The organism is Pseudomonas sp. NA-150 (assembly GCF_044336365.1).
Lineage (GTDB): Bacteria > Pseudomonadota > Gammaproteobacteria > Pseudomonadales > Pseudomonadaceae > Aquipseudomonas.
In genome coordinates this window covers 5597796-5654753 of record NZ_CP172305.1, presented here as the reverse complement: position 1 = coordinate 5654753, position 56958 = coordinate 5597796, and the positions used below count along the sequence as shown (strand labels likewise).

Annotated in this window: 54 protein-coding genes and 1 pseudogene (2 of these 55 running past the window's edge); 34 read left to right on the top strand and 21 right to left on the bottom strand. The window is 58.6% G+C overall.

Going from position 1 to position 56958, the window contains the following annotated elements:
* The 9 genes from ACF0H7_RS26585 to ACF0H7_RS26545 all read right to left on the bottom strand — a co-directional run.
* Positions 1-635, bottom strand: partial view of a DUF1365 domain-containing protein gene (locus ACF0H7_RS26585; protein ID WP_397449808.1) — the 5' portion only. It extends 166 nt beyond the left edge of the window; only the first 635 of its 801 coding nucleotides appear in the window; it begins with the start codon at positions 633-635; its stop codon lies beyond the left edge, outside the window.
* Positions 632-1879, bottom strand: coding sequence for an NAD(P)/FAD-dependent oxidoreductase (locus ACF0H7_RS26580; RefSeq protein WP_397449807.1), 1248 nt, complete (start codon positions 1877-1879; stop codon positions 632-634). The genes ACF0H7_RS26585 and ACF0H7_RS26580 overlap by 4 nt, the downstream gene beginning before the upstream one ends.
* Positions 1876-2664 carry an SDR family NAD(P)-dependent oxidoreductase gene (locus ACF0H7_RS26575; RefSeq protein ID WP_397449806.1) on the bottom strand — a complete coding sequence of 263 codons (789 nt, stop codon included), beginning with the start codon at positions 2662-2664 and terminating at the stop codon, positions 1876-1878. Before ACF0H7_RS26575 ends, ACF0H7_RS26580 begins: the two co-directional genes overlap by 4 nt.
* Complete coding sequence (locus ACF0H7_RS26570; RefSeq protein WP_397449805.1) at positions 2661-3083, bottom strand: nuclear transport factor 2 family protein; 423 nt, start codon at positions 3081-3083, stop codon at positions 2661-2663. The genes ACF0H7_RS26575 and ACF0H7_RS26570 overlap by 4 nt, the downstream gene beginning before the upstream one ends.
* The gene (gene phrB, locus ACF0H7_RS26565; protein ID WP_397449804.1) at positions 3076-4521 is read right to left on the bottom strand and encodes a deoxyribodipyrimidine photo-lyase; all 1446 of its coding nucleotides are present in this window, start codon (positions 4519-4521) and stop codon (positions 3076-3078) included. The genes ACF0H7_RS26570 and phrB overlap by 8 nt, the downstream gene beginning before the upstream one ends.
* Before the next feature lie 10 nt (positions 4522-4531).
* Complete coding sequence (locus ACF0H7_RS26560; RefSeq protein ID WP_397449803.1) at positions 4532-5476, bottom strand: MerR family transcriptional regulator; 945 nt, start codon at positions 5474-5476, stop codon at positions 4532-4534.
* Between the two features lie 3 nt (positions 5477-5479).
* Positions 5480-6442 (bottom strand): YbgA family protein, encoded by a 963-nt coding sequence (locus tag ACF0H7_RS26555; RefSeq protein ID WP_397449802.1) that lies wholly within the window; start codon positions 6440-6442, stop codon positions 5480-5482.
* 263 nt (positions 6443-6705) lie between these two features.
* Complete coding sequence (locus ACF0H7_RS26550) at positions 6706-6921, bottom strand: TIGR02450 family Trp-rich protein (RefSeq protein ID WP_397454029.1); 216 nt, start codon at positions 6919-6921, stop codon at positions 6706-6708.
* Complete coding sequence (locus ACF0H7_RS26545) at positions 6917-7903, bottom strand: NAD(P)/FAD-dependent oxidoreductase (RefSeq protein WP_397449801.1); 987 nt, start codon at positions 7901-7903, stop codon at positions 6917-6919. Before ACF0H7_RS26545 ends, ACF0H7_RS26550 begins: the two co-directional genes overlap by 5 nt.
* Positions 7904-8206: 303 nt before the next feature.
* Here ACF0H7_RS26545 and ACF0H7_RS26540 point away from each other — a divergent pair, with 303 nt between their 5' ends.
* On the top strand, positions 8207-9109 hold the full coding sequence (locus tag ACF0H7_RS26540; RefSeq protein ID WP_397449800.1) for a TIGR01777 family oxidoreductase: 903 nt from the start codon (positions 8207-8209) through the stop codon (positions 9107-9109).
* 13 nt (positions 9110-9122) lie between these two features.
* On the top strand, positions 9123-10148 hold the full coding sequence (gene hemH, locus ACF0H7_RS26535) for a ferrochelatase (protein WP_397449799.1): 1026 nt from the start codon (positions 9123-9125) through the stop codon (positions 10146-10148).
* A 132-nt stretch (positions 10149-10280) separates the two neighbouring features.
* On the opposite strand, the gene ACF0H7_RS26530 is transcribed toward hemH, so the two are convergent.
* Both ACF0H7_RS26530 and upp read right to left on the bottom strand, forming a co-directional pair.
* Positions 10281-11558 (bottom strand): uracil-xanthine permease family protein, encoded by a 1278-nt coding sequence (locus ACF0H7_RS26530; RefSeq protein WP_397449798.1) that lies wholly within the window; start codon positions 11556-11558, stop codon positions 10281-10283.
* Complete coding sequence (gene upp, locus ACF0H7_RS26525; RefSeq protein ID WP_397449797.1) at positions 11558-12196, bottom strand: uracil phosphoribosyltransferase; 639 nt, start codon at positions 12194-12196, stop codon at positions 11558-11560. The genes ACF0H7_RS26530 and upp overlap by 1 nt, the downstream gene beginning before the upstream one ends.
* A 205-nt stretch (positions 12197-12401) precedes the next feature.
* Here upp and ACF0H7_RS26520 point away from each other — a divergent pair, with 205 nt between their 5' ends.
* From ACF0H7_RS26520 to ACF0H7_RS26490, 7 genes are all read left to right on the top strand, one after another.
* On the top strand, positions 12402-12959 hold the full coding sequence (locus ACF0H7_RS26520; RefSeq protein WP_397449796.1) for a hypoxanthine-guanine phosphoribosyltransferase: 558 nt from the start codon (positions 12402-12404) through the stop codon (positions 12957-12959).
* Positions 12960-12961: 2 nt separating this feature from the next.
* Complete coding sequence (locus tag ACF0H7_RS26515) at positions 12962-13435, top strand: WbuC family cupin fold metalloprotein (protein WP_397449795.1); 474 nt, start codon at positions 12962-12964, stop codon at positions 13433-13435.
* 175 nt (positions 13436-13610) lie between these two features.
* Positions 13611-14099 (top strand): hypothetical protein, encoded by a 489-nt coding sequence (locus tag ACF0H7_RS26510; RefSeq protein WP_397449794.1) that lies wholly within the window; start codon positions 13611-13613, stop codon positions 14097-14099.
* 69 nt (positions 14100-14168) lie between these two features.
* The gene (locus tag ACF0H7_RS26505) at positions 14169-14456 is read left to right on the top strand and encodes a PA4642 family protein (protein WP_397449793.1); all 288 of its coding nucleotides are present in this window, start codon (positions 14169-14171) and stop codon (positions 14454-14456) included.
* 243 nt (positions 14457-14699) lie between these two features.
* Positions 14700-15149 (top strand): hypothetical protein, encoded by a 450-nt coding sequence (locus ACF0H7_RS26500; protein ID WP_397449792.1) that lies wholly within the window; start codon positions 14700-14702, stop codon positions 15147-15149.
* A gap of 88 nt (positions 15150-15237) precedes the next feature.
* A complete protein-coding gene (locus tag ACF0H7_RS26495) occupies positions 15238-15684 on the top strand; it encodes a hypothetical protein (protein WP_397449791.1) in 447 nt (148 codons plus the stop codon).
* Positions 15685-15743: 59 nt separating this feature from the next.
* Entirely contained in the window at positions 15744-16190 is a 447-nt protein-coding gene (locus ACF0H7_RS26490) for a hypothetical protein (RefSeq protein ID WP_397449790.1), read from the top strand.
* Between the two features lie 94 nt (positions 16191-16284).
* Here the strand turns inward: ACF0H7_RS26490 and mqo are convergent.
* Positions 16285-17794 (bottom strand): annotated as a pseudogene (gene mqo, locus ACF0H7_RS26485) (malate dehydrogenase (quinone)).
* A 1173-nt stretch (positions 17795-18967) separates the two neighbouring features.
* On the opposite strand from mqo, the gene ACF0H7_RS26480 reads away from it, so the two are divergent.
* On the top strand, positions 18968-19552 hold the full coding sequence (locus ACF0H7_RS26480; protein WP_397449789.1) for a YajG family lipoprotein: 585 nt from the start codon (positions 18968-18970) through the stop codon (positions 19550-19552).
* A gap of 109 nt (positions 19553-19661) precedes the next feature.
* On the opposite strand, the gene ACF0H7_RS26475 is transcribed toward ACF0H7_RS26480, so the two are convergent.
* A complete protein-coding gene (locus tag ACF0H7_RS26475) occupies positions 19662-19868 on the bottom strand; it encodes a hypothetical protein (RefSeq protein WP_397449788.1) in 207 nt (68 codons plus the stop codon).
* 196 nt (positions 19869-20064) lie between these two features.
* On the opposite strand from ACF0H7_RS26475, the gene ACF0H7_RS26470 reads away from it, so the two are divergent.
* A protein-coding gene (locus ACF0H7_RS26470) for an IS3 family transposase (RefSeq protein ID WP_397449392.1) occupies positions 20065-21293 on the top strand; the annotation gives its coding sequence in 2 pieces (ribosomal slippage) (positions 20065-20416 and positions 20416-21293; 1230 coding nt in all).
* 40 nt (positions 21294-21333) lie between these two features.
* On the opposite strand, the gene ACF0H7_RS26465 is transcribed toward ACF0H7_RS26470, so the two are convergent.
* Positions 21334-22497, bottom strand: a complete 1164-nt coding sequence (locus tag ACF0H7_RS26465; RefSeq protein ID WP_397449787.1) for a 1-acyl-sn-glycerol-3-phosphate acyltransferase — start codon at positions 22495-22497, stop codon at positions 21334-21336.
* A gap of 123 nt (positions 22498-22620) precedes the next feature.
* On the opposite strand from ACF0H7_RS26465, the gene ACF0H7_RS26460 reads away from it, so the two are divergent.
* From ACF0H7_RS26460 to ACF0H7_RS26450, 3 genes are read left to right on the top strand one after another with little or no spacing between them, the layout of a single operon-like run.
* Complete coding sequence (locus ACF0H7_RS26460) at positions 22621-22803, top strand: CPXCG motif-containing cysteine-rich protein (protein WP_397449786.1); 183 nt, start codon at positions 22621-22623, stop codon at positions 22801-22803.
* Positions 22803-23063: a putative signal transducing protein gene (locus tag ACF0H7_RS26455; protein ID WP_397449785.1), complete on the top strand. Its 261-nt coding sequence runs from the start codon at positions 22803-22805 to the stop codon at positions 23061-23063. Before ACF0H7_RS26460 ends, ACF0H7_RS26455 begins: the two co-directional genes overlap by 1 nt.
* A gap of 18 nt (positions 23064-23081) precedes the next feature.
* Entirely contained in the window at positions 23082-23702 is a 621-nt protein-coding gene (locus ACF0H7_RS26450) for an SOS response-associated peptidase (protein ID WP_397449784.1), read from the top strand.
* 196 nt (positions 23703-23898) lie between these two features.
* On the opposite strand, the gene ACF0H7_RS26445 is transcribed toward ACF0H7_RS26450, so the two are convergent.
* The 4 genes from ACF0H7_RS26445 to ACF0H7_RS26430 all read right to left on the bottom strand — a co-directional run bounded on the left by ACF0H7_RS26445 (position 23899) and on the right by ACF0H7_RS26430 (position 27697).
* Positions 23899-24483 (bottom strand): TMEM165/GDT1 family protein, encoded by a 585-nt coding sequence (locus ACF0H7_RS26445; RefSeq protein WP_397449783.1) that lies wholly within the window; start codon positions 24481-24483, stop codon positions 23899-23901.
* A 248-nt stretch (positions 24484-24731) separates the two neighbouring features.
* A complete protein-coding gene (locus ACF0H7_RS26440; protein ID WP_397449782.1) occupies positions 24732-25730 on the bottom strand; it encodes a methyltransferase in 999 nt (332 codons plus the stop codon).
* A 38-nt stretch (positions 25731-25768) separates the two neighbouring features.
* Positions 25769-26734, bottom strand: coding sequence for a 2-hydroxyacid dehydrogenase (locus tag ACF0H7_RS26435; protein ID WP_397449781.1), 966 nt, complete (start codon positions 26732-26734; stop codon positions 25769-25771).
* Between the two features lie 21 nt (positions 26735-26755).
* Complete coding sequence (locus ACF0H7_RS26430) at positions 26756-27697, bottom strand: LysR substrate-binding domain-containing protein (protein WP_397449780.1); 942 nt, start codon at positions 27695-27697, stop codon at positions 26756-26758.
* A gap of 451 nt (positions 27698-28148) precedes the next feature.
* Between ACF0H7_RS26430 and ACF0H7_RS26425 the strand changes: the two genes are divergently transcribed.
* The 20 genes from ACF0H7_RS26425 to ACF0H7_RS26330 all read left to right on the top strand — a co-directional run bounded on the left by ACF0H7_RS26425 (position 28149) and on the right by ACF0H7_RS26330 (position 53616).
* Positions 28149-29006 (top strand): transporter substrate-binding domain-containing protein, encoded by an 858-nt coding sequence (locus ACF0H7_RS26425; RefSeq protein ID WP_397449779.1) that lies wholly within the window; start codon positions 28149-28151, stop codon positions 29004-29006.
* A gap of 64 nt (positions 29007-29070) precedes the next feature.
* Positions 29071-29793, top strand: coding sequence for an ABC transporter permease (locus tag ACF0H7_RS26420; RefSeq protein WP_397449778.1), 723 nt, complete (start codon positions 29071-29073; stop codon positions 29791-29793).
* Positions 29794-29809: 16 nt separating this feature from the next.
* Positions 29810-30553, top strand: coding sequence for an ABC transporter permease (locus ACF0H7_RS26415; RefSeq protein WP_397449777.1), 744 nt, complete (start codon positions 29810-29812; stop codon positions 30551-30553).
* A gap of 19 nt (positions 30554-30572) precedes the next feature.
* Positions 30573-31364 carry an ABC transporter ATP-binding protein gene (locus tag ACF0H7_RS26410; protein ID WP_397449776.1) on the top strand — a complete coding sequence of 264 codons (792 nt, stop codon included), beginning with the start codon at positions 30573-30575 and terminating at the stop codon, positions 31362-31364.
* A gap of 201 nt (positions 31365-31565) precedes the next feature.
* The gene (locus ACF0H7_RS26405; RefSeq protein ID WP_397449775.1) at positions 31566-32195 is read left to right on the top strand and encodes a LysE family translocator; all 630 of its coding nucleotides are present in this window, start codon (positions 31566-31568) and stop codon (positions 32193-32195) included.
* Positions 32196-32436: 241 nt separating this feature from the next.
* Positions 32437-34119, top strand: coding sequence for a fatty acid--CoA ligase (locus ACF0H7_RS26400; RefSeq protein WP_397449774.1), 1683 nt, complete (start codon positions 32437-32439; stop codon positions 34117-34119).
* A 332-nt stretch (positions 34120-34451) separates the two neighbouring features.
* Positions 34452-36404 carry a DUF1302 domain-containing protein gene (locus ACF0H7_RS26395; protein WP_397449773.1) on the top strand — a complete coding sequence of 651 codons (1953 nt, stop codon included), beginning with the start codon at positions 34452-34454 and terminating at the stop codon, positions 36402-36404.
* A gap of 30 nt (positions 36405-36434) precedes the next feature.
* A complete protein-coding gene (locus ACF0H7_RS26390) occupies positions 36435-37841 on the top strand; it encodes a DUF1329 domain-containing protein (RefSeq protein ID WP_397449772.1) in 1407 nt (468 codons plus the stop codon).
* Positions 37842-38223: 382 nt separating this feature from the next.
* Positions 38224-40965 (top strand): LuxR C-terminal-related transcriptional regulator, encoded by a 2742-nt coding sequence (locus ACF0H7_RS26385; protein ID WP_397449771.1) that lies wholly within the window; start codon positions 38224-38226, stop codon positions 40963-40965.
* A gap of 550 nt (positions 40966-41515) precedes the next feature.
* On the top strand, positions 41516-42655 hold the full coding sequence (locus tag ACF0H7_RS26380) for a transporter substrate-binding protein (RefSeq protein WP_397449770.1): 1140 nt from the start codon (positions 41516-41518) through the stop codon (positions 42653-42655).
* A complete protein-coding gene (locus ACF0H7_RS26375; protein ID WP_397449769.1) occupies positions 42652-43245 on the top strand; it encodes an ANTAR domain-containing response regulator in 594 nt (197 codons plus the stop codon). Before ACF0H7_RS26380 ends, ACF0H7_RS26375 begins: the two co-directional genes overlap by 4 nt.
* Positions 43242-44090, top strand: coding sequence for an ABC transporter permease (locus tag ACF0H7_RS26370; RefSeq protein WP_397449768.1), 849 nt, complete (start codon positions 43242-43244; stop codon positions 44088-44090). Before ACF0H7_RS26375 ends, ACF0H7_RS26370 begins: the two co-directional genes overlap by 4 nt.
* Entirely contained in the window at positions 44091-45017 is a 927-nt protein-coding gene (locus ACF0H7_RS26365) for an ABC transporter permease (protein ID WP_397449767.1), read from the top strand.
* Between the two features lie 20 nt (positions 45018-45037).
* On the top strand, positions 45038-46657 hold the full coding sequence (locus tag ACF0H7_RS26360; protein WP_397449766.1) for an ABC transporter substrate-binding protein: 1620 nt from the start codon (positions 45038-45040) through the stop codon (positions 46655-46657).
* 95 nt (positions 46658-46752) lie between these two features.
* The gene (locus ACF0H7_RS26355) at positions 46753-47700 is read left to right on the top strand and encodes an acetamidase/formamidase family protein (protein ID WP_397449765.1); all 948 of its coding nucleotides are present in this window, start codon (positions 46753-46755) and stop codon (positions 47698-47700) included.
* A gap of 25 nt (positions 47701-47725) precedes the next feature.
* The gene (locus ACF0H7_RS26350; RefSeq protein WP_397449764.1) at positions 47726-49471 is read left to right on the top strand and encodes an ABC transporter ATP-binding protein; all 1746 of its coding nucleotides are present in this window, start codon (positions 47726-47728) and stop codon (positions 49469-49471) included.
* 577 nt (positions 49472-50048) lie between these two features.
* Positions 50049-51293 carry a molybdopterin-dependent oxidoreductase gene (locus tag ACF0H7_RS26345; RefSeq protein WP_397449763.1) on the top strand — a complete coding sequence of 415 codons (1245 nt, stop codon included), beginning with the start codon at positions 50049-50051 and terminating at the stop codon, positions 51291-51293.
* Between the two features lie 10 nt (positions 51294-51303).
* Positions 51304-51939, top strand: coding sequence for a c-type cytochrome (locus ACF0H7_RS26340; protein ID WP_397449762.1), 636 nt, complete (start codon positions 51304-51306; stop codon positions 51937-51939).
* Positions 51940-52136: 197 nt separating this feature from the next.
* Positions 52137-52781 (top strand): MBL fold metallo-hydrolase, encoded by a 645-nt coding sequence (locus ACF0H7_RS26335; RefSeq protein WP_397449761.1) that lies wholly within the window; start codon positions 52137-52139, stop codon positions 52779-52781.
* Positions 52782-52914: 133 nt separating this feature from the next.
* Positions 52915-53616 (top strand): OmpA family protein, encoded by a 702-nt coding sequence (locus ACF0H7_RS26330; RefSeq protein WP_397449760.1) that lies wholly within the window; start codon positions 52915-52917, stop codon positions 53614-53616.
* Between the two features lie 101 nt (positions 53617-53717).
* Here the strand turns inward: ACF0H7_RS26330 and ACF0H7_RS26325 are convergent, their stop codons facing one another.
* The 3 genes from ACF0H7_RS26325 to ACF0H7_RS26315 form a co-directional block, all read right to left on the bottom strand.
* Positions 53718-54620 (bottom strand): acyltransferase, encoded by a 903-nt coding sequence (locus ACF0H7_RS26325; protein ID WP_397449759.1) that lies wholly within the window; start codon positions 54618-54620, stop codon positions 53718-53720.
* An 83-nt stretch (positions 54621-54703) separates the two neighbouring features.
* On the bottom strand, positions 54704-56794 hold the full coding sequence (gene pta / locus ACF0H7_RS26320; RefSeq protein ID WP_397449758.1) for a phosphate acetyltransferase: 2091 nt from the start codon (positions 56792-56794) through the stop codon (positions 54704-54706).
* Positions 56795-56892: 98 nt separating this feature from the next.
* Positions 56893-56958 carry the final stretch of a DUF3565 domain-containing protein gene (locus tag ACF0H7_RS26315; RefSeq protein WP_397454028.1) on the bottom strand. It continues 219 nt past the right edge of the window, so 66 of the gene's 285 nt are visible here — the last part of the coding sequence; its start codon lies beyond the right edge, outside the window; the stop codon is at positions 56893-56895.

Here is a 56958-nt window from a genome sequence, read left to right as displayed (position 1 = left end):
TAACGATGCAGGCTGGCGCGGTTCAGCGTCTGCCGATGCAGGTTGAGCGTGGCGTCGAACACTTTGTGTTCACCTTGCCAATCGGCCATGTGCACGCCGAGCTTGTCGCTGGGCGGGCTGAAACTCATGCGGTATTCCAGGTCGCGGGGCAGGAACGGTGAGACATGAAACGCCTTGGCCACGGCAAAGTGCTGATGACCTTCACCCTCGGCCGGCAGGACGTAGTGATAGCGCTCGCGCCACGGCGTATTGCTGACCTCACAGAGGATCGCCGCCAGTCGCCCGTCGCTCTCATGGCAATAAAAAAAACTCACCGGATTGAACGCCAATCCCCAACTGCGCGCCTGGGTCAGCAGGCAGATCCTGCCTTGTGGTGCATGGCCGATGGCTGCGCCGACCAACTGGCGCACCGCGTCGATCAGTTTCACGCCCGCGCGGGTGTACTCGCGCAGGTAGTCGCTCTGGCGGAATGAGAACGGCGAAAATCGACTGCCGCCAGCCAGAGGCGATAGACCCAGCACGCTGTCCTGTTCAGCCAGGTCGAGGTACAGCAGGCCGATCCGATAACGGAAATCATGGGCCTTGGGCAGGAACCGCCGATGGGCGATCCAGCCGCTGTAGAGGGCGCTGTTCACAGCAGTTCTCCGAAGGCTTGCGCCACTCGCAGGCCACTGACCACGCCGTCCTCGTGGAAACCGTTGGCCCAGTACGCGCCACAGTAATAGGTGTTGTGGGCGCCGTGCAGTTCCTCCCAACGAGCTTGCGCCGCCACCGCCCTCAGGCTGTATTGCGGGTGTGCGTAGCGATAACGCGCGAGGATTTTGCTCGGGTCGATGGCCGCCGTCTGGTTCAGACTGACGCAGAAACGGGTGTCGGACGTCAGGCCTTGAAGGATGTTCATGTCGTAGGTCACTGCCGCTGGATGCTGACCATCGCCGCCGAGACGGTAGTTCCAGCTGGCCCAGGCCAATGGGCGTTTGGGCAGCAATTGCACATCGGTGTGCAGGACCACGTCATTTTCGGCGTAGGGCAGGGCGCCGAGGATGTGTTGTTCGGCCTCGGTTGGCTGAGCCAGCAGTTGCAGTGCCTGATCACTGTGGCAAGCAAACACCACCTTGTCGAAACGCTCGCTGCCCGCGCGGCTATGGACCACGACACCCTGGTCATCGCGCTCGACCCGACTCACCGGGCAACTCAGGCGGATTTTGTTGTGAAAGCCCGCCGTCAACGGCTCGATGTAGCTGCGCGACCCGCCTTCGATCACGCACCATTGCGGCCGATGGTTGACCGATAGCAGTCCATGATTCTTGAAGAAGCGCACAAAGAATTGCAGGGGGAAGCTCAGCATGTCGGCCAGCGACATCGACCAGATCGCCGCGCCCATCGGCACGATGTAGTGCTCGGTGAAGCGCTGGCCGTAACCGCCGTTTTTCAGGTACGCGCCGAGGGTGGTGTCGGCGGCGATACGGTGACTGTGCAGGTCTGTCAGGGCTTCGCGGTTGAAGCGCAAAATGTCGCGCAACATGCCCCAGAAGGGCGGTGAGCAGAGGTTGCTGCGTTGCGCGAACAAGCTGTTCAGGGAGTTGCCGTTGTACTCGATGCCGGAATCGGGATCGCACACCGAAAAGCTCATTTCGGTGGCTTTGAACGTGACGCCAAGGGTGCCAAGCAAGCGAATGAAATTCGGATAGGTCCAGTCATTGAACACAATGAAACCGGTGTCGATCGCGTGCTGCTGACCATCGACCGTGACATCCACCGTATGGGTGTGGCCACCTACCCATTCCTCTGCTTCGAAGACACTGATGGAGTGCCGACGATTAAGCAGATGGGCCGTCGTCAGCCCGGCGATACCACTGCCGATGATCGCGATATTCATGGGATGTCCTTCTCCATGTCGGGTGAGCGAACCATGCGTCTGGTCAGCGCCAGTTGCAGGCGTGTGGGCAATAACGCCAGCAGGCGCAGAGCGAAAATGAACGGGGTTGGAAAGGCGATTTCCAATGGCCGTTTAAGCCGCAGCAGGCGTTCGGCGATGTGCCGCGCGGCTTTGTCCGCGGGCCAGCGCATGGGCATCGGGAAGTCGTTGTTGGCGGTCAGCGGCGTGTCGACGAAACCGGGGCTGACGATGGTGACGTCGATCCCTTCGTGGGCCAGGTCGATGCGCAGCGCCTGAAACAGGTAGCGCAGACCCGCCTTGGAGGCGCCATAAGCCTCGGCCCGGGTCAACGGCAGGAAGGTCACCGAGCTGCAAACAGCCACCAGGTGTGGGTCTCTGCCCAGTCGTAACAGCGGCAACGCTTCCTGTACGCAGTAACTGCTGGCCAACAGGTTGGTGCGCACCACACGCTCAACCAGCGCCGCATCGAAGTGTTTGCAGTTGACGTATTCGCAAGTTCCCGCGTTGAGAATCACCGTGTCCAGCGAACCCCAGACCTGGGCGATGCGCTCGCCGATCTCCATCACCTGTTCGTTGTCGGTGATGTCGCCCGGCGCCAGCAACACCTGATGCGGATAACGTTCGTCCAGCGCTTCCAGTGGCCCGACCGTGCGTGCGGTCAGGGCCAGACGGTGGCCGGCCTTGAGCAGTTCTTCGGCCAGGGCCAGACCAATGCCGCTGCTGGCGCCGGTCAGCCAGATGCTGCGTTCCTTGTCGAGGTTCATGCGAGCCTCCTTTTCAGCCAGGCAATCGCCCTGCCGAGAACGGGGACGTGCTCATAAAGCATGGCGCCGGCATCGAAGAAGTCGCGGTGCTGGTAAACCTTGTCGTTCCACAACAAGTGCGAGCAGCCCTCGACCCGAATCAACTGGCCAGCGTTCAGGCGCGGGTGGCGGTAGCTCATTGTCCAGCGCAAGTAACCCTTGCCTTCACGAACCTGGTCGAAGGCATAGAAGTCGAAACGCAGTTGGCTGACGTTGGCGTACATTTCACCGAAGTAACGCTGTACATCGCGCAGCCCGTGGACTTCGTGCAGCGGGTCGGTAAACACCACGTCATCGCTGTACAGTTCCCGCAACTGGTGCAGATTATCTTTGTCCAGTGCGGCAAAGCGTTGGGCAAAACTGCGCAGGAAATCACTCATGGCGACCTCCCATTGCCTGGCGCGGCGGCAGGTTTTTGAAGGCCGCCAGGGCACGTTCGCGACTCTTGCCCAGGTCGACGATGGGCCTTGGATAATCGGCCACACCGAACAACCCGCCAGCCGCTGCCGGGTTATGAATTTCTTTTTTGTTCAGCTCTGCCAATTCAGGTAACCACTGCTTGAGAAAACGCCCGTCGCCATCGAATCTTTCTGACTGACTGAGTGGATTGAAAATGCGGAAATAGGGCGCCGAGTCGGTGCCGGTGGATGAGCTCCACTGCCAGCCGCCGTTGTTCGCGGCGAGGTCACCGTCGATCAGGTGCTGCATGAAAAATCGCTCGCCGAGACGCCAATCGATCAACAGATTTTTAGTGAGGAACATCGCCACGACCATGCGCAGCCGGTTGTGCATCCAGCCGGTTTCCAGCAACTGGCGCATGGCGGCGTCGATGATCGGCAACCCGGTGCGTGCTTCCTGCCAGGCCGCCAACTCTTCCGGGGCATCGCGCCATTGCACGGCATCGGTTTCCGGGCGGAAAGCACAGTGCCGGGAAACCCGCGGGTAACCGACCAGGATGTGCTTGTAGAACTCGCGCCACAGCAGTTCGTTGATCCAGGTGACGGCGCCGATGTTGCCGGTCTCGAACTCGCCGTGATTGCTCATCAGCGCGGCATGCAGGCACTGACGCGGCGACAGCACGCCCGCCGCAAGGTACGCCGACAGCTGACTGGTGCCGGGCTTTGCCGGGAAATCCCGTTCGCTCTGGTAGTAGTTGATCTGTTCGTCGGTGAACATTTCCAGACGCCGACGCGCCTCGGCTTCGCCGGCGGGCCACAGCGCGCGTAGCGATTCACTCGGCGTGCTTAAGCCGGCGACGGTGTACGGCACGCTGTCGCTGTGGATGTGCACCGGAGGCTGCGCTTTCGGCGCGTGCACCATTGAAGGCATGGCCTCGTGCAAGCGCGCGTAACAGACCTTGCGGAACTGGCTGTAGACCTGAAAGTAACTGCCGGTCTTGGTCAGAACACTGCCGGGCTTGAACAGCAATTGATCAAGGTAACTGTGGAAATGAACGCCGGCGTTTTGCAGGGTCTCGGCTACCTCGCGGTCGCGACGGGTCTCGTTGATGCCATATTCTTCATTGAGGTGCAGGCCTTCGACGCCCAGTTCCCGGCACAGCTTCAGCAGTACGGCCGGCGCCTGGTCCCAGGTGTCGGCGTGACGAATCAACAACGGCACATTCAGTTCGCCCAGGGCTTGGCTCAGCTCGACCAGATTGCGCAACCAGAAGTCCACCTTGCAGGCGGCATCGTCATGGGCTTGCCATTGTCCGGGGCTGATCAGGTACACGGCGACACTTGGCCCGCGTTGCAGGGCGGCACTCAGGGCGGTGTTGTCGTGTAGGCGCAGATCGCAGCGCAGCCATATTAGTTGCATGTGTCTTTCCTTAGATGAGCCCCAGGCGTTGCAGCTCGGCCTGGGCAGTCAGCGGATCTTCGGCGAGGGTCAATCCGTCAATCTCAGTGGTACATACGGATAGCTCGTCGAAATGGATGCGTACCGTTGGTCCGGAAATCAATTTCGGGCAGGCGATGTTTGCCAATAGGCGGGGCAGTAACGGCAGGTTCAGCGATTTACTCGAATACAACAGCACCCCGCGGGGTTGCAGGTATTCCACCGCCAGCGCCAGTTCGCCCACCGGCACCGGCCAATCGAAGATTTCTACCGGGCAGTCGGCGCTGCTGATCAGCCAGGCGGTGAGCCACAGATGCGGCTCCATGGGCACGTCCGACTGGTTGACCAGCAACAGCGGGGCGCCGTGCAATTGGCGATTGTTGTAATAGATGCGCGCGCCGAACTTGCTGCGCAGCCAAGAGTAGAAAAACACCTGCTCCAACTGCGCGCCGAAGTGGCCCTGCCAACGCCTCTCAAGCTCCGCCAACAGCGGCAATAGCAACTGTTCACACAGTGTTCGCGGCGGATACAGGGCCATCGCCTGGTTGAAGGTTTCGTCGACTTTGCGTTCGGCCAGTTGGCTGATGGCCTGGAGCAAGGCCTGGCGCAAGGTGTCCCAGTCGCTTTCCGGTTGGCTGGCGATAGGTTGTTGTGCATCCAGCAACTGCTTGACCTGGCTGACTGATACGCCACGGTTGAGCCAGGTCAGAATCGCGAGGATTCGTTGCACATGCTCGGCCGAATACAGCCGATGGCCCTTGGGCGTGCGCTGTGGCACTACCAGCCCGTAACGTCGCTCCCAGGCGCGCAGGGTCACGGCATTGACCCCGGTTTGCCGGGCGACTTCGCGGATCGGCAGCCAACCTTGTTCCAGTGCCTGCGCATAGTTGTCGGGCAGGGACGTTTCGTCGGGCCCGTTATCGGTCGACTGTTTCATGGTCTAAATCGCATTTCGCAAGCTGAGATTTTCCGGGTGTGGTTGCAGGTAAACCTGCTGCGCCACATACGAATCCGGGTGCTGGCGCAAGTGATGCTTGAGCAGTGTCAGCGGCACCACCAGCGGCACCACGCCTCGGCGGTATTGGGCGATCAGGCGCTGCATTTCCTCGCGGTCTGGCTCGCTCATGGTTTTTTTGAAATAGCCATTGAGGTGTTGCAGGACGTTGGTGTGCGTACCGCGCGTGGCACAGCGTTTGAGCGCGGTCATCAGTGCGCTGAAGTAACGCGGGCCGACCTCGTTGGCATCGGCCTTGGCCATTGAGCCGAGCATTTTCCCCAGCACCCGGTATTGCGCCGGGTTGTTGGCCATCAGTTGGTATTTGTAGCGTGAGTGGAACTCGGTCAGGGTGCGACGGCTTAGCCCTTGCCGCCGCAGGGCTTGCCAGTCGGCGTAGGCGAATACGCGGGTGATGAAATTTTCCCGTAGTACCGGGTCGTTAAGGCGCCCGTCTTCTTCCACGGGCAAATCGGGCACTGCGGCGCAGAAAGCCTGTGCATAAATGCCTCGGCCGACAGGCGTGGGCAGGCCGTTTTCCTGAAATACCTTGACCCGCTCAAGACCACAAGAGGGAGATTTTTGCATGAAAATGTAACCGCAGATGTCGCTCATCTGCTGTGCCATGTGCTGACCATAATCGGCCAGTGGCTGGGTCACGTTCAACTCGGTATGCACCGTGCCGACGGCTTGCGGATGGTCCGGATCGCCAATCAGACGAATAGGCTCGCGAGGGATGCCCAGGCCGATCGCGACTTCCGGGCACGCCGGCACGAAGTCGAAATACTCTTTCAGCCGCTGAGTACACAGCTGCGACTCCTTGTGCCCGCCGTTGTAACGCACCTCTACGCCCATCAGACAGGCGCTGACGCCGAGCTTGGGTTTGTGAGGGGCGGGTGAGTCGGTCATGACAAGCCTCTACGCAGACTTGTACAGATATTATTTTCTGTACAATTTTTATCTATCATAGGTTCGAGGCTGTACAAGTCAAATTTTTTGTATAGGAATTGTCACGGATTTCTAGCGCAAGGCGCGCGGTCGGTAGGAGCTGGCTTGCCTGCGATAAGGTCGGAACGACTTTCCAGCAATCTGATATTCACCATTTTGCCAGCGCTTCGCACTGGATCGCAGCGGTGCGGCTATCCGATAAGCCTGCTCCTACATAGGACGGCTTACTGCCAGCCCATACGCCAGACGTCGGCGTCCTGCAGGGTTTGCCACGGCAGGCGTTCACTGCGCCGGGTGAGGATCGCCTGCAATTCGATATCCAGCACAGTGCCTTCGTCGTCGCAGAACAACTCGGTCACCAGAAAGTGTTTTTCGCGGTGTCGGGGGAGGGCTGCTGTCCATTTCGACAGCAGCAACTTGCGCGGATTGATGCGGTTAATCTAAATGCTCCAACAGGCGGCGGGCGGCTTCCTGGCCGCTGAGCCATGCCCCTTCGACGCGGCCGGAGAGGCACCAGTCGCCACAGACATACACGCCCAGATCGGAGTCGGACAGGGTTCCCCATTCATGGGCGGTGGCCGGTCGGGCATACAGCCAGCGGTGGGCCAGGGTGAATGCCGGAGCGGGCATGGCGCAGCCGAGCAACTCGGCGAAGGCACCGTGCAATGCTTCGATCACCGCTTCTTTGGGCAGGTCCAGATGCTTTTTACTCCAGGCGCTGGAGGCATGCAGGACCCAGGTGTCCGGGGTGCTGGCGCGCCCAGGCTTGCTGCGGTTACGGGCCAGCCAATCCAGCGGGTTGTCCTGGACGAAGCAACCTTCCATGGGTGTTTCCAGCGGCGTGTCGAACGCCAGCGCGACGGCCCAGGTCGGCTCCATCAGCACCCCGGCGGCAACTCCGGCGAGCTTCGGCGCAGCCGCCAACAAGGTCGTCGCCTGCGGTGCCGGGGTCGCGATAATCACGTGACTGAACGGGCCGTGGGTCACGCCTTCGGCGTCTTGCAGGCTCCAGTGCTGGACACCGCGAAACACTTCAGTAATCCGGCACGAGAAGGTCACCGGCAGGTCGCCGCGCATGGCTCGGGTAATCGCACTCATGCGCGGGTTGCCAACCCAGCGCACCTGTTCATCGGGCGACAGGCTGAGCTGACCGTAGCGGTAGTTATAGAGTTGAGGTGTCCATTCCGCGACATAGCCTTGGGCTTGCCATTGCTGAACGACTTCGACGAAGCGCCGGTCGCGCGCGGTGAAATACTGCGCGCCCATGTCGAGGGCGCCGGCATCACTGCGTTTGGTCGACATTCGGCCGCCGCTGCCGTGGCTTTTATCGAAAAGATGGACAGAGTGCCCGGCCGCGTGGAGCGCCTGAGCCGCTGAGAGTCCGGCGATGCCGGTACCGATGATTGCGATGGGTACAGTCATGGTGGCCTCGTTACCTTGTCCGTACAGACTACGCCGTAGTTAAAACCTGTACAATAATGTTGTTCGGTATAACTTACTGCTGCGTGCTGATCGTACGGCTCGAAATCTTCAGTCTGGTGCCTGATTGAGTTTATTCAACTATCCGAACGAGTCGTAAAGCGTCACCGTCTTCAGGCGTGACCTATGGTTTAGACAACGGGTTGGTCAATTTCCTAAGGGCCAACTCAAGGTCGCGACTGAAAAGCTGCCACCTGTAATCAGTAGACTAAGGATTTACGGCGAACGCCACGCGAGGAGCACGTCATGCACATATTGCTGACCGGCGGTACTGGTTTGATCGGGCGCCATCTTTGCAAACACTGGAGCGCGCAAGGCCATCAACTTACGGTCTGGAGCCGCAGGCCGGCGACGGTGGCCAAGCTATGTGGTGCAGGGGTTCATGGCATCGCAACGCTGGACGATCTCGGCGTGCAGCCGGTCGACGCTGTGATCAATCTGGCCGGGGCGCCGATTGCCGATCGCCCGTGGACCCGAGCACGCAAGGCGTTGCTGTGGGAGAGCCGTATCGGCCTGACGGAACAGTTGCTGGCCTGGCTTGAGCGCCTTGAGCAGAAACCCTCGGTGCTGATTTCCGGTTCGGCGGTGGGCTGGTATGGCGACGGTGGCGAGCGTGAGTTGAACGAAGAGGCCCAGCCAGTCAACGAAGACTTTGCCAGCCATTTGTGTGACGCCTGGGAAGAGACCGCGCAGCGTGCCGAAGCCTTGGGTATACGCGTGGTGCTGGTACGCACCGGGCTGGTTCTGTCGAGCCACGGCGGCTTTTTGCAGCGCCTTTTGCCGCCGTTCAAATTGGGGCTGGGCGGCCCGATTGGCAACGGTCGGCAATGGATGCCATGGATTCACTTGCAGGACCAAATTGCCCTGATTGATTTTCTGTTGAATCGTGTCGACGCCAAGGGTCCGTATAATGCCTGCGCGCCTCATCCGGTGCGCAACCGCGAATTCGCCAAGATGCTGGCGGCCGTTTTGCACCGGCCAGCGTTCATGCCGATGCCGGCATTGGCCTTGCGCACGCTGTTGGGCGAATTGTCAGTACTGTTGCTGGGGGGCCAACGGGCGCAACCGGCTCGATTACAGGCGGCAGGTTTCTCTTTCCGCTTCACCGATCTGCATGCGGCCTTGGAAGACGTAGTGGGCCGCCACTGAAATAGGATGTTGCATGACTGATCACGCGCTGTTGCTGGTGAACCTGGGGTCACCGGCTTCGACCCAGGTGGCGGATGTCCGCAGTTACCTCAATCAATTTTTGATGGACCCATACGTCATCGACTTGCCGTGGCCGGTCCGGCGTTTGCTGGTGTCGTTGATCCTGATCAAGCGCCCGGAGCAATCGGCCCATGCCTACGCCTCGATCTGGTGGGACGAAGGTTCGCCGCTGGTGGTGCTGAGCAAGCGCCTGCAACAGGCCATGGTCAAGGAGTGGAAACATGGCCCGGTGGAACTGGCGATGCGCTACGGCGAGCCGTCGATTGAAACGGTGTTGACCCGTCTGGCTGCGCAAGGTATTCGCAACGTCACGCTGGCGCCGTTGTACCCTCAATTCGCCGACAGCACCGTGACCACGGTGATCGAAGAGGCCAAGCGGGTAGTAAAAGCCAAGCGCCTGGAGATGCAGTTTTCGGTGCTGCAACCTTTCTATGATCAGCCCGAATACCTCGATGCGCTGGTGGAAAATGCTCGCCCGCACTTGCAGCAGGATCACGATCATTTGTTGCTGAGCTTCCACGGGCTGCCTGAGCGTCATCTGCACAAGCTCGACCCCACCGGCAATCACTGCTTCAAGGGCGCTGACTGCTGCCAGAATGCTTCTGCCGAAGTGATTGCCACCTGCTATCGCGCGCAATGCCTGCGTTCTGCGGCGTTGTTCGCCAAGCGCCTGGGGCTGGCCGATGGCAAGTGGTCGGTGTCATTTCAGTCGCGTCTGGGACGAGCGAAGTGGATCGAACCCTACACCGAAGCGCGCCTTGAGGCGTTGGCGCAGCAAGGGGTGAAAAAGATTCTGGTGATGTGCCCGGCGTTCGTTGCGGACTGCATCGAAACGCTTGAGGAGATTGGCGATCGCGGCAAAGAGCAATTCCGCGAGGCCGGGGGTGAGGAGTTGGTACTGGTGCCGTGTTTGAACGACGACCCGAACTGGGCGGCGGCGTTGAATACGCTGTGTAAGCGGGCGCCGGTGATGTTGTAGGAGCGGGCTTGCCCGCGATGGCGGCTTGTCTGACCCCTCTACTGTAGGAGCCAACTTGTTGGCGAGCAGCTTGACGCGGTGTGTCAGATACACCGCCTCGCGAACAAGTTCGCTCCTACAGTGGAAGCGGTATTAGAGCATCTCTTCCAGCTTCTTCTTTTCCTTCCAGCTGTCATTGCCCGGCAGCAGCAAATTCAGGGCAATCGCGACAACGGCACACAGGGCGATGCCCTTGAGGCCGAAGTCGTCTGGTCCAGTGCCGGTGCCGATCAGTACGCCACCAATGCCGAACACCAGCGTCACCGAAACAATCACCAGGTTGCGCGCTTCGGCGAGGTCGACCTTGTGCCGGATCAGCGTGTTCATCCCCACCGCCGCGATCGAGCCGAACAACAGGCAGAGAATCCCGCCCATTACCGGTACCGGAATGCTTTGCAGCAGCGCACCGAACTTGCCGATGAACGCCAGACTGATGGCGAAAATCGCCGCCCAGGTCATGATCTTCGGGTTGTAGTTCTTGGTCAGCATCACCGCGCCGGTGACTTCGGCGTAGGTGGTGTTGGGTGGCCCGCCGAACAATCCGGCAGCAGTGGTGGCGATACCGTCGCCAAGCAGGGTGCGATGCAGGCCTGGGGTCTTCAGGTAGTCACGCCCGGTCACGCTGCCGACTGCGATCACCCCGCCGATATGCTCGATGGCCGGCGCCAGCGCCACAGGCACGATGAACAGAATCGCCTGCCAGTTGAACTCCGGCGCAGTGAAGTGCGGCAGTGCCAGCCAAGGCGCGGCGGCAATTTTTACCATGTCGACTACGCCGAAGTAGAACGACAAGGCAAAGCCCACCAGCACGCCGGAGATGATCGGCACCAGACGGAATATGCCTTTACCGAACACCGCAACGATCACGGTGGTCAGCAATGCCGGCATCGAGATCATCATCGCTGTGTGATAAGGAATCAGCTGTGTGCCATCACCAGCCTTGCCCATCGCCATGTTGGCGGCAATCGGCGCCATCGCCAGACCAATGGAAATAATCACCGGGCCGATCACCACCGGCGGCAGTAGACGGTCGATAAAGCCAGTGCCTTTTATCTTCACGGCCAGGCCGAGGAAGGTGTAGACGAAACCGGCCGCCATCACCCCTCCCATGGTCGCGGCCAGGCCGAACTGGCCCTTGGCGAGGATGATCGGGGTAATAAAGGCAAAGCTCGAGGCGAGAAATACAGGCACCTGACGCCCGGTCACCACTTGAAACAGCAGTGTGCCAAGCCCGGCGGTAAACAGTGCGACGTTGGGGTCAAGGCCGGTAATCAGCGGCATCAGCACCAGTGCGCCAAAGGCCACGAACAGCATCTGCGCGCCCGACAGCACCGTGCGCCAGAGTGGATCATTGAATTCATCCGGCTTCATCAGGCGTCCTTCTGCTTGGTGCCGAATATCTTGTCACCGGCATCGCCCAGACCCGGAATGATGTAACCGTGCTCGTTCAGACGCTCATCAATGGACGCGGTGTAGATCATCACATCAGGGTGCGCTTTCTCGACCGCGGCGATACCTTCAGGCGCCGCCACCAGCACCATCGCGCGAATTTCCTTGCAGCCGGCTTTCTTCAGCAGGTCGATGGCCGCGACCATCGAGTTACCGGTGGCCAGCATCGGGTCGATGATCATCGCCAGACGTTCGTTGATTTCCGGAACCAGTTTTTCCAGGTAGGTATGCGCTTGCAGGGTCGCTTCGTTGCGCGCCAGGCCGACGGCGCTGACTTTCGCACCGGGGATCAAACTGAGCACGCCATCGAGCATGCCGATGCCGGCGCGCAGGATCGGCACCACGGTGATTTTTTTGCCGGCGATTTTCTCGACTTGCACCGTGCCAGCCCAGCCTTGGATCTCGTAGCTTTCCAGCGGCAGGTCCGCGGTCGCTTCGTAAGTCAGCAGGGCACCGACTTCCTGAGCGAGCTCACGGAAATTCTTGGTGCTGATGTCGGCACGGCGCATCAGGCCGAGTTTGTGGCGGATCAGCGGATGGCGGATCTCACGGATAGGCATAGGGAAAGGCTCCGGCGGGGGGCAAAAAAACGGCCCAGATTAATCTATTCGGCGGTTGCTGTCTTACGGCTGTTGCTGATTTATCCTACGGTGTTAGTGGTACTTAATGGCTGCATTCGGAACGTTAGTCCAGAAACACTTGCTCTGGCCGAGACGGATGCGTACCTTTGCCGGCTTTTCGTCTACCGCCCCCTTGGAGAGCGCCATGTCCGCTGATCTCGAGCATATCCGTCAAATCATGCGCGAAGCTGACTGCCTGTACACAGAAGCTGAAGTTGATGCGGCCATCGCCCGTGTCGGCGCTCAGATCAACGCCGAACTGGCTGATAGCAACCCAGTGGTGTTCTGCGTGATGAACGGCGGCCTGATTTTCTCCGGCAAGCTGCTGACGCATCTTAACTTCCCGCTGGAAGCGTCCTACCTGCACGCTACCCGCTACCGCAACGAAACCACCGGCGGCGACCTGTTCTGGAAGGCCAAGCCGGAAGTGTCGTTCATCGACCGCGACGTCCTGATCATCGATGACATTCTTGACGAAGGTCACACCCTCGGCGCGATCATCGACTTCTGCAAACATGCCGGCGCTCGCGCGGTGCACACCGCCGTGCTGATCGACAAAGACCACAACCGCAAAGCCCGTCCAGACCTGAAAGCCAATTACGTCGGCCTGCCGTGCATCGACCGCTACATCTTCGGTTTCGGTATGGACTACAAAGGCTACTGGCGTAACGCGGCCGGAATCTACGCGGTCAAAGGGATGTAATGATGAGTACTCTTCGCTTTCTTGATCAGGCGCTGTTTATCGATTTGGCCGAGAAAGCTGCGGCCAATCCGCGAGGCCGTCAGCACCATAACTTTCACCAGATGGAAGAACCCTGTCATCGGATGGCCGTGGGCATGCAACCTGATACCTATGTGCCGCCGCATCGTCATTTGAGCGCCGATAAGGCCGAGTGCCTGTTGGTGCTCAAGGGCGCGCTGGGCCTGCTGACGTTCGACGAGAATGGGCAATTGCTGGAAAAACGCTTGATGCAGGCCGGTGGTGACTGTGTCGGTGTCGACCTGCCGCCTGGCGTGTTTCACGGTCTGGTGGTGCTGGCCCCGGACACGCTGATGTTCGAGTGCAAGGCCGGGCCGTATCGGCCGGTCAGCGAGGCTGAAATCGCCCACTGGGCCCCTCGCGAAGGTGAAGCCGGTGTGGCTGAGTATCAGGCCTGGATGCGCGCGCAGTTCGATTGACGAGCAAGCTGGCTCCTACGCCTTTGGCAGAAGCAGATTGCGGAGCCTTCAAAATGCCCAAATCCTGGCGACCGGTTCCTCCGAATGCGGCCCAGATCGATCGCAGCCTTCGGCAGCTCCTACAGGTCCTTGCCGAAGCTGCTAAAGTGCTCGCCAGCTTTTCCGGGGAGCCGACATGACGTTTTTGATTCGTAGCACTGCGGCCTTGTTAGTGCTGTTCAGCCTGCCACTGGCCGCCGCCACGACACCGCCCATGCACGCGCAATACCTGCCGCCTGACGACCAGGCGTTGCGCGAGGATGTGCCGGAGCAGCAGCAACTGCTACAGATCACCGATTACTCGGTGGTCATCGGCAGTCAGCGCGAGTCGACACAGCAACCGATCCCGGTCACTTCCCCTTTATTGCTGCGCCTGAAAGGCAAGCCGATGAACAAGGGCGCGACCGTGTCTGAGGTGCTGGTGCACTTCGACGGCGAAAGCAAAAGCCTGAAAAAGCCAGGCTTCGATGAGAAAACCCATACCCTGACCCTGTATTACCCCATGACCCAGTACCGGGCCGTGATCGATCTGCTGCGCAATGAAAAGGTTTATTGCCAGTTCCTCACCTACGCCAATGGGCATGTCTGGGCGGATTTGCACACGACCGAGCTACACGCGCGTTGAGCGTCGGGGTGGGCGAGGGGTAAACTGCCAGCCCGTGAAATGTCCGCGAGTCAGTTGGAGTCAGCAGCAATGCGTAAAGATAAGAAGCAGGTGATTGGTGATGAGATCGGCGATGCGCAGATCAAATTGTTCCTCGACTTTGAACCAGTCGATGCCACTTCGCCGTCGCTGCACAAACTGATCAAAGGCTACCGAGGCCTGCGCATCAATGATTTCGAGCGCTTTCTGGTGTTCTTCCTCGAGGCCGGTTACGACCTCGATGGCAAGGACGAGCACGGCAAGACGTTCGTTGAGTTGATTGCCGATCAGCGCAATGCCGACGAATACATCGAACTGATTGAAAAGGCTCGTGGTTAACCTTTTTCATCAATAGCTACAGGCGTCTACGGACGTCGAACGATAAATCGTGAATTAAACGCCCGAGGTGCAATGCCTCGGAGCGGTCGTTGTCTTTTATTTGAACTACAGATTCTTTCTATATTTCCTACTTTTTTATAATCCAATTCTCAGTGCGGGATCTGCTGGGTTGGGTTATCGTTTAATCGTACCTTGAGTACAAAAGTTCACTGAGAAAATATTATTTAATTGAAATGGAATTCAATGATGAATAAACAAATATGGCGTGTGTGCGGGTGGCTTTTCTTAATGGGGAGTGCAAGTTCTGCCTATGCAACTTCGTCTACGACAATGACCTCCACAATCATCAATAAAACCGGAGAGGATTTGACGCTATCGTCCGCGGATTGGCCTTTCGGCAGTTACTCGTATCAGGACTATGCCATTCCCCGCTATCACAAGGGCGCGTTCACGGTGAAACACTCCAGTCGTATGGAAGGGGATGCGGTATTTACCTATCGGGCCGGCGGCAAAGCCTGCCAGTTCAGTGTCGGTCATAAACCAGAGCGAAAGACGGGGTGGCTGATGTATTCCATCGAACCGGTAGAGTGGGCAAAGGCAAAGACGGTCGGGGACGTGGGGGCGATCTGCAGGGCATTGATACCCACTCGTAAGTCGGAAGATAACTATGTCATCACGTTTATTATGGGGTAAGCCTTTCGAGCGGCTGTTTTAAAGGTTCTATTGCTCAGCGTGCCCGAAGGGGTGTCTACTTTTTACGATTGAAAAAGGAATTTCAATAATGCGTCATACGTGTTTTTTACAGGCCGTCCTGTGGGTGTGTTGTGTCTTTTCGATAAACGTCGCTCAGGCGAATGGGAAAATGGCGTTTACGGGGTATGTCACAAACAACACTAAAAATGAAGTTCATCTCTGGGATCCCAATTGGGATGTTGGCGATAGAGACTGGGAAGCGTTCACTATTCCCGCCGGAGAAGTCGGTGCTTTTAATGTACCGCTGGATGCGAAGGGGGGCGTTGTTGATTTTATCATTCGCTCCCCAACACAAGCGTGCTATTTCACGACCGGCCATGCCATCAAAAAAACGGTAAAAGGGCCGATGACGCTCATCGGTCCTCACCATTGGACAAAGACACAATCTCTGGGTCGTACTGAAGCTGTCTGCAAAGCAGAAGTCACTAATTATGTACGTCTTAAAGAATTTGAAGCGCATTATTATATGGAGTAACAGGAGGTGTTCTTGCTCTCCTTGAGGATGGCTAAAATTTCTTGAAAGGAAGCTCAGTAATGAAAGTGGCAATTGGAGCTGTGGGTATTCTTGCGGGTTGTCTGTTTGCGCTTAATACCGCTTGCGCAGGTAATGGGCAAGCGTTGACTGCCCAGCTGCACAATCAAACAATAGATGAAATTAAATTGATTTCAGCTAATTGGTCTTTGGGCGATGCATTGCCTGAGAGGTTTGATATTCCGGCGGGTGCGCGAGCGAACCTCAACATTATCCATCCGAATCAGCCTGTTTCTGAAGTGTCGTTTCGCTACAGTTCTGGAAACAAGTCCTGCACCTTCAGGGCAGGGCATGGGGTTAAAAAATCGTTTGGTTGGTTCACGCCTACAGAAACGCCCTTTCACTGGGCAAATGCAAAGTCGGAAGGAAGTTTTGTCGCGTCGTGCACCGCCACGGTCAGTCGTTCTACGCCGGGCCAAGAATATTCAGTGCAGTTCAGCATGAAGTAGTGTGTCGGCGGCGTTCGTAAGTCGACACAACGGATATAAAAAACCCCGCCTGCGAAGGCGGGGTTTTTATTGACGCTCTGATATCAGAGAAGCATCAAGCGATGCGTTCGGCTTCGCTGCTCTTCTCGACCAATTCCAGGCTTTCGTTGGACGCTGCGTTGACGCGCTGGTACAGCTGCGCATCGGTTTCCAACGCCTTTTCACGGGCCGGGAAGATCTCGTTGAGCTTGGCCGCCCACTCACCCTGCGTCTTGTCGGCGAAGCAGCGCTGGATCAGGTCAAGCATGATCGACACGGTTACCGAGGCGCCCGGAGAGGCACCCAGCAAGGCCGCCAGCGAACCGTCCTTGGCCGATACCAGTTCAGTACCGAATTGCAGGATGCCGCCTTTTTTCGCGTCTTTCTTGATGATCTGCACGCGTTGGCCAGCCGTTTCAAGGCGCCAGTCCTCGGCTTTGACTTCAGGGTAGAAGCGGCGCAGCGAGTCAAGACGTTGTTCCATCGACTGCATCACTTCGCTGACCAGGTACTTGGTCAGGTCCATGTTGTCGCGCGCCACGGCCAGCATCGGACCGATGTTGGCGACGCGAACCGACAATGGCAGGTCCATGAGCGAGCCATGCTTGAGGAACTTGGTGGTAAAGCCAGCATAAGGCCCGAACAGCAGCGAAGTTTTGCCGTCGACCACACGAGTGTCCAGGTGCGGTACCGACATCGGCGGCGAACCCACGGCGGCCTGACTGTAAACCTTGGCCTGGTGGTGTTTGACCACTTCCGGGTTGTCGCAACGCAGCCACTGGCCGCTGACCGGGAAACCACCGAAACCTTTGCTTTCTTCGACACCGGACATTTGCAGCAACGGCAGTGCCGCGCCACCTGCGCCAAGGAATACGAATTTGGCGTCGACTTCTCGGGTATTACCGGTGTTGACGTCCTTGATGCTGACGCTCCAGCCATCACCCTTGCGGGTCAGGCCGGTCACGCGCTTGCAGTACTTGACCTGCGCATCCGGTGTACTGGAGAGGTGCTTGAGCAACTGATTGGTCAGGGCGCCGAAGTTGACGTCCGTCCCTCGCATGACGCGGGTGGCCGCGATACGCTCGTCGGCCGCGCGCCCCGGCATCATCAGCGGCATCCACTCGGCCAGCTTGGCCTTGTCTTCGGTGTATTCCATCGCCGAGAACGCATGATGCGTGTGCATCGCTTCGAAGCGGGCTTTCAGAAAGGAAACCCCTTCTTCACCCTGGACGAAGCTCAGGTGAGGGACCGGAGTGATGAACGATTTCGCGGAGCCGAACGTGCCTTTCCTGGCCAGATAGGACCAGAATTGCTTCGACACTTCGAACTGAGTGTTGATGTGCACCGCTTTCTTGATGTCGACGGAGCCGTCGGCCGCTTGCGGCGTGTAGTTCAGCTCACATAGCCCGGCGTGACCGGTACCGGCGTTGTTCCACGGGTTGGAACTCTCCGCCAGCGCCAGAATCCATCAACTCAACGACTTCCAGTTTGAGGCTGGGGTCGAGCTCCTTGAGTAGCACTGCGAGGGTGGCACTCATGATGCCTGCCCCAACCAATACCACATCGACTGCTTCGTTATGCGCCATTAACGCGTCTCCAAAATCTGCAGCACCAAATTGACGGCATACGATCCCGAGGTCAGCTGCCATGCGTAGTAGGGGCGTGCATTCGATAGTGCCCCAGGTCACTCATGGCCAGGATCGCCATGTCCGATTCTTCGCAATTTTTTGCATCTTCAGCGGACGCCACCAACCGGGCTTCGAGTTCCTATGAACTCACTTTGAGGCTCGACTGGCAATTCGACTATCGTCAAGGCGTCCGTTTGTGCAACCAAATCCGTAGTGGACAGGCTTCAGGCTCCGGTAAAGGAGACTGCGCAGCAGCGGTCAGCCCTGTCCAACAGGGCGGGGACAGACGTTAATGGTGTCAGTACAAACGCAAAACTATTCATTTGCTCGCCACACTCTTGTGAAGTAGTGAAAACCCGTTTTTTTCACGCTCTTTTGGAGTCGTGAACCTCAAAAAAGAACTGACGAAAAGGCAGCTCTGGCAGACCGGATGCAGGTAAGGGCAGGGCGGACTGGCGAGGAACGTTCGAAAGGATCGAGCATTTCGACACCGGATCCGCGAGCACTGACACGTGCGCACGATCTGTGTGGGCGGCTCTCTGTGGGCGGTGCGGGGTGCTAATACAAGGCATTAGCGATGCTGCGAGGCCCGATCAGGAGACGTCCTTATAATCGGGGGGAGATTATAGCGATGAAACGGGCGGAATTGATCGTATTAACTGACTTTTATTAGCCGTTCGGTCAGTTTGTCAGCGATACAGTGGTTCTTGGGGAGTGAGGGCCAGTGCTGACGCGGGCTTTATCGGGCAGCGGCTTGTTCAGCCAACTGGGGCAAAAGCCGTTGATTACCACCCACCCAGCGCCGTTTGGCGGTGTGGCGCAGTGGTGAAAAGACAGGCAAACCCCGCTGTTGTCCAACAGGGCGTAATAGCGATGTTTGCGGCGCGGGGTGAACAATGACCAAAGAAAATTCATGGCACGGCTCCTGTTTGGCTGCCTGAGGTGAAGCTTGCCTAAGGCAAGTGACATGTAGGTGACATTGCGCCAGTGAGATGTGTGAGAAAAACATGTGCTGCGCAATGTTGCCAGGGAACCTAAACCACAGGGTTCAGCTCTGATTCAGCTAGTGAGCCGCCCGTCGGCACCGCTATACTGCCCGCCAATATTGATTCTGGCCCTGGAGAGATGAGTATGTTGAATCGCCTGTTGTTCGGTTTGCTTGCTGTAGGCAGTTTGACCCTTGTCGGCTGTGCCCACAGTCCGCAACAACTGAGCCCGCAACCCAAGCTAACGAGCCAACTGGCTCCGGTCGGGCATGGCCAGCCAGTGGTGGTCCGTGTCGTCGATGGACGTCCGTCGCCAACCCTGGGGACCCGTGGCGGTCTGTACCCGGAAACCAGCGCTATCAGCGTTCAGGCTGCAGACTTGCTGCCCAAGCTGCAACAGCAGGCTGAAGCGGCCGTGCGGCTGTTGGGCTACACCCCGTCAAGCAACAATGGCAACGCGCCACAGCTCACCGTAACGTTGGCGGACCTGAAATATCAGTCGCCTAAAGAAGGCCTGTACGTGACTGAAGCGACCATCGCCGCGACCTTCCGCGCCGACGTGCTGAACAATGGCCGCAGCTATAACGGCCGTTATGCCGCGTCGCTGGATCAGCGCTTCGGTATGGCACCGAACGAAGAGACCAACACCAAGCTGGTCAGCGATGTACTCAGCGATGCGCTGACCCGCCTGTTCCAGGACCCAACCATCGGCAAGGTGTTGGGCCAGTAATACGGTCTGATTGGCGGTAACCCTGTAGGAGCGAACTTGTTCGCGAGGCTATATTCCTGACACACCGCCTCGCGAACAAGTTCGCTCCTACAGGTATCACATATCTGGCCTACGCCGCTTCCTGATAGAACCCCAAATAGCTCACACCCGTATGCAGGTCCAGTTCCGGGAGATCGTGATGCTGATGGCCACCCAGGGCGCAGTAGACCAGCCAATGGCGGTCATGCACGTTGAAGGACAGCGCATCGATCAGCGCTTGCTGTTCATCGCTCTGGGCGATCAGATACAACCGATCCTGGTTCTCTGCGTGCAACATGAGTGGCTCACTATTGGGTATCGAGGAGCGACACAGTGGCGGGTTCAGGTTACGTTACGGTGACGACGGGCGACTGCTCGTCGCCGCGATAAAAAGCACTGCAAAAAAAGGCGCCCGAGAAGAGGCGCCTTTTTTAATCCGCGTGTCTCGTCCTGAATAAGGTTTACACCTTCTGACCTATCTTCAGGAGGATGTAATGGAATCAGGCAAAAGGCGGAGCCAGCGTGACTACACGCTAGCCTTTAAATTATCGGTCGTAGACCAAGTCGAAAAAGGCGAGTTGGGTTATAAAGAAGCCCAACGGCGCTATGGCATCCAAGGCCGGTCCACGGTGCTGGTCTGGTTACGCAAGCACGGTCGGCAGGACTGGAGCCTAGGCGCATCAATTCGAGAGCCGAGGAGCAGGTCCATGACCGAACCAAACCTCCCGTTGACGCCCGAGCAACGGATCAAAGAGCTTGAAGAACAGTTGGCGCTAAGCAACCAGAAAGCGCAGTTCTTTGAAGCTGTCGTGAACGTTCTGAAAAACGACTACGGTGTTTGCGTCGTAAAAAAGCGATCCGGCAAGTCCTCACCCAAGGGCAAATCAAAGACCTGAGCATTTCCAGGGCTTGCCAGTTCATGGGCATTTCCCGACAGGCATATTACAAACGTAACCGAGCGTTTGACGCGCGCGCGAAGAGCGCCCAAACCGTAATGGGCTTCGTTCTTGAGACGCGCCTTCAGTTGCCTCGGTTAGGTACTCGCAAGCTGCATAGTCTGATGCACTCAGAGCCCGACGAGGCCCTGAAGGTCGGTCGAGACCGGCTGTTTGATATCTTGCGTGACCGCCGTCAGCTGGTTCAGCGCAAGCGTGCCTATCACAAGACAACTGACAGCCATCATCGCTTTCGCCGACACCCCAACCTGCTCAAACCTGGCCCTAATCAGGCTGTGGCTACAGGTCCCGAGCAGGTTTGGGTCGCAGATATCACCTACTTGCCTACGCAGCAAAGTGTCGTTTATCTGAGCTTGGTGACGGACGCTTACTCTCGCAAGATTGTCGGCTATCACGTGCATGAAAGCCTGCACACGGCATCAGTCATCCAGGCAATGAGTAAAGCGCTGCGACAAAGGAAAACCGATCAGCTACTGGTTCATCACTCGGATAGAGGTGCCCAGTATTGCTCTGATCTTTACCAAAGGCTGCACGCCAAGCATGGCGTCAGGTGTTCGATGACCGATGGCTATGACTGCTATCAGAACGCGCTCGCAGAGCGTGTGAACGGCATTTTGAAAACAGAATTCTTGCTGCACCGCCCCAAGGACTTGGCTGATGCGACCCACATGGTTGGAGAGTCTGTAAGGATCTACAACGAGAAGCGGCCCCACCTAGCCTTGAAATACAAAACGCCCGATGCGGTGCATCGGGCGTTTTTGAAGTGAAACAGGTGTAAACCTATTTCAGGACTAGACAGCGAGTGATTTACAGCGGCACGCCAGCCTTGACCCGGTACTGATTGCGTACCGGTGTCGCGTATTGCAGCACCAGCCACGGGCGATGCTCGGCCGGACAGCCATCGAGCCGTCGCTGCCATGCTTCTTGCGCACGAGCCAGTTCGTCAGCCGGGAACACCTCGGCCGCGCTCGGCACGTTCAGCGTCGGATCGATGTCCGTCCATTGCGCGTAAGCGAGGTAATGCACCGGGAACAGGCGGTAGCCACCGAGAATCTGCCGATCCATTTCGATCGCCAGTTGCTTGGTGTCCTCGAACAATCCGGTGATGGGCTGCGCAAAGCTGACGTGCACTCGGCCTTTGTAGCCGGTGATCCCCAGCGCAATGCTGACGTCATCCTCGCCTGGCGCTTTGGTGTAACTGCCGGTGGTAGCGCGGATGTACAGCTCGCGCGCCTTGGCGTGATCGCAAGGGTCATACTCGTAGCTGATCGACACCGGGGTCAGGTTCAGTGACTGAATCACCTCGGCAAACGGCTCGTCCTTGCGGCTCATGTGAAACATCTTGAGGATCGCCGACTCGGTGCGATCGTCTCCATCCTTGGCGCGGCCTTCGGCCTGGGCGATCCAGATCGACTGGCAGTCATTGAGCAGCGAATGGCTGATGTACGCCGACAGCAACTGATACGCCGCCATCTTCTCCTTCCGCCCGCTGATGGAGCGATGCACGATGAAGCTCTTGTTCAGGCGCATCAGGTCGCTGACGAAGGGCTTTTGCAGCAAGTTGTCGCCAATCGCGATGCGCGGTGTTGGCAGGCCGGCATGGTACACGGCGTAATTGACGAAAGCCGGGTCCATCACGATATCGCGGTGGTTGGCCAGAAACAGGTAGGCCAAACCGGATTTCAGTTGTTCGACGCCGGTGTAGGTCACGCCATCGGTGGCGCGATCAATGGTCCGGTCGACATACACTTCGACCTTGTCCTGCAGGGACGCTACCGAATGAACGCCGGCGAACTCCTTGCGCAGGCGATAGGTTATAAGGGGTTTCAGCAGCCAGCCGAACGCATCGGCCAGGCGTGGAAAGCGGTAGTGGGTGAGGATATCCAGAAGTGCCTTGTCGCCAAGCAGGCGCGCCAGTACGGCTGAGACTTCGGCGTCGTCGTAAGGTCGGATGGCATCAAATTCGCCCATCATGCTCTCTTGTTGTAAACGTCTAGGGTAAAGGTAGGCTGGATCTGAAATAAACACTGACAAAAAATAACCAGCCCTCAAAATGGTTGGCGATTATACGCACAACTGATGCCGGAGACCGCGATGCAGGAAATTCAACGTTATGACTGCCCCTACTGCGGGGAATCGGTTGAAGCCGTGCTGGATTTGTCCGGCGGTGACCAGTCCTACATCGAAGACTGCCCGGTGTGTTGCCGGCCGATAGTGTTCGATTTGCAGACCGATGGGGACGACTGGAACCTCGATGTGCGCAGCGAGAACGAATAATGCAAAGAATCTACGAGCCGGAAAATCTGATGGAAGGTGAGTTGTTGCAGAGCATGCTCGCCAGTGAGGGTGTCGAATCGCACTTGACCGGTCGTGATTTGCTCGGCGGTGTCGGCGAGCTGCCGGTGTTTGGCTTGCTGGGGCTGTCGGTCGACAATGACCAGGCCGAACAGGCACGTCAACTGATCGCCGCGTACAATGCCGCCCTGCCGTTGTCGGGTGATGAGCCTGATACCTTTCCTGATGTGCTCGTCTGCTGAAGAGAGTTTGTTGCCCTTATGTGTGGACGTTATGCCCTGTTTCGCTGGAATCCCGCCTTTGCGGCACTGCCCGGCTTTCCTGCTGACCAGCGAGCGCAATGGAATATCTCGCCACACGATTCGGTGTTGATGTTGCGTAACGCGGAGGGCCAGCGCGAAGTCGCCCGGGCGCGTTGGGGGCTGACGCCGCCGTGGTTGACCGATATGTCGCGCACACCGGCCCACGCCCGCGCCGAAACCGTGGCCGAGCAGCCGATGTTTCGTGAGGCATTTCGCTTGCGCCGCTGCCTGCTGCCGGCCAACGGTTTTTACGAGTGGCGCGGCACCACGCGCAAGCGGCCATTCTGGTTGACGCCAGGGGAGGGCTCGTCGCTGTTCTTCGCGGCGATTTGGGAGGCTTTCCCGGTGGATGAAAACGTCTACCTGAGCGTTGCCGTGGTGACCCAGGCAGCGGCCAGCCAGCGGCGTCCGTTGATTCTTGATGCCGAAGGGCAAGAAGCCTGGCTGAATCCCGAGACCCCGGTCCACACCCTGCAAGCACTGCTGGCCGGCGCGCAAGCCCCGTTGCGTGAGCGACCGCTGGCCAATCTGGTGAACGATCCGAAGCTCAATGCCCCAGAGTGTTTGACCCCGGGTTAATAGATACGCGAGCGCTCTGTAGGAGCTGCCGAAGGCTGCGATAAGGTTGGAACAACCTTCGCGATGTCGATTGATCGCAGCCTGCGGCAGCTCCTACAGTGGATTTGTGCCTGCCGCAAAACCACTGTGGGAGCTAACTTGTTGGCGAATGGGTTGATGCGGTGCGTCAGGCACACCGCCATTCATTACGTGCTTGTCAGACCCAACCACTGACCTGCATCGCCTTGTACACTGCGACCACTGCCAGGATGAAAAACGCACAGGCAGCCAGACGTCGAATCAGCGTCAACGGCAGTTTGTCGGCAGCGAAGTTGCCGGCCAGCACCACCGGTACGTTAGCGATCAGCATGCCCGCCGTTGTGCCCAGAATCACCAGCCACAGATGCGAATACTGCGCGGCGAGCATCACCGTGGCGATCTGCGTTTTGTCACCGATTTCGGCGATGAAGAACGCAATCAGGGTGGTCAGGAACGGCCCGAACTTGCGCGCGGAGTTGCCTTCGTCATCGTCCATTTTGTCCGGGACCAAAGTCCACAGCGCAGTGGCGGTGAAGCTGGCGGCGAGAATCCAGTGCAGGGTGGCATCGGAGAAGAAACTGCCGAACCAGGCACCGACCGCACCGGCAGCAGCGTGGTTGGCGAGGGTCGCGGCGACGATCCCGGCGATGATTGGCCAGGGTTTGCGAAACCGTGCGGCAAGAATCAGGGCGAGCAATTGCGTCTTGTCACCGATTTCGGCCAAGGCGACAACAGCGGTGGGGATCAGCAGGGATTCCAGCATCAGGGTTTTCCTAAGGGGCGGGTCAACACGGCTATGACACGTACAGCCTCCCCGCCCCGGGTAAGGTGTTCGTGTCATAGGTCTTGTCAAACCACCGATCTGTCTAAGCAGATCTGGGTCGCACGCACCATGGTCTGTTGACCAAGTATGTTGATACGTGCCGGACGAGCATGGCGCTCGTGGGAGACTACTCCCCTAGGACGGAGCGGATTTTGCCTACACCGAACCTATTCGGCAAGCGCTTATTTTCAGGCGCGTTTGGCGCGGTAGATGCGAAAGCCCTGACCTTCGGCCTTGACCACACAGGGACCAAGGTGCTCTTCGATCAGTGGTTGATAACGCAGGAAGCTGTTGGCAACCAGCCGCAGTTCGCCACCCGATTTCAGATGTTGTCGTGCTTTTCGCAGCAAGTTTTCCGTTGCGTGATAATCGGTATGAACCCCGACGTGGAACGGTGGGTTGCTCAAAATCGTGCTCAAACCCATGGGTGCGGCGTCGATACCGTCGCCGGTCAACACGTCGCCTTCCAGACCGTTGGCGGCCAATGTCAGGCGACTGCTGGCGGTAGCGAAGGCATCGACATCCAGCAGCGTGACGCTGTTGTGCGGGTAGCGTCGCTTGATCGCGGCACCCAATACACCGGCACCACAACCGAAGTCGAGGACGTTGCCGCTCGGCAGCTTGTCCAGATGTTGCAGGAGCAGCGCCGAACCACGATCCAGTCGGCCATGGCTGAACACGCCGGGCAGGCTGACGACCTTGAGCGGACCGTCTTCCATTTCGACTTCATAGTGCTGCGCCAGACTTTCCAGTTCAACCGCTTGCGGGGCGTTGTCCACGGTCACCAGCCACAGTTGACAGTGACGGGCACTGTCCAGTTTGCGTGGTTTGCCGAAAGGACTGAGCTGTTTGGCGGCGGCTTCGATACCACTGCGTTTTTCACCCACCAGGTACAATTCACGGCCAGCCAGGCGTGAGGCCAGGGCGTTGAGCACGTAGTCGGTCAGGTCGCGCGCCTTGGGCAGGAACAGCACGGCGGCCTCGAACGGCTGCTCCGGGATATTGACCCCGAACCCGGTGCGACCTTCGAAACGCGCATCCAACGCCGCCTGGTCGCCGGCATGCCAACACCAACCGCGGGCGTTCGGCAATGTCCCGAGCAGATCGTCGGCAGGCAATCCGGCCAGGAGCAGCGAGCCCTGGAACAGTCCGGCCTGACGGAGTAACACTTCACTGCGCGGGTCCATGGTTAGGCTCCTGAAAAAAGGGGCGAAGTCTAACAGAATCAGCTCACCACTCGTTTCGCTGTGCCGGCGATAAACGCCTGAGTGTTTTCGATCAGTTGGCCGACGATACGCTGCCGGGCTTCGCGGCTGCCCCAGGCGTTGTGCGGCGTCACAATCAGGCGCGGAATGTCGCCGGCCAGCAGCGGATTGCCGTTGACCGGAGGCTCTACGGTCAACACGTCAGTGGCCGCGCCGCCCAGATGACCATTGCGCAGGGCGTCGGCCAATGCTTGCTCATTGATCAGCCCGCCGCGAGCGGTGTTGACGATAAACGCGTGGGGCTTCATCAGGCTCAGTTCGTGGGCGCCGAGCATGTCGCGGGTGTGTTCGTTGAGCGGGCAGTGCAGGGTCAGGGCGTCGACCTGCGGCAGCAGTTCATTCAGCGGCACGCGATCCGGGCGAGCTGGGCGCCCCGGAATCTGTCCCAGCAGCACGCGCATGCCAAAGGCTTCCGCCAGCTTCGCCACTGCGCCCCCCAATTCGCCGTGACCCAGCAAGCCCAGGGTCTTGCCTTCCAGTTCGACAATCGGGAAATCCAGCAGGCAGAAGTTTTTCGCTTGCTGCCAACGGCCGTGTTGCACTGCGCTTTGGTAATCGGACACCCGCGTCGCCAGCGACAGCAGCAACATCAGCGTGTGTTGCGCCACCGACGGCGTGCCGTATCCCTGGCAATTGCACACCACCACCCCGTGTTCGCGGGCGGAAACCAGATCGACGTTATTGGTGCCGGTAGCGGTGATCAGCACCAGCTTCAAATCCGGGCACGAGGCGAAAGTGTTGGCGTCGATAATGGTTTTGTTGGTGATCGCCACGTGTGCGCCTTGCAGGCGTTCGATGACCTGTTGTGGTGTGCTGCTGCTGTGCAGGTGCAGGTCGGCGAATTGCCCGTGCAATACGCTCAGGTCCAGATCACCCAGGTCGAGGGAGGTGTGGTCGAGGAAAACCGCTGTGTATTGGCTGCTCATCTAACGGGGCTCCGTTTTTATTTATTTAATAAAAGGCTGGGTCAACGCCAGCAGCTGGTCCGTGCGTTGTTGCTGTTCTTTGCCGCGTGCGACCAGCCAGCGATGAAAGTCGCGGCATTGCGGTTTGTCTAACGTATTCGGGTTCCAGCGCAGTTGATAGGGCGACGACAGTTGTATTGCGTGGCAGTAAGGAATGAGCAGGCGTCCGGCGGCAATGTCGCGTTCAATCATCGAATAATGGGCGAGCACCACGCCTTGCTCGTCAATGGCGGCCTGGATCGCCAGAGCCGAAGAAGAATAGCTGCGCAGTACCGTGATCGGTTGTTCGATGGGCGCTCCCGTGGAAGTGAACCACTCTTCCCAAGAGGGCGGCACGTCGAACTTTGGCCGTGAATCAATGGTGATCAGGGGCAGTTGCAGTAGCGCGGCTGGGCCATTGATATCGGCCTCTGCCAGCCGAGGCGAACACGCCGGCACCACGCAGTCCTGAAACAGTACCAGCGTGTGAATGCCTCGCTCCAGGCTCTCGCCGTAGCTGATCAAAAAATCCACACCGTCATCCAGGGTTTCGACGAGGGTGCTGTCGAGATAAAGGCTCAGCGTGTCGGATTGTTTTTCCCACTCGTAGGTCAGCGGCGCCAGCCACTTCGAGAGCAGCGAGGGCAGGGCGCTGACATACAGATTGTGCGGGTTTTTCGAGCGCTGCACTTCAGCCGTGGCGAGCCTCAGTTCTTCGAAGGCTGAACTACAGCGCGCATGAAACCGTTGCCCGTTGCTGTTCAGGCGCACGCGCTGACCGTCCTTGTGGGTCAGGCTCAGGCCCAGGGCGTCTTCGAGGATGCGCATTTGCTGGCTGACGGCGCCTACTGTAATACCCAAAAGCTTGGCGGCCTGGGAGATCCCGCCGCAGTGGCCGACAGCTTCGAATACCTGCAGCGATCGCAGGGGCGGTAGAAGGCTCATGCTGTTCTCGAGGTCTGGAATTTAGATTTTTAGTTTAGAAAAACTAAAGAAGATTGCAGATTTAGCCATGTTTGCTTCAGATGTAAAGCGGCTTAAACTCACTGCCGATTGCACCGCTAGTGTTTCCTGAAGCCCTGTTCCCCGATGTTGCCACCCCGTTCCGGCTTGACTGCTACCGGCAAACAGCCCGTGCGTGTCTGAAAAGCACACTTTTGGTTCGTTAAGTAACGCCCGCTCCCTTCCTTGGTGCGCAGCCCCTGTCGGCCGCGCAACGCGCTACAGTTTAAAAGCTCCCCGAAAACCGCCTCGGCTGCGGCTTGCTTGTCTTTTTCAAGGGGCTTTGTCGAGTTGGCTTTTAAATTGCTAGTACCTGTATGTACAAGCATAGGGGACCACGTTTGTGGTTTTTGACTACACACATACCCATTGGGCTCAGGCGGGAAGGATGACGATGTCGAAGAAACTTGGTTTGCTTGGATTTGTTGCTATCGGTGCAGCTGCACTGGCGTTTATGCCGGTTGTGCAGGCCAAAGACTGGACGTCTGTGAACATCGCCACCGAAGGCGCGTATGAGCCGTGGAACCTGACCTTGCCAGGCGGCAAGATCGGCGGTTTCGAGCCTGAGCTGATGGAAGTGCTCTGTGAGCGCATGAAAATGAAGTGCAATGTGGTTGTGCAGAATTGGGACGGCATGATTGCCAGCCTTAACGCCGGCAAGTTCGACGTGTTGATGGACGCGATCGTGATCACGCCAGAACGTCAGCAGGTCATGGCCTTCTCGACCCCTTACGCGCGGACCCCGGCCAGTTTCGTTGCCCTCGATGCGAAGTTGCTGCCAGGTAAAACCGGCCAGGCCGAGGGCCTGACTCTGGGCACTGATGCCAAAGACAACCGCGCCAAGATCGAAGCGCTGCGCACTGCGCTGAAAGGCAAGACCATCGGTATCGCTTCCGGCACCGTGTACACCCCGTTCATTGATGAAAACTTCAAAGACGTTGCCACCATTCGTGAATACGGCAGTTCGGCAGAAACCATCCTCGACCTGGAAGCCGGCCGCATCGACGTCGCATTCGACGACGTGACCTTCTTTGATTCCGTGATGGGCAAGCCAGAAAACAAAGACCTCAAGTACACCGGCCCGCAGATCGGTGGCCCGGTTTGGGGCGACGGCGAAGCACTGGGCTTCCGTCAGAAAGACGCCGACTTGAAAGCCAAGTTCGACGCCGCTCTGAAAGACGCACTGGCTGACGGCACCGTGAAAAAACTCAGCGAAAAATGGTTCAAGCTGGATCTGACACCTAAGTCTTGATGCACGTGTACCCGGCGCCCTTGCGGCGCCGGGCTTCAAATGAGTTAACCGCAGGAATGTGTATATGAATCTCTTGCAGATGCTGAGCTTCGGTGAGACGGGTTGGGGGATGGCGTTGCTTCAGGCGACCTTGACCACGCTCTTGTTGACGTTGGCGGCTTTGTTGATTGGCGCAGCCATCGGTAGCGTGATTGCAGCGGCGAAATTGTCTCGCCGACGCTCGTTACGCAGTCTCGGCGAGCTGTATTCGATTCTGTTTCGGGGCATTCCCGAGTTGTTGGTGATCTACCTGTTCTACTTCGGTGGCGCCACGGTTGTATCTGCCGTCGGCCACTGGTTCGGGGCTGAAGGCTATATCGATGTTCCTCCTTTTCTGGTCGGCGCCATTGCGGTGGGGCTGATCTCCGCTTCGTATCAGGCAGAGGTGTACCGCGGCGCGTTCATCGCGGTGCCCAAGGGCGAGCTTGAAGCGGCCCTGGCTATCGGCATGACCAAAGCCATGCGCATTCGCCGGGTGCTGATCCCGCAAATCATGCGCTACGCCCTGCCGGGCCTGGGCAACGTGATGCAGATGAGCCTGAAAGACTCAGCACTGATTTCGGTGATCGGTCTGGTGGAGTTGATGCGTGCCAGCCAGGTGGCGGCCGGTTCGACCCGCCAGTACTTCACGTTCTATATCATCGGCGGCGCGCTGTATTTGCTGCTCACAGGGCTTTCGGGTCGCGTGTTCAACATGGCCGAAGCTCGCGTGCGCCGCACGCAGCGTCGCAACCCTGCACAGTCTTGAGACGGGAGCGCATTCAATGATCGATTTTGCTTTCCTCGCCGACACCATGCTCAAGCTGTTGTCTGCTTTACCCACCACCCTGACGCTGTTCTTCAGCTCGCTGGTGTTGGGCCTGTTGCTGTCACTGGGTGTGGTGGCGATGCGCGTCAGCCGCTTTGCCGTGCTCAGCTACCCGGCGCGTTTCTACATCATGATCTTTCGCGGCACGCCGCTGCTGATCCAGATGTTCCTGATCTATTACGGCCTGGGCCAATTCCCAGCCGTGCGTGACAGCTTTCTCTGGGTGGTGCTGAAATCTCCGTATGGTTGCGCTGTGGTTTCCCTCGCCATGTGTACAGCGGGCTACACCGCGGAAATCATTCGTGGCGGCCTGCTCAGCGTTCCCCATGGGCAGATCGAAGCCGGCCAGGCCATCGGCATGTCGCCGTGGACCTTGCTCTATCGGGTTATAGCGCCAGTGACCTTGCGCCAGGCACTGCCTGCTTACTCCACGGAAGCCATCCTGTTGGTCAAGTCGACTGCACTGGCGAGTCTGGTGACCGTATGGGACGTGACCGGTGTTGCGCAACAGATCATTCAGCGCACCTATCGCACCATGGAAGTGTTCATCTGCGCCGCGTTGATCTACCTGGTACTGAACTTCCTGGTGGTGCGTGCCGTGGCCTGGATCGAACATCGCCTGTCGCCGCATTTGCGTGAAAGGCCGGTCGGGGTCGCGCCGAAACCTAAAGCGCCCGTTACCTCACCTACTAATCCCTGATTTGCTGCGGAGCTTTGTTATGAGCACTCAATCACTCACCGCTCTGTCGGTTAGCAACATTCAAAAGTCTTTCGGTTCGGCGCACGTGCTCAAGGGCATTTCCCTGGACGCACACAAAGGCGACGTGATCTCGATCCTCGGCGCCAGCGGCTCGGGCAAAAGTACCTTCCTGCGCTGCATCAACCTGCTGGAAACCCCGGACGAAGGCACCATTGCCCTCGACGGCGAAACCATCGAGATGGCGCGTCATCGTGACGGCCGCCTGTTGCCGAGCAACGCGCGTCAGGTTGAGCGTATCCGCAGCCGCCTGGGCATGGTGTTCCAGAGCTTCAACCTGTGGTCGCACATGACCGTGCTGCAAAACGTGATCGAAGGCCCGCTGCGCGTCCTCAAACGCACCCGCGCCGAATGCATCGAAGAAGCCGAGCAACTGCTGCACAAGGTCGGTCTGTACGAACACCGCAATCACTACCCGGCGCATTTGTCCGGTGGTCAGCAACAGCGCGTGGCGATTGCCCGTGCATTGGCGATGAACCCGCAGGTCATGCTGTTCGACGAACCGACCTCGGCACTCGATCCGGAACTGGTCGGCGAAGTATTGCGGGTAATGCGCTCGCTGGCCGAAGAAGGCCGCACCATGCTGGTGGTGACCCACGAAATGGGCTTCGCCCGTCACGTGTCGAATCGCGTGGTGTACATGCACGGCGGTCTGGTGGACGCGCAAGGCACCCCGGCCGAACTGTTCGAAGGCCTGCCGACCGAGCGTTTCCGTCAGTTCGTGTCGAGCCATAATCAGCGCAATACCGATTGATCGCGATTTCTGTAGGTGCTGCCGAAGGCTGCAATTGGCGCTGAAACGCGCTGAGTGTTCTGGCTTTGTCGCAGCCTGCGGCAGTTCCTACAGAGGACTGCACTAATTGTTGCTAACTGTATCTTTTGCCCGAAAGGGCGAGCGCGTAGTCTGGCGTCCATAGCCCTTTCTCTTGTTTGTACACCCGCTGTGGAGGCCCCCATGTATTGGACGGAATTTCTGACCGTTGCCCTGATTCACCTGCTCGCCGTGGCCAGCCCTGGTCCTGATTTCGCGGTGGTGGTGCGTGAAAGCGTGACCCACGGACGCAAGGCCGGTACTTACACCGCGATGGGCGTTGGCACCGCGATTTTCCTGCATGTTGGTTATTCGCTGCTGGGTATCGGCCTGATCGTTTCGCAATCGGTTGTGTTGTTCAACGCCCTGAAATGGGCCGCTGCGGCCTATCTGTTGTACATCGGCTTTAAAGCAATTCGCGCCAAACCGGCCAGTGCCAGCGCTGCGCCAGTCAATCTGCCGGTGGGCGAACGCACCGCACGTGGCGCCTTCACCAGTGGTTTCGTCACCAACGGTTTGAACCCGAAAGCGACGTTGTTCTTCCTCTCGCTGTTTACCGTGGTTATCAATCCGCAAACGCCGTTGCTGGTGCAGGCGGGTTATGGCGTGTACCTGGCGCTGGCCACGGGCGTTTGGTTTTGCCTGGTGGCGCGTTTGTTCAGCCAGGAACGTGTGCGCGCTAGCTTTGCGCGCATGGGTCACTGGTTTGATCGGGCGATGGGGGCGGTGTTGATTGCGCTGGGCGTGAAACTGGCGTTTACCTCGCTGAAGTGATTTTGGTGTCCTTGTAGGAGCGGGCTTGCCCGCGATGGCGGCCTACCTGACACGGCGCATCGCGGGCAAGCCCGCTCCTACAGATGATGTTCGCTCAAACAGCCTGTGCATCACTGAAAAGTGGCCACAGGCCTGCATCCCTTCGATAGCAAATCATCCCTTTGGCTGATTTAGCTGGCGAGCGCGGCCTCTAAAGTGCATATTTTTCAGCCACGCTTTTGCATTCAGAAAAGGGATTCGTATGTTGCAGACTCGCGTTATTCCACCCGCTGATGGCGCCTACCAATATCCGCTGCTGATCAAGCGGCTATTGATGTCAGGCAGCCGCTATGAAAAAACTCGCGAGATCGTCTACCGGGACAAGGTTCGTTATAACTACCTGACACTCAACGAGCGCATCGCGCGGCTGGCCAATGTCTTGACCGAGGCCGGGGTCAAGGCCGGCGATACTGTTGCGGTGATGGACTGGGACAGCCATCGCTACCTCGAGTGCATGTTCGCGATCCCGATGATCGGTGCTGTGATCCACACCATCAACGTGCGCCTGTCGCCGGAACAAATCCTCTACACCATGAACCATGCCGACGATAAATTCGTGCTGGTCAACAGCGAGTTCGTGGGACTGTATAACGCTATCGCCGGCGGGCTGACCACGGTCGAGAAGACCTTGCTGATCACCGATACCGAGGACAAGACCGCCGAGTTGCCGAATCTGGTGGGGGAGTACGAAACCCTGCTGGCGGCGGCCAGCACCCAATACGAGTTCGAAGATTTCGACGAAAACTCGGTCGCTACCACCTTCTACACCACCGGCACCACCGGCAACCCCAAGGGCGTGTACTTCTCGCACCGGCAACTGGTGCTGCACACCATGGGCGTGGCGACGATCATGGGCAGTATCGACAGCGTCCGCTTGCTGGGCAGCAATGACGTGTACATGCCGATTACCCCGATGTTCCACGTGCATGCCTGGGGCGTGCCTTACGCGGCCACCATGCTCGGGATAAAACAGGTCTATCCCGGCCGCTACGACCCTGAATTGCTGGTCGAATTGTGGCGTAAGGAGAAGGTCACTTTCTCCCATTGTGTACCGACGATTCTACAAATGGTGCTCAACGCCAAGGCTGCGCAGGGTGTCGACTTCAACGGCTGGAAAATCATCATCGGCGGCAGTTCCCTCAACCGCACGTTGTATGAGACCTCCAAGGCCAAAGGTATCCAGTTGACGGCCGCCTACGGGATGTCGGAAACGGCGCCGCTGATTTCGGTGGCGCATCTCAACGAAGAATTGCTCGCGGGCAATGAAGACGAGCGCACTACTTACCGGATCAAGGCCGGGGTGCCGGGGGTTTTGGTGGACGCGGCGATCGTCGACAGTGAAGGCAACTTCCTGCCGGCCGACGGTGAGTCGCAAGGCGAGCTGGTATTGCGCGCGCCGTGGCTGACCCAGGGTTATTTCCGCGAGCCGGAAAAAGGCGCTGAACTGTGGGCCGGTGGCTGGCTGCACACGGGCGATGTGGCGACCCTCGACAGCATGGGCGTGATCGACATTCGTGACCGGATCAAGGACGTGATCAAGACCGGTGGCGAGTGGTTGTCGTCGCTGGAACTGGAAGACTTGATCACCCGTCACCCCGGAGTGCGCGAAGTCGCGGTGGTGGGTATCGCTGACCCGCAATGGGGCGAACGACCGTTTGCCTTGCTGGTGGTACGCGAAGGACACAGCATTGAGGCGAAGGACTTGAAGGAGCATCTCAAACCTTTTGTCGAACAGGGCCATATCAATAAATGGGCGATTCCCTGCCAGATTGCCGTTGTTACTGAAATTCCCAAGACCAGCGTCGGCAAGCTCGACAAGAAGCGGATTCGCCTCGACATCGTCGAATGGCAGAAATCCAACAGCACCTTCCTCTCGACACTTTGAGTGTCCCTTGCCGTGCTCCCTGAGCACGGCAAGCCCCCAAGCAAGCGCTTGGCTTGCGAAATCCTGAATTTAAGCCATCCTCCCCGTGTGTCAGAAATGACACACGGCTGGAGATCGTTGTGCCAGACGGTTTGCGTTCGCAAATCACACTTTAGAGGGATCAAGCAGTACTACCTGCTGGATATAGTTGGCACAGGGTTTTAGCAGGCGCGGCTATAAGCGCATCGTCGTATCGCAACCTTCTGGGTTGCCCGATGAGCGTTTACTCAAATGATTTGAACCGCCCTGACAACGCCCACTGCCATAACAATAAAGCACATGGAGTAGCGTCGATGAAATCAGTAAACACGTTCTGGCGCCGGGCACGATTGCCCCTGGCCGTCAGCCTCGCTTCTACGCTCGCCGGGCCCGCATTCGGCGTCAGTTTCAACATCGGTGAAATCGAAGGTCAGTTCGACTCGTCGCTTTCCCTCGGCGCTAGTTGGTCCACGCAGAACCCGGACCGACACCTCATAGGCTCTAACAACGGTGGTACGGGCCTGTCACAAACCTCGGACGACGGCCACCTGAACTTCAAGTCCGGCGAAACCTTTTCGAAGATCTTCAAAGGCATCCACGACCTCGAGTTGAAATACGGCAGCAGCGGGTTGTTCGTGCGCGGCAAGTACTGGTACGACTTCAAGCTTAAAGATGAAGACCTGCAGTTCAAGAACATCAGCGATAACCACGTTGACGAAGCGGCAAAGTCCTCGGGTTCGCAATTGCTCGACGCCTTCGTTTACCACAACTACTCGATTGGTGATGAGCCAGGGTCGGTACGTCTGGGCAAGCAAGTGGTCAGTTGGGGTGAAAGTACCTTCATCGGCGGCGGCATCAACTCGATCAACCCGATTGACGTCTCGGCGTTCCGCCGTCCTGGCGCGGAAATCAAGGAAGGCTTGATTCCGGTCAACATGTTCTACCTGTCGCAAAGCATCACTGAAAACCTCTCGGCTGAAGGCTTCTACCAGCTTACCTGGTCCAAGACCGTCACCGACAACTGCGGGACCTTCTTCTCGCAGCCGGACGTGATCACCAAAGGTTGCGATAACAACCTGGCGGTGCTGAGTACTCAGAATAACGTCAGTCGGGGGCTTGCCGCAGCCGGTCTGTCTGCCCCGGCAATCGGAGCGATCCAGAACTCCCTGGCCCAGCAAGGTGTGAAGTTCGGCAACCCGGACGAGGGCGCCGTCGTTGCGCGTGGTCCAGACCGTACACCGAAAGAGAACGGTCAATTCGGTTTCGCCACGCACTACAACTTCGAGCCGCTGGACACCGAATTCGGCGCATATTTCATGAACTACCACAGCCGTCTGCCGATCTTTAGCGGCAAAGGTGGCCCGGCCAGCGTCTACAACCCGGCCAATCTGGTTGGCTCACTGGTGCGCAACGGTATTCCTGCCGGGACGTTCGCCACGCCGGCCGGCCAACGGCTGGTGGCGCAACTGCTGCCGTTGGTCGTGGCAGGCAACTCCAGCTACTACGTTGAATACCCGGAAGACATTCATCTGTACGGCCTGAGCTTCTCCACTACCTTGCCTACGGGCACCGCGTGGGCCGGCGAACTGAGCTACCGTCCTAACGCGCCTGTGCAGGTCAACACCACCGACATCCTGTACTCCGGCCTGTCGCCGCTGAACCCTAGCGTATCGCCGTTGACCGGCACACCGGGCGCCGACCAAAAAGGTTATCGCCGTAAAGAAATCACCCAACTGCAAACCACCTTCACCCAGTTCTTTGATCAGGTGATGGGCGCCGAGCGACTGACTGTGGTCGGTGAGGTGGGCTGGACGCACATGGGTGGTCTGGACAGCCCGAGCAAAGTCCGTTACGGCCGCGACCCGGTCTACGGTCCTGGTCCATTGCCGAATGGCCAGTGCCTGGCACTCAACACCAGCACCCTGGCAGGCGCACCGCAGGACAACGTTTCCAAGCACTGCGAAAACGACGGCTTCACCACCTCCGACTCCTGGGGCTACCGCGCCCGTGCGATCTGGGACTACAACAGCGTGTTCGCCGGTGTGAACCTCAAGCCAAGCATCGCCTGGTCGCATGACGTCAAAGGTTACTCGCCCGGCCCTGGCGGCAACTTCGAAGAAGGTCGCAAGGCGATCAGCCTCGCGCTGGATGCCGAGTACCAGAACACCTACACCGCCAACCTTTCGTATACCAACTTCTTTGGTGGCGATTATTCCACCGTGGACGATCGGGATTTCGTGGCGCTCAGCGTCGGCGTGAACTTCTAAGCATTCGGTTTTTTCAGGACGACTATGAACATGAAGATGAAAAAGGGTCTATTGCAAGCCGGCGTACTGGGGCTTTCGCTCCTGGCAAGCGGCGTGATGGCGGCTGTGTCGGAGTCTGAAGCGGCCAAACTCGGCACCACGCTGACGCCAATGGGCGCCGAAAAAGCAGGCAATGCCGCCGGCACCATTCCGGCCTGGAGTCCATTGCCGAAGAACGCGGGAAGCGTGGACAGCCGCGGCTTCCTGTCTGATCCGTATGCCAGCGAGCAGCCGCTGTACGTGATCACCGCGCAAAACGTCGACCAGTACAAGGACAAGCTGTCCCCTGGGCAAATCGCGATGTTCAAGCGTTACCCGGAGACCTTCAAAATGAAGGTCTTCCCGTCCCACCGTGGCGCCACCGTGCCGGATGAGGTGTTCGCCGCGATCAAATCCAACGCGACCAAGACCAATCTGGTTGCCGGTGGTAACGGCCTGGAAAACTTCAAGGTTGCCGTACCATTCCCGATCCCGAAAAACGGTCTGGAAATCATCTGGAACCACATCACCCGTTATCGTGGCGGCAGTGTTCAGCGTCTGGTGACCCAGGCCACGCCGCAGCCGAACGGTTCCTATAACCTGGTGTACTTCAAAGACCAGTTTGTGTTCCGCGACAACCTGAAAAAGTCGGCGGATGACGCGAAGGTTGCCGCAGCGGCCGACGAAGACGAGAAGTCGGGTGACGCCAGCAACATCCTGTTCTACTTCAAGCAGGAAGTGACTGCGCCCGCGCGTTTGGCGGGGGGTGTGCTGCTGGTTCACGAGACTCTCGATCAGGTTAAGGAACCACGTCAGGCCTGGGTCTACAACGCCGGCCAGCGTCGTGTACGTCGTGCGCCACAAGTATCGTATGACGGCCCGGGTACTGCGGCCGACGGCCTGCGGACTTCCGACAACCTCGACATGTACAACGGCGCACCGGATCGTTACGACTGGAACCTGATCGGCAAGCAAGAGATGTACATTGCCTCCGACAGCTACAAGCTCGACGATCCAAACATCAAATATGCCGACATCCTCAAGGCCGGTCATATCAACCAGGACCTGGCACGTTATGAGCTGCGCCGCGTCTGGCATGTGACCGCCACTTTGAAGCCGGGTCAGCGCCACATTTACGCCAAACGTGACTTCTTCATCGACGAAGACTCCTGGCAAGCAGCGGTCATCGACCATTACGATGGGCGCGGCCAACTGTGGCGCGTCGCCGAAGCGCACTCGCAGAACTACTACAACGTACAAGTGCCTTGGTACACCCTCGAAACCCTGTACGACCTGCAATCGGGTCGCTACCTGGCACTGGGCATGAAGAACGAAGAGAAAATGGCTTACAACTTCAAGTTTGAAGCCAGTGCCAGCGATTTCGCGCCGGCAGCACTGCGTCAAAGTGGTGTCCGTTGAATTGAACTAATTAGCGCCCGCTGAAATAACGCCCCGACTGGTTCGGGGCGTTTTTATTTAAACCGCCCTTGGCAAGCAAGTCGGAGCTCAAGCAACAAATTTGATCCCCGTAGGAGCTACCGAAGGCTGCGATAAGGTCGGAACGACCTTCGCGATGTCAATTGATCGCAGCCTTCGGCAGCTCCTACAGTGGATTTGTGCCCGCCGTCGAACCACTGTGTGAACTATCAGGCGTCGTCTCACGTGGGGCGTTTCCAAGAGCGCTGTAAGATTTATGTAGTGTTTTGTTTCAACGGCTGCGAATGCCTTCAAAAGTGTCGATATACCCGTTAGTCTGCGGACATCTGTAATGCCGATAACAGCCTTTTAACAAGAGCCGGCCATGACTGATCTGTCCCGTGCACAAGGATTTGCCGACCACGCTGTTCCAGCGCTGGAGGGCCGTTTTTTTCGACCACCGTTGCCTGAAGGTTATGTACCCCGCCCACGCCTGTGCGAGCGCTTGAGTGAGGGGCTGATGGGGCGTTTGTTGTTGGTCAGTGCTCCGGCCGGGTTCGGCAAGAGCTCGCTGGTGGTGGAGTTTTGCCAGAGCCTGCCCAATCACTGGCAAAGCCTATGGCTGGGGCTGAGCCATCGTGATGCGGAGCCGGGACGTTTCCTGGAGCGTCTGCTCGCCGGTTTGCAACAGCATTTTCCGCAGATGGGCAGCCAGGCATTGGGTTTGCTGAAGATGCGCCAGCGTCATCAACCGTTCGCCTTTGAAGAGTGGCTCGATAGCCTGCTCGATGAGTTGACCCGTCACTCGGTGCCCGGTCGGCCGCTGTTGCTGGTGCTGGATGATTACCATCTGGTGCAAGGCGCGGTGCTGGATCGCTGCCTGCAATTTCTGCTTAATCATATGCCTGCCGGATTGCTGGTGATGGTCACCAGTCGTCAGCGGCCGGCCTGGCATCTGGCGCGTTTGCGGCTGTCCCGCAAACTGCTTGAACTCAACGAGCAGGACCTGCGCCTCACCGACGCCGAGTCTCTGGCCGTCCTCAGGCAGCACGGCAACGCGTTGAACGGTGAAGTCCTGCATCGCTTGATCCAGCGCAGCGAAGGCTGGGTTGCCGGGTTGCGTTTCTGGTTATTGGCGGCGAACGAAGCGGGCAGGGACGGCACCTTACCGTCGGCGTTGAATGGCGGCGAAGGGCTGATTCGCGATTACCTGCTCGAAGAAGTGATCGACTGCCTGCCGACGGAAGTTCAGGCCTTCCTCTACGACACAGCGGCTCTGGAACGTTTTTGCAGCGAATTGTGCGACGCCGCGCGGGACAGTCATGACAGCGCCGAGATGCTGAGCTTCTTGCAAGCCCATCAAGTGTTTCTGGTGCCGCTGGACGAACAGGGGCGCTGGTTTCGTTATCACCATTTGTTTTCCGACTTGTTGCGCACTCGGGCGACGACGGGCAGTGGCTCGCCGCAGACGCGCCTGCACCTCAACGCTTGTCGCTGGTTCAGCGAGCAGGGGCTGCTCGATGAGGCGGTGGATCAGGCCTTGCGCGCCGGCCATCCAGACGTCGCGGCGAACCTGGTGCAGAACCTCTCCGAGGAGCAACTGCTGGCTGAGCAAAACGTCGGTATGTTGCTGCGCTGGAAAATGGATTTGCCCGACAGCCTGTTGACCAGCACCCCGCGCCTGATCGTGCTGTACAGCTGGGCATTGGGCATGGCCTGTCAGCTGGATGCCGCCGAAGAACTGGCCAGCCACTTGAGTCGTTTCCTCCCTGCGCCCTCGGCCACTGCGCAAAAATCCATGCTCGCCCAATGGCTGGCGCTCAGTGGCATCATCGCCCGTGGCCGAGGTGACAGTGAACGGGCTCAACTGTATTGCCGTGAAGCCTTACTCAGCCTGCCGCAGAAACGCTATGGCCAACGACTGACCTGCCTGTCGACCCTGGCCAACCTGGCCATTGCCGAAGGTGATCCGTGGCGCGCGCGGGAGCTGAATCGCGAGGCACTGGAACTGGCGCAGCGGGTCGCCAATCCGCTGTTCGAAGCCTTGGCCCATTACGATCGGGCGCGGGTGCTGCAAGTGCGCGGCGAAACCTTGCGGGCGCTGGATGAAGTGCGTCAGGGTCTCGAACGGCTTCGCGGGCTGCCCGTGCAACGGCTGTATGCCATTCGCGCGAGGTTGACAATATTTGAAGGCTTTCTGCTGACCATGCTTGTGCAACCCGAGGCCGGCCGACCTCGGCTGGTGGCCGGTCTGGCAGAGGCGCGGGCCTGTCGCGATATCAGCGTGTTGATCGCACATTGCGTGATTGCCGGCATTGAAGGACGCAACGGCAGGTTTGCCGAAGCGTTTGCCGAACTGAGCGAAGCCGAGCGCTTGATGCACATCTGGGACGTGCCGCCGGTGTACTACCTGGCCATGATCACCCTCATCAAATGCGAATTATGGCTGGTGCAAGGACGTATCGACCTGGCGGAAGCCTGGCTGGTGCGACTGGGGCAAACCTATGGCGGTGAGCATCCGGCTGCTGCTCCGGAATGTCACCCGTTACTGCCGCAACACATTGAACTGCAACGCGCGGTGCTGGAGCGGATTCAGGGTCAGTCGGCAGCCTCCGTCCACCGTTTGCGCAGGCTCGATCAGCAGGCGCAAGCGGCCGGCGCCCAAGGGCTTTATGCCACGGCGTTGACCCAGCAGATCCTGCCGTTACTGGGTAGCACTGACGAGGCTCAAGCGCGCGAGCTGTTCGATCGCAGCCTACAGGCTGCCAGTGGTGGCGCACTTTTGCCGTTCCACAACCTGATAAGCCAGCATCCCGAATGGTTGCGTGAGCAATTACTGCGCTCTGCGCCAGGCGCCACCCGCGATGCGTTGCTGCAACTGTTGCCAGCGTCTGCGCCCGTGCGTGAAGCCTGCGAGCAGCCTTACAGCACCGAACAACTCAGCACCCGTGAACGCGCTGTGCTGCAACTCATTGCCCAAGGCTGCTCCAATCAGGAAATCAGCGAGCAGTTGTTCATCTCCCTGCATACCGTGAAAACTCACGCCAGTCATATCAATAGCAAACTCGGCGTCGAGCGCAGGACACAGGCAGTGGCCAGGGCGCAGGAGTTGGGGTTGTTGGGGTGAAAATCGCCTTTCCGCCTACGCCTTGGAATTACCTCCGCTTTGGCAATACATTACCCGTGTAGGAGCTGCCGAAGGCTGCGATTGGCATTCGAACGCAGGGAGTATTCTGGCCTTTTCGCAGCCTTCGGCAGCTCCTACAGAATGGGGGGCAATTGCATATTTTTGTTCACTCGCGATTCACGGTGGGAGCCAACTTGTTGGCGAATAGCGTGACGCGGTATGCCTGGCATATCCTCTGCTGGGAACTAACGTTACAACTTCCCGGCCCGGGTGCTCATCTAATGCCAATCAATCAGTGTTTATGAAATGCCCAGTTTTGAAGCGACACAAGCGCATCGCGCGCTTATAAGGTGCTTCAGAGGTTCGGCAGCCTGCGCAAAACCGCTCTACCACCACTAGTGGCACTCTGGCACGCTTCTTTCATATAAAAGACCATACGCAAGCCTGGCCCCGGCCTTTAAGACTTGTCTACATATGCGCCCGAGCGCCAGGTAACGAAGCCTGATCGACCAGCCCACTGGTCGATCAGGTTTTTTTTTGGAGTTGAAAAATGCGCCGCACGATTGAGGTTGGGTTACTGCTCTCGACCGACGGGACCTACAAACGCATGGGCCAGAATGCCTTGGCGGGGGCCGAGCATGCTCTGGAGGAAATCAATCGCAACGCCGATTACGATTTCACCCTGCAGGCCACTCACATCAATCCGCAGGGTTTTTTGCACAAATACAGCGAAGGTTCGTTGCAACTGATGCAGGCTGGGATTCGTCATATTTTTGGTACAACCACCTCGGCCAGTCGCAAGGAAATCATTCCGGACCTGGAGCAGCACGCCAGCCTGCTGTGGTACGCCTGCCCTTATGAAGGCTTCGAGAGCAGTGAAAATGTGCTGTACCTCGGCGGCTGCCCGAATCAGACGCTGATCCCGATGTTGCACTATGCATTGCAAACCTTCGGCAAGCGCGCGTGGCTGATCGGCTCGAATTACATTTGGGGTTGGGAAAGTAACCGCATCGCCCGTGAAGTGCTCGAAGCCGCCGACGGTGATGTCATGGGCGAAAAGCACGTGCACCTGGGTTCGACCAGTTTTAGCGATGTGGTCCAGACCCTGTTGACCGACAAGCCATCGTTCATTCTGAATAATCTGGTCGGTGAATCGTCCTACGCATTTCTTCACCAACTGGATGCAGCGTGCACCGCCGTCGGTTTGAATCTGCCGGTGCTTAGCTGCAATTTGACCGAGGCGGAACTGACCGAAGTCGGTGACATGCACAGCCTGCGCCTGCTGTCGTGCGGGCCGTTTTTCGAAGACGTCGACCGCGCCTTCAGTCAGCGCCAGCGCCGCCAGCACGGCCCGCATCCGTGCTCGCATTACTACACCGGGCTGTACGTCGCCCTGCACGTGTTTGCCCAGGCACTGCATAAGTCCGGCAGCGATGAACCGTCAGCGTTGTGCAACTACCTGTATCACCATCCACAAGACAGTGTGCTGGGCACCCTGAAAATTTCTGCGCGCAACAACCACAGCAGCTTGCCGTGCCATATCGCCGAATTGCGTGAAGGCCGGTTCGTGGTCTTGCACAGTGAAGGGAAATTACTGGCGGCCGACCCTTACCTGACGGCCACTGACCTGAGTGAATTCCACAGCCTGCGCGCCCTTGCGCCAGCGCCTCGCCTGAGGATCGTCAAATGAGCCTGCTCAAACGCCCCGACTTTGAAAATGGCCGATTGCTGTTGGTCGACTGCGAGCCTCGCACCTTGGCCAGCCTGGAGAAAAGCCTGCAACGCCTGGGTATCACACCGCAGGCATTGTTTGAAGACGCCGCCGATTCCCTCGAGGGTTGTTTCGCCGCCATCGTCGAATTGGAACACTTCGCCAGCCCCGCGACCTTGCAGCGACTGAACACCACCAACGTGCCGATCGTGGCGCTGACCCCTCACGAAACCCTGTCGCAGATCCAGCGCGCCATCGAGTTGGGCGCCACGGCGCTGCTGAATAAACCCATCACTCAAGGTTCGGTGTACACCACGTTGATGATGGCCATCGGTCTGCGCGAACGCCTCGACACTGACGCGCACACCATCAATGCCCTGCAACAACGTCTGAGTGCCCGACCTTTGCTGGCCCAGGCGCTGGCGCGGTTGATGGTCGAGCACCATCTGGACGAGCGCGAGGCTTATGAACGGCTGCGCAGTGTGTCGATGCACCTGAACCGCAGCCTCGATGAGTTGTGTGCGGACATGGCCGCCGATCGCCTGCAACACGGCGGGGGCCGGACATGAGTCTTTTGCGTGCCCTGGTTCGTCGTCCGGCGGTGGCATTGTCGTTGTTGTATATCGTGATGGTGGTGTTGCTGGCGTTGTTCGCGCCGTTGATGAGTCCCTACGACCCCTCCGAGCAATTCGTCGAAGGCCTGACCCTGGAAGGCGCACCGATGGCGCCAGCCACGCCGTATTGGCTGGGCACGGATTTGCTCGGTCGTGACCTGATGTCACGCTTGATTTACGGCGCGCGGACCTCGCTGTTCATCGGCCTGGTGGCCAACGGCCTGGCGGTGTTGATCGGTACGCTGGTCGGATTGAGCGCCGGCTTTCTGCGCGGCTGGATCGGCAACCTATTGATGCGCTTCACCGACCTGATGATGGCGTTCCCGGCGTTGCTGCTGGCGATTGCGCTGTCGGCGATCTTTCAACCCAGCGTATGGATCGTGGCGTTGGTGATTGCCATGGTCAACTGGGTGCAGATCGCCCGAGTGATCTACTCCGAAACCATCGCCCTCAGTGCCCGCGATTTCGTGGCGGTGGAGCGCACCTTGGGTGCCAGTTCACTGCGCATTCTGTTCTCCCATCTGCTACCGCATTTACTGCCGACGATCCTGGTGTGGGCGACGTTGGGTATTTCGACAACGGTGTTGCTCGAAGCGACCTTGTCCTACCTCGGCGTCGGCGTTCAGCCCCCGACGCCGAGCTGGGGCAACATCATTTTCGAAAGCCAGACCTACTTCACTTCCGCGCCGTGGCTGGTGTTCTTTCCGGGTATTGCGATTGTCCTGCTGTCGCTGGCCTTCAACCTGGTCGGCGACGCCCTGCGCGACGAACTCGACCCTACCCTGCAAGGGAGAAGCTGAATGTTCGCCTTCATCAGTCGTCGCATCGGCTATTCGCTGCTGATTCTGCTCGGCGTGACCTTCATCACTTACCTGCTGCTGTTCATGTTGCCGGCCGATCCTGCGCGACAAATCGCCGGACGCAGTGCGACGCCGGAAGTGGTCGCGGGAATCAGGGCGCAGTTGGGGCTGGATCTGCCGTTCTATCACCAGTACGCCAACTACTTGGGCAACCTGGTCAAAGGTGATCTGGGCCGTTCATATATCCAGCGCAGTGCAGTCACTGAGCTGATCGGCTCGCGACTGCGGCCGTCGCTGGAACTGATGGGCGCCGGCATCGGTTTTGAGCTGTTGATCGGCATCACCTTGGGCGTGTTCGCGGCGCTGCGGCGCGACAGTTGGGCCGACAAGCTGCTGATGGCGCTGTCCTTCGTCGGGGTCTCGGCACCGCAATTTATCGCCGCGATGCTGTTTCTGTACTTCTTTGCCGTGCAGCTCAACTGGTTCCCCATGGGCGGCTACGGCGGCGCCAGCCACCTGATGTTGCCCGCACTGACCCTGGGCATTCTCGGCAGCGGCTGGTACTCGCGGATGGTGCGCTCGTCGATGATCGAAGTGCTGCACCAAGACTTCATTCGCACCGCTCGGGCCAAAGGTTTGAGCCGGCTTCGTGTGGTGCTGCGGCATGTATTGCCCAACGCCATCGTGCCGGTGATCCCGATGATCGGCATCGATATCGGCATTTTCATGGGCGGTCTGGTGGTGGTCGAGTCAGTGTTCGGCTGGCCCGGCATCGGGCAACTCACCTGGCAAGCCATTCAGCAAGTAGACATCCCGGTCATCGTGGGCGTGACCACGGTTTCAGCGGTGGCGATCGTCTTGGGCAATCTGGTCGCCGACCTGGTGATCCCCTGGGTCGATCCGCGTATCGACATCAAAAAACACTAACCATAGGAAGGGGCAGGAGCATGAAACGCAACGTATTATCCTTGGCCATTGCGGCCACGCTGTTCGCCGGTACCGTTCTGGCCGATGACCTGGATGCCAACGCGAAAGACGGCGGCGCCGTAGTGGTCACCTACCAGAACGACGTCGCCACTCTGGACCCCGCCATTGGTTATGACTGGCAAAACTGGTCGATGATCAAGAGCCTGTTCGACGGGTTGATGGACTACAAGCCAGGCACCACTGAGCTGGTGAAAAAGCTGGCACAGGATTACACCATCTCTGAAGACGGCACGGTCTACACCTTCACCCTGAAAAAGGGCGTGAAGTTCCAGAACGGCCGCGAGGTCAAGGCCAGCGACGTCAAATACTCGCTGGAACGTACCGTCAACCCGAAAACCCAAAGCCCGGGCGCCGGGTTCTTCAGTGCCATTGTTGGCTATGAAGACATGACCACCAACAAAGCCGAGCACATGAGCGGCATCGCAGTGGTGGACGACTACACGGTCAAGTTCACCCTGAAACAGGCCAACGCCACCTTCCTGCACGTGATGGCGATTAACTTTGCCTCGGTGGTGCCGAAGGAAGAAGTCGAGAAGTGGGGCGCCGATTTCGGCAAGCACCCGGTCGGCACTGGCGCGTTCAGCCTGGCGGAGTGGAAGCTCGGTCAGCAGATCGTGTTCAAGAAAAACCCCAACTACTTCAAGGCCGGTTTGCCACACCTCGACACCATTACCTTCGAGATCGGCCAGGACCCAACGGTTGCCCTGTTGCGTCTGCAGAAAGGAGAAGTCGATATCGCTGGCGACGGCCTGCCACCGGCCAAATTTCTTGAATTCAAGAATGATCCGAAGTTCAAGGGCCTGGTCGTGACCGGCAACCAGTTGCAGACCGGCTACGTGACGATGAAAACCACCTTGGCGCCGTTTGACAACCTCAAGGTGCGCCAGGCGGTGAACATGGCGATCAGCAAGGATCGCATCGTGCGCATCATCAACGGTCGCGCGGTCCCGACCAACCAGCCGCTGCCACCTTCAATGCCAGGCTATGACGCTGCGTTCAAGGGCTACGCCTACAACGTCGAAGCCGCGAAAAAGCTGCTGACCGAAGCCGGGCATCCCAACGGTTTCGACACCGAACTGTACGTGATGAACACTGATCCGCAGCCACGTATCGCCCAGGCGATTCAGCAGGATCTGGCAAAGATCAACATTCGGGTGCAGATCAAATCCCTGGCCCAGGCCAACATCATCGCCGCCGGCAGCTCCAAGGATCAGGCGCCGATGATCTGGTCCGGCGGCATGGCCTGGATCGCCGACTTCCCGGATCCGTCGAACTTCTACGGGCCGATTCTGGGTTGCGATGGTGCGGTCGACGGTGGCTGGAACTGGTCGCTGTACTGCAACAAGACGCTGGATGCCCAGGCAGCCAAGGCCGACAGCATGGCCAAGCCGGAGCAGCAGGTCGAGCGCACCGCGATGTGGAAAAAGGTCTTCACCGATGTGATGGCCGATGCGCCATGGGTGCCAATCTTCAACGAGCAGCGCACCACCGTGCGCTCATCGCGGATGGCGGGTGTTGAGGCGCTGTACGTCGATCCGGTCCACGTGCCGGTTAACTACGACTACATCTCGATCAAATAAAGCGCTGTCGGCTTACTCGACGCACAGCCAATTGCCACGCCTCAGGGGTTACAGCGCCTGGGGCGTGGTCTGCAAATTGTTGGAGATTTTCTGCCATGTGCCAGAACTGCCTGGTTAAAACCATCCACAGCATCAACAGCCACTTTGGCTGGGATAACAGCTTCGCGCCCGCAGCCCGGGTTGCGCCAGGCTCGATGCTGGAATTCATTTGTCACGATTCATCCAATGGATTCTTCACCCCGAACTCAGTGGTGGGCGATGTTGCCAAGATTCCATTCGACAAGATCAACCCGGTCACCGGACCAATTTTTGTCGAAGGCGCCGAGCCGGGCGATGTGCTGAAAATCACCATCGACAGCTTCAAACCCAGCGGCTTCGGCTGGACCGCCAACATCCCGGGATTCGGCCTGCTCGCCGACCAATTCAAAGACCCGGCCCTGGCGCTGTGGCACTACGACAAAGACACCCTGGCCCCCGCCGCCTTCAGTGATTTCGCCAAGGTTCCGCTCAAGCCATTCGCTGGCACCATTGGCCTGGCCCCCGCACTGGCGGGCCTTCATTCTGTCGTGCCGCCGCGTCGGGTCGGCGGCAATCTGGACATCCGTGACCTGTCAGCTGGCACCACCTTGTACCTGCCGGTGGAAGTCAGCGGTGCGCTGCTGTCGATTGGCGATACCCACGCCGCGCAAGGTGATGGCGAAGTCGGCGGCACCGCAATCGAAAGCGCGATGGACGTGGTGGTCAAGCTTGACCTGATCAAGGACACGCCGTTGGCGACCCCGCGCTTCAGCACCCCAGGCCCGGTCACTCGCCATCTCGACAGCGCCGGCTACGAAGCCTTCACCGGCATCGGCCCGGATTTGATGCAAGCAGCACGTCAGGCAGTCAGCAACACCATCGACTGGCTGTGCCGCGAACACGGCATGCCGGCCGAACAGGCCTACATGCTGTGCTCGGTGTGCGGCGATCTGCGCATCAGCGAAATCGTCGATCTGCCCAACTGGGTGGTGTCGTTCTACTTTCCGAAAGTCGTGTTTGCGTGATGCGTTTGAATTGTGAGGCGCTGTGATGAGTAACGAGACCTCCCAGCCGATCCTGTCGGTGCAGCACCTGTCCATCGACATCGGCCAGGGCGTCACGCCTCGGCGGGTGGTCGAAGACTTGAACTTCGACCTGTATCCGGGGCAGACGCTGTGCATCGCTGGCGAATCCGGCAGCGGTAAATCGCTATCGTCGCTGGCGATCATGGGCCTGCTGCCCAAGCCGGTGCAGGTGAGCCAGGGTGCGATCCACTTCGCGGGACGCAACCTGATCGGTCTTGCCGAGCCTGAGTTGCAGTTGTTGCGCGGCAAGCAGATCGGCATGATTTTCCAGGAGCCGATGACCTCGTTGAATCCGCTGATGACAGTCGGTCAACAGCTCGAAGAAACCCTGCGCCGTCACGAACCGCTGGGGCGCCGGGCACTGCGCCTGCGGGCTAAAGAAATGCTCGAATCAGTGCGCATGCCGCAGGTGGAAAAGCGCTTGCAGCAGTACCCTCACGAATTGTCCGGCGGCATGCGCCAACGGGTGATGATCGCCATGGCGATGCTTTGCCGGCCGAAAGTGTTGATCGCCGATGAACCGACCACGGCCTTGGATGTGACCATTCAGGCACAGATTCTGGAGCTGATGCGCGAGCTGCAACAGGTCTACGGCACCAGTGTTTTGATGATCACCCACGACATGGGCGTGGTCGCTGAAATGGCCGATCAAGTGGTGGTGATGAACCAGGGCCGCACCGAAGAGCAGGCGCCGGTACGTCAACTGTTCACCCAGCCACAAGCCGCTTACACGCGAAAATTGTTGAACGCGGTGCCGGTGTTGGGCACCGCCGGCAAGCCGCAAGACCTCACGGAAAAACCGCTGGTGCTGGAGGTGCGCGACTTGTGCGTGCGTTTTCCGATTCGCATGGGTTGGTTCCAGGAAGATCGGCAAGTGCACGCGGTGGAACAGGTCAGTTTCGAACTGCGTCAGGGCGAGACCCTGGGGCTGGTGGGGGAGAGCGGTTGCGGCAAATCCACCACAGGCAAGGCGCTGATGAACATGCTGGCGTATCAGGGCAGCGTGAAACTGTTCGGCAAGGAGCTGAATGGGTTACAGGGCGCGGAATTGCAAGGGGTGCGGCGCGATATTCAGATGGTGTTCCAGGACCCCTACGCGGCCTTGAACCCACGCAAAACCATCTTCGAACTGGTCGGCGAACCGCTGCTGATTCACGACAAGTTGCCGTTCGAACAACGTAAGGAACGGGTCGCCGAACTGCTGCGTCAGGTCGATATGCCGGCTGACGCCATGCAGCGTTACCCGCATCAATTCTCCGGCGGCCAGCGTCAACGCATCTGCATCGCGCGGGCGTTGGCGCTAAACCCGAAAGTCATCATCGCCGACGAATCGGTCTCGGCCCTCGACGTCTCGGTGCAGGCCCAGGTGCTGGAACTGCTCGAACACCTGCGCGAGCAACATCAACTCAGCTACCTGTTCATCTCCCACGACATGGCTGTGGTCGAACGCATCTGCCACCGCGTCGCGGTAATGTATGGCGGGCAAATCGTCGAAATCGGCCGCCGCGATCACATCCTGCACAACCCGCAACACCCCTACACCCAACGCCTGCTCAGCGCAGTGCCGATGCCCGACGTGGATCGCAAACGTGACTTCAAGGCACTGCTGCAAGAGTTCGAACAGCCAAGCCCGATCAAAGTGAAGGGCTATGAAGCGCCCGAGCAGAAGTTCTGGGAGGTGGGGAAAGAACATTGGGTGGCGATGGGGTGAGGCGGGGATTCTGCCAACTCCATCGATTAAACACTTCGCTGTTCAGCTCACGAATGTGCACCACCTTCACCAGCTCGACCTGCACAAGCATGTTACTCAACTGTTCCAGGTTGGCATTCAAGGCGAATGAATATATATAAGCATTAGCCGTGGATTCACATAGTTAGTGAGTCGACGGCTTGAGTTTCTGTATTAACGCCTAACGAAGTATATCGCGGAACAATTTTTTGATATTGAAACCTTCAGGGTAAAGCCCAATTCGCATTGGACGACAAAAGCTTTTCATTCCATGACATGGCCCGCGTAAACCTTGACTTGTTTTTTGCAGGTGTAAGAATTTGTGATGGTATATGACCCATGCAGTTGATTCGCATATTAAAAGAAGAGAGGGTCATGTGCTGTGGGGTCAGCGACATGTAGTGATTATTCGCCTGCCCCTTTGTCGATGCTCCCAGAAAAGCCTGTAATGGTTATCTATCATTGACACGTTCCTCTGAATTTAAAAGAACGGTGCAGTGTTCAGGCCGTCCCTAATAATAAAAGCGTCAACCGATTGCCCTACTGAAAGGAAGATAAAATGAGCTCAAGCCACGAAGGTCTGCCTACAAGTCGCAGGCGTTTTTTGCGCAATGCCGTCGCGCTTTCGCTTGCTGCGCCGTTGGCGGATCTTGCCATCGCAGCTGACGAAACAACTGAAACGGCTGAAGAAGTCACCTTCGCGGCGGGGCCAAGGCCTCTTGTTAAATACCCGCAAAAACGGCCGCTGACGCTGGTCACCACGCGCCCTCCGCACCTGGAAACACCCTTTACCGTTTTCAACCACGGGCCGATTACGCCGAACGACGCTTTTTTCGTGCGCTACCACCTGGCCAACATCCCCACCAGCATTGATCCAGAGACCTATCGTTTGACGATCAAAGGCCTGGTAGAGACTCCACTGTCGCTTTCGCTGGCCGAACTCAAGGCATTGGCAACGCCTGTGGAAGTGGTCGCCGTCAATCAATGCTCTGGCAACAGTCGCGGCTTTTCGATGCCACGGGTATTCGGCGCCCAACTGGGCAACGGCTCGATGGGTAACGCTCGCTGGGTTGGCGTGCCGCTCAAAGCGGTGCTGGAAAAAGCCGGGGTGAAATCCGAGGCCAAACAGGTGTCGTTTCGTGGCCTGGATAAGCCGGTGCTGCCAGCCACGCCTGAATTCATCAAGGCGCTGGACATCAACCATGCGCTGAACGGTGAACCGATGATCGCCTGGTCGATGAACGGGACCGACTTGCCGTTCCTTAACGGCTACCCGATCCGTCTGGTTGTTCCGGGCTATTTCGGCACCTACTGGGTCAAGCACTTGAGTGAAATCGAGGTGCTCGACCACACCGCCGACGGCTTCTTCATGGCCAAGGCTTATCGCATTCCGGATAACGATTGTTTCTGTGTGGCCCCCGGCACCACTCCGGACAAAACCCGGCCGATTTCCAAGATGCCGGTGCGCAGTTTCATCACCAGCCTGCGTCACGGCGACGTCCTGCCGCTGAAGCGTAGCGTGAAGCTCAAGGGGATCGCGTTCGACGGCGGGGTTGGGGTGAACAAGGTGGAAGTTTCCAGCGATGGCGGGACTCACTGGATCGAGGCAACCCTGGGGAAGGATCTGGGTCGTTTCTCCTTCCGTGAATGGACACTCTCGACAACCTTTGCCAGCAAAGGGGCGACGCAGTTGATGGTTCGAGCCAGCAATAAGGCGGGTGAAACACAGCCGCTGCATGCCGACTGGAACCCGAGCGGTTACAGCCGCCACGCTGTTGAAACCTACCACGTCACCGTTGCCTGAGGGCTGTCGCATGAACTATATGAACACGCTGCTGATCGCCTTGCTGGCCTGTTTGGCGGTCCAGGCGCAGGCGACACCGCTGGAAATCAAGCTCCCGCCCGAAACGGCCGTGCTAAAGCCCAGTGCCTTGCCTGGCTATCCATTGGCCCAGCAGAAATGCTCCATTTGCCATTCGGCCGATTACATCAATTTTCAGCCTCCTGCCATGAGCCTTGCTCAATGGACCGGCGAAGCAGCCAAGATGCAACACGTTTATGGCGCACCCGTTACTGATCAGGATGTACAGATCATCGGGGCCTACCTCGCGGTAACCTATGGCAGCGCCAAAGCAACGGATGCCAATGTGCTCGCCGCTTCTGCAGCGGTAGCGCCACCGAGTGCTGACAAAGCGCCTGCAAACGACGCAATGGCCCTGCTCAAGAGCAACGGGTGCCTGGCCTGTCATTCGCTCGACAAGAAAGTAGTGGGCCCGGCCTACCACGATGTCGCCGCGAAATACGCCCATGATTCGCAAGCACTGGCAACCGTTGAGGCCAGCATCCGCAATGGCGGCAGCGGGAAATGGGGAGAGGTGCCCATGCCTCCGTTCAGCCAATTGAGCGAGGCAGATATCAAGATGTTGGCAACGTTTATCTTGAGCCAATAACGTCAACGGCGGCTTTTAACCTCCCGCTTCTTGGGAGGGTTTCTCTGGGGGGGACGTCCCCATGGCAGTGACTGAGCGCTTCACTCCCTGAGGGCGTCAGTCAACTTTATGCTTGATCATCGACGCCTTCTTTCTGAATGTCGCCATTGCAAATCGCACTTTGCCTACAATGCGCCATCTACCCTGAAGGCGTACCCATGCAACCGGTAAAACCCCAACTCATCCGCGAAACCTTCCCCGTCGGCCCTTTGCAGTGCAACTGCACCATCATCGGCGACCCGATCACCAAGCAAGCGATCGTGGTCGATCCAGGTGGCAATCACGAGAAAATCCTCGCCCGTCTTGATGCGCTTGGCCTACGGGTGGTGAGCATCATTCACACCCACGCGCATCTGGATCACTTCCTGGCATCGGGGTTGTTGAAGGAGAAAACCGGGGCGACCTTGCACTTGCACAAGGACGATCAGTTTTTGTGGGACAACCTGGAGATGCAGTGCCAGATGTTCGGAGTGCCCTACACGCCGGTGCCATCGCCGGATCGTTGGTTGGCCGACGATGAGGAGTTGGCCTGTGGCTGTGGCGTGGCCTTGCACACGCCGGGGCATACACCCGGCTCGATGAGTTTCTGGTTTGCCGATGCCAAGCTGTTAATCGCCGGGGATACCTTGTTCAAGCGTGGGATCGGGCGTACGGATTTGTGGGGAGGGGATCAGGCGACTATCGTTCGCTCGATCAAGCAGCGGCTGTACAGCCTGGATGAAGAAGCGACGGTGGTTACCGGTCATGGCCCGGATACACGATTGGGCGATGAGATGCGTGAGAACCCGTTCGTACGGGCGTGAGTTGGATTAGATCGGCGCGTTCAGCGGGTGTTAAGGAATTTTTTCCTAAAGTGATGTTCTAACCGCGGCAAGGCTCTGGCCTCACTTTTTCGCGCCCTTGACAGCGGCCCCCCGATTTAACAGGAGTTTCCTAATGTTCACCTTGAGTCGTTTGATGGTAGTCGCTACCGCCGTGGCATTGCTGGCGGGTTGTGCATCACCTAATCCTTACAGTAATCAGGATCAAGCTGGAGGTGATTCAGGCGGCATGAGCAAAACCGCCAAGTACGGTGGTCTGGGTGCGTTGGCCGGTGCGGTTGCCGGTGCGGCCATTGACCACAACAACCGTGGCAAGGGCGCGTTGATTGGCGCCGCCGTGGTGGGTGCCGGTGCTGCCGGTTACGGTTACTACGCGGACAAGCAGGAAGCTGCCCTGCGCAAGAGCATGGCTAACACCGGTGTTGAAGTGCAGCGTCAGGGCGATCAGATCAAGCTGATCATGCCGGGCAATATCACCTTCGCCACCGACTCCTCGGGTATTGCCCCAAGCTTCTACTCGCCGCTGAACAGCCTTGCCGGTTCGTTGAAACAGTTCAACCAGAACATCATTGAAATCGTCGGTTACACCGACAGCACCGGCGCACGTCAGCACAACATGGACCTGTCGCAGCAGCGTGCGCAGAGTGTGGCAACTTACCTGACGTCGCAGGGCGTCGATCCTTCGCACCTGGCCGTTCAGGGCTTGGGCCCGGACTCGCCGATTGCCAGCAACGCCGACGTCAACGGCCGTGCGCAGAACCGTCGGGTTGAGGTCAATCTGAAGCCGATTCCTGGGCAGCAATACCAGCAGCAGTAATCGCTGAATCTGTAGGAGCTGCCGCAGGCTGCGATTGGCCTTCTGACACGAAGGCCGTTCCGGCCTTATCGCAGCCTGCGGAAGCTCCTACAGGGAGTTTGTTATCGGGGATATTCCCGGTGCAGCCGATCCAGTAACAGGTCCTTGTCGTCCCACAGCTGGTTGATCCACTGCTGGAATTCCAGGCGGTATTCGCCGTCCTGATCGTAGTTATTGCCAATGAACTGCGGCGGGATCTTGATCTCTTCGCAGTGCACCACCACCTCATTCACATTGCCGCAGAGCAAATTCCAAAAGCCTGGCCGCCCGGCAGGGTAGTGGATCGTCACGTTGACGATGGCTTCCAGTTGATCGCCCATGGCATCCAGCACAAACGCGATACCGCCCGCCTTGGGTTTGAGCAGGTGACGGAATGGAGAGTTTTGCGCGGCGTGTTTGTTTTCCGTGAAGCGCGTGCCTTCGACAAAGTTGAAAATGCCCACCGGATTGTTGCGAAATTTATCGCAAGTGCGGCGGGTGGTTTCCAGGTCCTTACCGGCTTTTTCCGGGTGCTTGGCCAAGTAGGCTTTCGAATAGCGCTTCATGAACGGAAAGCCCAGCGCCCACCAGGCCAGACCGATCACTGGCACCCAGATCAACTCTTGCTTGAGGAAGAACTTTAGCGGGCGGATGCGTCGGTTCAACACGTATTGCAGGACCATGATGTCGACCCAGCTTTGATGGTTGCTGGTGATCAGGTACGAGTGTTGGTAGTCCAGGCCTTCAAGCCCGCTTAAATGCCAGCGGGTGTTGCGCAGCAGTTTCATCCAGCCCTTGTTGTTGCTGATCCAGGCTTCATGGATATGGCCCATCAACCAGTTGGTGCAGCGCTGGGCTGCGGGGAAGGGCAGGCACAGCTTGAAGATCGCGACGATGAACAACGGTGTGCAGCAAACGAGGGTGTTCAGCGCCAACAGCAGCGAGGCAATTACCCCGCGCAGTGGTGCAGGTAAAAAATCCAGCATGTAGGCCAAGGCCTCCGCAAAAGTAGTACGAATGCCGCCGGAATGTCCGGCGGCAGCTGAGTGGAGTATGGGATGGTTATGTGTCAGGACAGGTTATCGGCCTGAATCGCTGTCAGGGCGATGGTGTAGACGATGTCATCCACCTGAGCACCGCGTGGCAGATCGTTCACTGGCTTGCGCAGGCCTTGCAGCATCGGCCCGAGGCTGACGCAATCGGCACTGCGCTGCACGGCTTTGTAGGTGGTGTTGCCGGTGTTCAGGTCCGGGAACACAAACACCGTGGCGCGACCGGCCACCGGGCTGTTCGGCGCCAGTTGCCGAGCGACGTTCTCGTTGGCTGCCGCGTCGTACTGCAACGGGCCATCGATCACTAGATTGCTTTGTGAGCGTTGCGCCAGTTGCGTGGCTTCGCGGACTTTCTCCACTTCTTCGCCACTGGCCGAATCGCCGCTGGAATAGCTGATCATCGCCACCCGTGGCGTAATGCCGAACGCCACCGCTGAGTCGGCGCTTTGCTGGGCGATTTCCGCCAGTTCGCTGGCACTTGGGTGCGGGTTCATGATGCAGTCGCCGTAGACCAGCACCTGCTCCGGGAACAACATGAAGAACACCGACGACACGAGCGTGCAGCCGGGCGCGGTCTTGATCAGTTGCAGGGCCGGACGGATGGTGTTGGCGGTGGAGTGAGTGACGCCGGACACCAGGCCGTCGACCTCATCCAGCGCCAGCATCATGGTGCCGATCACCACGGTGTCTTCCAGCTGCTGTTCGGCCATCGGCGCATTGAGGCTTTTGCTCTTGCGCAGTTCGACCATCGGTGCGACATAGCGCTCGCGGATCAGGTCCGGATCGAGAATCTCCAACCCTGGCGGCAATTCGATGCCTTGCGCCTGAGCCACGGCATACACTTCTTCGGGCTTGGCCAGGAGTACGCAACGGGCGATGCCACGGGCCTGGCAAATGGCGGCGGCCTGAATCGTCAGCGGCTCACTGCCTTCTGGCAGGACGATGCGTTTGTTGGCGTTCTGCGCGCGCTGGATCAATTGATAGCGGAACACGGCCGGCGACAGGCGCATTTCCCGTGGCGTACCGCAACGCTGGGCCAGCCAGTTGCCGTCCAGATGCCCGGCGACGAAATCGGTGATGATTTCCGCACGCTCGCGGTCGTCGATCGGGATTTCCTTGTTCAGTTGGTTCAACTGGTTGGCGGTGTCGTACGAGCCGGTGCTCACCGACAACACCGGCAAGCCCGCCTGCAATGCGCCACGGCACAGCTCCATGATGCGTGGGTCGGGCACGGTGTCGCTGGTCAGCAACAGACCGGCCAGCGGCACGCCGTTCATGGTCGCGACGCTGACCGCGAGGATGATGTCGTCGCGGTCGCCGGGGGTCACCACCAAGACGCCGGGCTTGAGCAGTGCCACCGTATTGAGCACGGTGCGGGCGCAGATGATGACTTTCGACATGCGTCGCTGTTCGTAGTCGCCGGCGTTCAGCACTTGTGCGCCAAGCAGGTCGGCGACGTCACGGGTGCGCGGCGCGTTCAGATCCGCTTGGAACGGAATGCAGCCCAGCAAGCGGAAGTCGCCACTGCGCAGCAACGGCGAATGCTCCTTCAAGCGCGTGGCGAAGGCCTCCATGCTTTCCTCAGTGCGGACCTTGTTCAAAATCACACCGAGGACTTTCGGGTCTTTCGGACCGCCGAACAATTGCGCCTGCAATTCGACCCGACCGGACAGTTCGGTCAGCACTTCGTTTTCCGGGGCGGAGACGAGGATCACTTCGGCATCGAGGCTTTTCGCCAGGTGCAGGTTGACCCGTGCGGCGTAACTCGCGTGACGAGTCGGCACCATCCCTTCGACGATCAGCACGTCTTTGCCGATGGCAGCCTCTTGATAGAGGCTGATGATCTCTTCCAGCAACTCATCCAGCTGCCCATCGCCCAGCATCCGCTCGACGTGCGCCAGCGCCAGTGGTTTTGGCGGCTTCAGGCCGTGGGTGCGGGCGATCAGTTCGGTGGAGCGTTCCGGCCCCAGGTCGCCCGGATGCGGTTGCGCGATGGGTTTGAAGAAGCCGACCTTCAAGCCGGCGCGTTCGAGGGTGCGAACCAGGCCCAGGCTAATGGAGGTCAGACCCACGCCGAAGTCGGTGGGTGCGATGAAAAAAGTTTGCATGCAGATTTCTCGATTGAGCAGTGCAGGGCGGCGCAACGCGGCCAGCCAAAAAGTGTTGTTGTACGTCACTTACTCGTTTTTTGTCGATTCGCGGTGTTTCAGTCGCGCACAAGATTATCGTTATCCGCGCTCTGCGCACACCAGCCACACATAAAGCTTTTGCC

Coding starts and splice junctions, on each gene's coding strand:
- ACF0H7_RS26580 (WP_397449807.1), bottom strand. CDS start 1,879: ATGAATATCGCGATCATCGGCAGTGGTATCGCCGGGCTGACGACGGCC.
- ACF0H7_RS26575 (WP_397449806.1), bottom strand. CDS start 2,664: ATGAACCTCGACAAGGAACGCAGCATCTGGCTGACCGGCGCCAGCAGC.
- ACF0H7_RS26570 (WP_397449805.1), bottom strand. CDS start 3,083: ATGAGTGATTTCCTGCGCAGTTTTGCCCAACGCTTTGCCGCACTGGAC.
- phrB (WP_397449804.1), bottom strand. CDS start 4,521: ATGCAACTAATATGGCTGCGCTGCGATCTGCGCCTACACGACAACACC.
- ACF0H7_RS26560 (WP_397449803.1), bottom strand. CDS start 5,476: ATGAAACAGTCGACCGATAACGGGCCCGACGAAACGTCCCTGCCCGAC.
- ACF0H7_RS26555 (WP_397449802.1), bottom strand. CDS start 6,442: ATGACCGACTCACCCGCCCCTCACAAACCCAAGCTCGGCGTCAGCGCC.
- ACF0H7_RS26545 (WP_397449801.1), bottom strand. CDS start 7,903: ATGACTGTACCCATCGCAATCATCGGTACCGGCATCGCCGGACTCTCA.
- ACF0H7_RS26540 (WP_397449800.1), top strand. CDS start 8,207: ATGCACATATTGCTGACCGGCGGTACTGGTTTGATCGGGCGCCATCTT.
- hemH (WP_397449799.1), top strand. CDS start 9,123: ATGACTGATCACGCGCTGTTGCTGGTGAACCTGGGGTCACCGGCTTCG.
- ACF0H7_RS26530 (WP_397449798.1), bottom strand. CDS start 11,558: ATGAAGCCGGATGAATTCAATGATCCACTCTGGCGCACGGTGCTGTCG.
- upp (WP_397449797.1), bottom strand. CDS start 12,196: ATGCCTATCCGTGAGATCCGCCATCCGCTGATCCGCCACAAACTCGGC.
- ACF0H7_RS26520 (WP_397449796.1), top strand. CDS start 12,402: ATGTCCGCTGATCTCGAGCATATCCGTCAAATCATGCGCGAAGCTGAC.
- ACF0H7_RS26515 (WP_397449795.1), top strand. CDS start 12,962: ATGAGTACTCTTCGCTTTCTTGATCAGGCGCTGTTTATCGATTTGGCC.
- ACF0H7_RS26510 (WP_397449794.1), top strand. CDS start 13,611: ATGACGTTTTTGATTCGTAGCACTGCGGCCTTGTTAGTGCTGTTCAGC.
- ACF0H7_RS26505 (WP_397449793.1), top strand. CDS start 14,169: ATGCGTAAAGATAAGAAGCAGGTGATTGGTGATGAGATCGGCGATGCG.
- ACF0H7_RS26500 (WP_397449792.1), top strand. CDS start 14,700: ATGATGAATAAACAAATATGGCGTGTGTGCGGGTGGCTTTTCTTAATG.
- ACF0H7_RS26495 (WP_397449791.1), top strand. CDS start 15,238: ATGCGTCATACGTGTTTTTTACAGGCCGTCCTGTGGGTGTGTTGTGTC.
- ACF0H7_RS26490 (WP_397449790.1), top strand. CDS start 15,744: ATGAAAGTGGCAATTGGAGCTGTGGGTATTCTTGCGGGTTGTCTGTTT.
- ACF0H7_RS26480 (WP_397449789.1), top strand. CDS start 18,968: ATGTTGAATCGCCTGTTGTTCGGTTTGCTTGCTGTAGGCAGTTTGACC.
- ACF0H7_RS26475 (WP_397449788.1), bottom strand. CDS start 19,868: ATGTTGCACGCAGAGAACCAGGATCGGTTGTATCTGATCGCCCAGAGC.
- ACF0H7_RS26465 (WP_397449787.1), bottom strand. CDS start 22,497: ATGGGCGAATTTGATGCCATCCGACCTTACGACGACGCCGAAGTCTCA.
- ACF0H7_RS26460 (WP_397449786.1), top strand. CDS start 22,621: ATGCAGGAAATTCAACGTTATGACTGCCCCTACTGCGGGGAATCGGTT.
- ACF0H7_RS26455 (WP_397449785.1), top strand. CDS start 22,803: ATGCAAAGAATCTACGAGCCGGAAAATCTGATGGAAGGTGAGTTGTTG.
- ACF0H7_RS26450 (WP_397449784.1), top strand. CDS start 23,082: ATGTGTGGACGTTATGCCCTGTTTCGCTGGAATCCCGCCTTTGCGGCA.
- ACF0H7_RS26445 (WP_397449783.1), bottom strand. CDS start 24,483: ATGCTGGAATCCCTGCTGATCCCCACCGCTGTTGTCGCCTTGGCCGAA.
- ACF0H7_RS26440 (WP_397449782.1), bottom strand. CDS start 25,730: ATGGACCCGCGCAGTGAAGTGTTACTCCGTCAGGCCGGACTGTTCCAG.
- ACF0H7_RS26435 (WP_397449781.1), bottom strand. CDS start 26,734: ATGAGCAGCCAATACACAGCGGTTTTCCTCGACCACACCTCCCTCGAC.
- ACF0H7_RS26430 (WP_397449780.1), bottom strand. CDS start 27,697: ATGAGCCTTCTACCGCCCCTGCGATCGCTGCAGGTATTCGAAGCTGTC.
- ACF0H7_RS26425 (WP_397449779.1), top strand. CDS start 28,149: ATGTCGAAGAAACTTGGTTTGCTTGGATTTGTTGCTATCGGTGCAGCT.
- ACF0H7_RS26420 (WP_397449778.1), top strand. CDS start 29,071: ATGAATCTCTTGCAGATGCTGAGCTTCGGTGAGACGGGTTGGGGGATG.
- ACF0H7_RS26415 (WP_397449777.1), top strand. CDS start 29,810: ATGATCGATTTTGCTTTCCTCGCCGACACCATGCTCAAGCTGTTGTCT.
- ACF0H7_RS26410 (WP_397449776.1), top strand. CDS start 30,573: ATGAGCACTCAATCACTCACCGCTCTGTCGGTTAGCAACATTCAAAAG.
- ACF0H7_RS26405 (WP_397449775.1), top strand. CDS start 31,566: ATGTATTGGACGGAATTTCTGACCGTTGCCCTGATTCACCTGCTCGCC.
- ACF0H7_RS26400 (WP_397449774.1), top strand. CDS start 32,437: ATGTTGCAGACTCGCGTTATTCCACCCGCTGATGGCGCCTACCAATAT.
- ACF0H7_RS26395 (WP_397449773.1), top strand. CDS start 34,452: ATGAAATCAGTAAACACGTTCTGGCGCCGGGCACGATTGCCCCTGGCC.
- ACF0H7_RS26390 (WP_397449772.1), top strand. CDS start 36,435: ATGAAGATGAAAAAGGGTCTATTGCAAGCCGGCGTACTGGGGCTTTCG.
- ACF0H7_RS26385 (WP_397449771.1), top strand. CDS start 38,224: ATGACTGATCTGTCCCGTGCACAAGGATTTGCCGACCACGCTGTTCCA.
- ACF0H7_RS26380 (WP_397449770.1), top strand. CDS start 41,516: ATGCGCCGCACGATTGAGGTTGGGTTACTGCTCTCGACCGACGGGACC.
- ACF0H7_RS26375 (WP_397449769.1), top strand. CDS start 42,652: ATGAGCCTGCTCAAACGCCCCGACTTTGAAAATGGCCGATTGCTGTTG.
- ACF0H7_RS26370 (WP_397449768.1), top strand. CDS start 43,242: ATGAGTCTTTTGCGTGCCCTGGTTCGTCGTCCGGCGGTGGCATTGTCG.
- ACF0H7_RS26365 (WP_397449767.1), top strand. CDS start 44,091: ATGTTCGCCTTCATCAGTCGTCGCATCGGCTATTCGCTGCTGATTCTG.
- ACF0H7_RS26360 (WP_397449766.1), top strand. CDS start 45,038: ATGAAACGCAACGTATTATCCTTGGCCATTGCGGCCACGCTGTTCGCC.
- ACF0H7_RS26355 (WP_397449765.1), top strand. CDS start 46,753: ATGTGCCAGAACTGCCTGGTTAAAACCATCCACAGCATCAACAGCCAC.
- ACF0H7_RS26350 (WP_397449764.1), top strand. CDS start 47,726: ATGAGTAACGAGACCTCCCAGCCGATCCTGTCGGTGCAGCACCTGTCC.
- ACF0H7_RS26345 (WP_397449763.1), top strand. CDS start 50,049: ATGAGCTCAAGCCACGAAGGTCTGCCTACAAGTCGCAGGCGTTTTTTG.
- ACF0H7_RS26340 (WP_397449762.1), top strand. CDS start 51,304: ATGAACTATATGAACACGCTGCTGATCGCCTTGCTGGCCTGTTTGGCG.
- ACF0H7_RS26335 (WP_397449761.1), top strand. CDS start 52,137: ATGCAACCGGTAAAACCCCAACTCATCCGCGAAACCTTCCCCGTCGGC.
- ACF0H7_RS26330 (WP_397449760.1), top strand. CDS start 52,915: ATGTTCACCTTGAGTCGTTTGATGGTAGTCGCTACCGCCGTGGCATTG.
- ACF0H7_RS26325 (WP_397449759.1), bottom strand. CDS start 54,620: ATGCTGGATTTTTTACCTGCACCACTGCGCGGGGTAATTGCCTCGCTG.
- pta (WP_397449758.1), bottom strand. CDS start 56,794: ATGCAAACTTTTTTCATCGCACCCACCGACTTCGGCGTGGGTCTGACC.